This is a genomic window from Synechococcus sp. WC10meta, from assembly GCF_047461475.1.
Genome location: NZ_JANSHF010000005.1, coordinates 54980 through 109495 on the forward strand (window position 1 = coordinate 54980; position 54516 = coordinate 109495).

Annotated in this window: 58 protein-coding genes, 3 tRNA genes and 1 other RNA gene (1 of these 62 running past the window's edge); 37 read left to right on the top strand and 25 right to left on the bottom strand. The window is 59.5% G+C overall.

Features of this window, described 5'->3' with window-relative positions; genetic code table 11:
• The first annotated feature begins 302 nt into the window (after window positions 1-302).
• The 8 genes from NW804_RS03825 to NW804_RS03860 all read left to right on the top strand — a co-directional run bounded on the left by NW804_RS03825 (window position 303) and on the right by NW804_RS03860 (window position 5355).
• Window positions 303-611, top strand: coding sequence for a carbon dioxide-concentrating mechanism protein CcmK (locus NW804_RS03825; protein WP_414361187.1), 309 nt, complete (start codon window positions 303-305; stop codon window positions 609-611).
• Window positions 612-651: 40 nt separating this feature from the next.
• The gene (locus tag NW804_RS03830; protein WP_414361188.1) at window positions 652-993 is read left to right on the top strand and encodes a carbon dioxide-concentrating mechanism protein CcmK; all 342 of its coding nucleotides are present in this window, start codon (window positions 652-654) and stop codon (window positions 991-993) included.
• Window positions 994-1293, top strand: coding sequence for a EutN/CcmL family microcompartment protein (locus NW804_RS03835; RefSeq protein WP_414394949.1), 300 nt, complete (start codon window positions 994-996; stop codon window positions 1291-1293).
• 48 nt (window positions 1294-1341) lie between these two features.
• Window positions 1342-3282, top strand: a complete 1941-nt coding sequence (locus NW804_RS03840; protein WP_414422899.1) for a ribulose bisphosphate carboxylase small subunit — start codon at window positions 1342-1344, stop codon at window positions 3280-3282.
• 36 nt (window positions 3283-3318) lie between these two features.
• Complete coding sequence (locus tag NW804_RS03845) at window positions 3319-3996, top strand: hypothetical protein (protein ID WP_414422900.1); 678 nt, start codon at window positions 3319-3321, stop codon at window positions 3994-3996.
• A gap of 32 nt (window positions 3997-4028) precedes the next feature.
• On the top strand, window positions 4029-4745 hold the full coding sequence (locus tag NW804_RS03850) for a carbon dioxide-concentrating mechanism protein CcmK (RefSeq protein ID WP_414394944.1): 717 nt from the start codon (window positions 4029-4031) through the stop codon (window positions 4743-4745).
• Between the two features lie 53 nt (window positions 4746-4798).
• Window positions 4799-4896, top strand: an RNA gene (gene ffs / locus NW804_RS03855) — signal recognition particle sRNA small type.
• Window positions 4897-4941: 45 nt separating this feature from the next.
• Window positions 4942-5355, top strand: a complete 414-nt coding sequence (locus NW804_RS03860) for a hypothetical protein (protein WP_414420798.1) — start codon at window positions 4942-4944, stop codon at window positions 5353-5355.
• A 52-nt stretch (window positions 5356-5407) separates the two neighbouring features.
• Here NW804_RS03860 and NW804_RS03865 read toward each other — a convergent pair.
• Together NW804_RS03865 and rplS are read right to left on the bottom strand one after the other, a co-directional pair.
• A tRNA-Trp gene (locus tag NW804_RS03865) sits at window positions 5408-5480 on the bottom strand.
• A gap of 46 nt (window positions 5481-5526) precedes the next feature.
• Window positions 5527-5910 (bottom strand): 50S ribosomal protein L19, encoded by a 384-nt coding sequence (gene rplS, locus NW804_RS03870; RefSeq protein WP_414394941.1) that lies wholly within the window; start codon window positions 5908-5910, stop codon window positions 5527-5529.
• 160 nt (window positions 5911-6070) lie between these two features.
• On the opposite strand from rplS, the gene NW804_RS03875 reads away from it, so the two are divergent.
• The 5 genes from NW804_RS03875 to NW804_RS03895 all read left to right on the top strand — a co-directional run bounded on the left by NW804_RS03875 (window position 6071) and on the right by NW804_RS03895 (window position 10950).
• Complete coding sequence (locus tag NW804_RS03875; RefSeq protein WP_414422901.1) at window positions 6071-7456, top strand: efflux RND transporter periplasmic adaptor subunit; 1386 nt, start codon at window positions 6071-6073, stop codon at window positions 7454-7456.
• Window positions 7453-8664 (top strand): ABC transporter permease, encoded by a 1212-nt coding sequence (locus tag NW804_RS03880; RefSeq protein WP_414422902.1) that lies wholly within the window; start codon window positions 7453-7455, stop codon window positions 8662-8664. The genes NW804_RS03875 and NW804_RS03880 overlap by 4 nt, the downstream gene beginning before the upstream one ends.
• Before the next feature lie 60 nt (window positions 8665-8724).
• Window positions 8725-9678 (top strand): homoserine kinase, encoded by a 954-nt coding sequence (gene thrB, locus NW804_RS03885; protein WP_414422903.1) that lies wholly within the window; start codon window positions 8725-8727, stop codon window positions 9676-9678.
• A gap of 702 nt (window positions 9679-10380) precedes the next feature.
• Window positions 10381-10587 (top strand): hypothetical protein, encoded by a 207-nt coding sequence (locus NW804_RS03890; protein WP_414422904.1) that lies wholly within the window; start codon window positions 10381-10383, stop codon window positions 10585-10587.
• Between the two features lie 27 nt (window positions 10588-10614).
• Window positions 10615-10950 (top strand): TMEM14 family protein, encoded by a 336-nt coding sequence (locus tag NW804_RS03895; protein WP_414422905.1) that lies wholly within the window; start codon window positions 10615-10617, stop codon window positions 10948-10950.
• A 152-nt stretch (window positions 10951-11102) separates the two neighbouring features.
• On the opposite strand, the gene NW804_RS03900 is transcribed toward NW804_RS03895, so the two are convergent.
• Window positions 11103-11732 (bottom strand): DUF4384 domain-containing protein, encoded by a 630-nt coding sequence (locus NW804_RS03900; RefSeq protein WP_414422906.1) that lies wholly within the window; start codon window positions 11730-11732, stop codon window positions 11103-11105.
• Between the two features lie 222 nt (window positions 11733-11954).
• Between NW804_RS03900 and NW804_RS03905 the strand changes: the two genes are divergently transcribed.
• Window positions 11955-12389: a tetratricopeptide repeat protein gene (locus NW804_RS03905; protein ID WP_414422907.1), complete on the top strand. Its 435-nt coding sequence runs from the start codon at window positions 11955-11957 to the stop codon at window positions 12387-12389.
• A 132-nt stretch (window positions 12390-12521) separates the two neighbouring features.
• On the opposite strand, the gene NW804_RS03910 is transcribed toward NW804_RS03905, so the two are convergent.
• Complete coding sequence (locus tag NW804_RS03910; RefSeq protein ID WP_414409758.1) at window positions 12522-13496, bottom strand: SPFH domain-containing protein; 975 nt, start codon at window positions 13494-13496, stop codon at window positions 12522-12524.
• A gap of 119 nt (window positions 13497-13615) precedes the next feature.
• On the opposite strand from NW804_RS03910, the gene NW804_RS03915 reads away from it, so the two are divergent.
• The 3 genes from NW804_RS03915 to NW804_RS03925 all read left to right on the top strand — a co-directional run bounded on the left by NW804_RS03915 (window position 13616) and on the right by NW804_RS03925 (window position 16481).
• Complete coding sequence (locus NW804_RS03915; protein ID WP_414405266.1) at window positions 13616-14611, top strand: NAD(P)/FAD-dependent oxidoreductase; 996 nt, start codon at window positions 13616-13618, stop codon at window positions 14609-14611.
• A 73-nt stretch (window positions 14612-14684) separates the two neighbouring features.
• Window positions 14685-15773: a polysaccharide deacetylase family protein gene (locus NW804_RS03920; protein WP_414422908.1), complete on the top strand. Its 1089-nt coding sequence runs from the start codon at window positions 14685-14687 to the stop codon at window positions 15771-15773.
• A gap of 60 nt (window positions 15774-15833) precedes the next feature.
• Window positions 15834-16481 carry a hypothetical protein gene (locus tag NW804_RS03925; protein WP_414394924.1) on the top strand — a complete coding sequence of 216 codons (648 nt, stop codon included), beginning with the start codon at window positions 15834-15836 and terminating at the stop codon, window positions 16479-16481.
• Between the two features lie 8 nt (window positions 16482-16489).
• On the opposite strand, the gene NW804_RS03930 is transcribed toward NW804_RS03925, so the two are convergent.
• The gene (locus NW804_RS03930) at window positions 16490-17314 is read right to left on the bottom strand and encodes a M23 family metallopeptidase (RefSeq protein WP_414422909.1); all 825 of its coding nucleotides are present in this window, start codon (window positions 17312-17314) and stop codon (window positions 16490-16492) included.
• Window positions 17315-17678: 364 nt separating this feature from the next.
• On the opposite strand from NW804_RS03930, the gene NW804_RS03935 reads away from it, so the two are divergent.
• Entirely contained in the window at window positions 17679-18530 is an 852-nt protein-coding gene (locus NW804_RS03935) for a carotenoid biosynthesis protein (protein ID WP_414422910.1), read from the top strand.
• A 5-nt stretch (window positions 18531-18535) separates the two neighbouring features.
• Here the strand turns inward: NW804_RS03935 and lspA are convergent, their stop codons facing one another.
• The 3 genes from lspA to cysC form a co-directional block, all read right to left on the bottom strand.
• On the bottom strand, window positions 18536-19021 hold the full coding sequence (gene lspA / locus NW804_RS03940; RefSeq protein WP_414405270.1) for a signal peptidase II: 486 nt from the start codon (window positions 19019-19021) through the stop codon (window positions 18536-18538).
• 139 nt (window positions 19022-19160) lie between these two features.
• Entirely contained in the window at window positions 19161-19385 is a 225-nt protein-coding gene (locus NW804_RS03945) for a hypothetical protein (protein WP_414405271.1), read from the bottom strand.
• Between the two features lie 90 nt (window positions 19386-19475).
• A complete protein-coding gene (gene cysC, locus NW804_RS03950; RefSeq protein WP_414394914.1) occupies window positions 19476-20003 on the bottom strand; it encodes an adenylyl-sulfate kinase in 528 nt (175 codons plus the stop codon).
• A gap of 96 nt (window positions 20004-20099) precedes the next feature.
• On the opposite strand from cysC, the gene NW804_RS03955 reads away from it, so the two are divergent.
• Window positions 20100-21362, top strand: a complete 1263-nt coding sequence (locus tag NW804_RS03955) for an aspartate aminotransferase family protein (RefSeq protein ID WP_414422911.1) — start codon at window positions 20100-20102, stop codon at window positions 21360-21362.
• 5 nt (window positions 21363-21367) lie between these two features.
• Here the strand turns inward: NW804_RS03955 and NW804_RS03960 are convergent, their stop codons facing one another.
• Complete coding sequence (locus NW804_RS03960; protein ID WP_414420784.1) at window positions 21368-21787, bottom strand: hypothetical protein; 420 nt, start codon at window positions 21785-21787, stop codon at window positions 21368-21370.
• A gap of 133 nt (window positions 21788-21920) precedes the next feature.
• On the opposite strand from NW804_RS03960, the gene NW804_RS03965 reads away from it, so the two are divergent.
• Both NW804_RS03965 and NW804_RS03970 read left to right on the top strand, forming a co-directional pair.
• Entirely contained in the window at window positions 21921-22754 is an 834-nt protein-coding gene (locus NW804_RS03965) for a creatininase family protein (RefSeq protein ID WP_414420836.1), read from the top strand.
• Window positions 22755-22840: 86 nt separating this feature from the next.
• A complete protein-coding gene (locus NW804_RS03970) occupies window positions 22841-23503 on the top strand; it encodes a Uma2 family endonuclease (RefSeq protein WP_414405275.1) in 663 nt (220 codons plus the stop codon).
• A gap of 362 nt (window positions 23504-23865) precedes the next feature.
• Here NW804_RS03970 and NW804_RS03975 read toward each other — a convergent pair whose 3' ends face one another.
• Entirely contained in the window at window positions 23866-24498 is a 633-nt protein-coding gene (locus NW804_RS03975) for a Crp/Fnr family transcriptional regulator (RefSeq protein WP_414422912.1), read from the bottom strand.
• A gap of 251 nt (window positions 24499-24749) precedes the next feature.
• Between NW804_RS03975 and atpC the strand changes: the two genes are divergently transcribed.
• On the top strand, window positions 24750-25157 hold the full coding sequence (atpC, locus tag NW804_RS03980) for an ATP synthase F1 subunit epsilon (RefSeq protein ID WP_414420781.1): 408 nt from the start codon (window positions 24750-24752) through the stop codon (window positions 25155-25157).
• Window positions 25158-25296: 139 nt separating this feature from the next.
• Window positions 25297-26256, top strand: coding sequence for a thiamine-phosphate kinase (gene thiL / locus NW804_RS03985; protein ID WP_414422939.1), 960 nt, complete (start codon window positions 25297-25299; stop codon window positions 26254-26256).
• Window positions 26257-26261: 5 nt separating this feature from the next.
• On the opposite strand, the gene NW804_RS03990 is transcribed toward thiL, so the two are convergent.
• From NW804_RS03990 to NW804_RS04000, 3 genes are all read right to left on the bottom strand, one after another.
• Window positions 26262-27851 carry a DUF6930 domain-containing protein gene (locus NW804_RS03990; protein WP_414422913.1) on the bottom strand — a complete coding sequence of 530 codons (1590 nt, stop codon included), beginning with the start codon at window positions 27849-27851 and terminating at the stop codon, window positions 26262-26264.
• 169 nt (window positions 27852-28020) lie between these two features.
• A tRNA-Thr gene (locus NW804_RS03995) sits at window positions 28021-28093 on the bottom strand.
• A 114-nt stretch (window positions 28094-28207) separates the two neighbouring features.
• Window positions 28208-28903, bottom strand: coding sequence for a TPM domain-containing protein (locus tag NW804_RS04000; RefSeq protein WP_414395147.1), 696 nt, complete (start codon window positions 28901-28903; stop codon window positions 28208-28210).
• A gap of 341 nt (window positions 28904-29244) precedes the next feature.
• Between NW804_RS04000 and NW804_RS04005 the strand changes: the two genes are divergently transcribed.
• Both NW804_RS04005 and NW804_RS04010 read left to right on the top strand, forming a co-directional pair.
• Window positions 29245-31101 carry a S8 family serine peptidase gene (locus NW804_RS04005; protein ID WP_414411764.1) on the top strand — a complete coding sequence of 619 codons (1857 nt, stop codon included), beginning with the start codon at window positions 29245-29247 and terminating at the stop codon, window positions 31099-31101.
• Window positions 31101-31322, top strand: coding sequence for a hypothetical protein (locus tag NW804_RS04010; RefSeq protein ID WP_414394901.1), 222 nt, complete (start codon window positions 31101-31103; stop codon window positions 31320-31322). Before NW804_RS04005 ends, NW804_RS04010 begins: the two co-directional genes overlap by 1 nt.
• A gap of 58 nt (window positions 31323-31380) precedes the next feature.
• Here NW804_RS04010 and NW804_RS04015 read toward each other — a convergent pair whose 3' ends face one another.
• The gene (locus tag NW804_RS04015) at window positions 31381-32400 is read right to left on the bottom strand and encodes an FHA domain-containing protein (RefSeq protein WP_414394900.1); all 1020 of its coding nucleotides are present in this window, start codon (window positions 32398-32400) and stop codon (window positions 31381-31383) included.
• 131 nt (window positions 32401-32531) lie between these two features.
• Between NW804_RS04015 and NW804_RS04020 the strand changes: the two genes are divergently transcribed.
• Both NW804_RS04020 and NW804_RS04025 read left to right on the top strand, forming a co-directional pair.
• On the top strand, window positions 32532-33017 hold the full coding sequence (locus tag NW804_RS04020; protein WP_414394899.1) for a CGLD27 family protein: 486 nt from the start codon (window positions 32532-32534) through the stop codon (window positions 33015-33017).
• Between the two features lie 24 nt (window positions 33018-33041).
• Window positions 33042-34055: a bifunctional riboflavin kinase/FAD synthetase gene (locus tag NW804_RS04025; protein ID WP_414409772.1), complete on the top strand. Its 1014-nt coding sequence runs from the start codon at window positions 33042-33044 to the stop codon at window positions 34053-34055.
• On the opposite strand, the gene cobS is transcribed toward NW804_RS04025, so the two are convergent.
• The 8 genes from cobS to NW804_RS04065 all read right to left on the bottom strand — a co-directional run bounded on the left by cobS (window position 33986) and on the right by NW804_RS04065 (window position 42865).
• Window positions 33986-34750 carry an adenosylcobinamide-GDP ribazoletransferase gene (gene cobS / locus NW804_RS04030; protein ID WP_414409773.1) on the bottom strand — a complete coding sequence of 255 codons (765 nt, stop codon included), beginning with the start codon at window positions 34748-34750 and terminating at the stop codon, window positions 33986-33988. The genes NW804_RS04025 and cobS overlap by 70 nt on opposite strands.
• Window positions 34751-34831: 81 nt before the next feature.
• Complete coding sequence (gene rpoD / locus NW804_RS04035; RefSeq protein ID WP_414422914.1) at window positions 34832-36037, bottom strand: RNA polymerase sigma factor RpoD; 1206 nt, start codon at window positions 36035-36037, stop codon at window positions 34832-34834.
• Between the two features lie 687 nt (window positions 36038-36724).
• Window positions 36725-37189 carry a fasciclin domain-containing protein gene (locus NW804_RS04040; RefSeq protein WP_414422915.1) on the bottom strand — a complete coding sequence of 155 codons (465 nt, stop codon included), beginning with the start codon at window positions 37187-37189 and terminating at the stop codon, window positions 36725-36727.
• Window positions 37190-37314: 125 nt separating this feature from the next.
• Window positions 37315-38625: a CO2 hydration protein gene (locus tag NW804_RS04045; RefSeq protein WP_414409775.1), complete on the bottom strand. Its 1311-nt coding sequence runs from the start codon at window positions 38623-38625 to the stop codon at window positions 37315-37317.
• 58 nt (window positions 38626-38683) lie between these two features.
• The gene (locus NW804_RS04050) at window positions 38684-40177 is read right to left on the bottom strand and encodes an NADH-quinone oxidoreductase subunit M (protein ID WP_414422916.1); all 1494 of its coding nucleotides are present in this window, start codon (window positions 40175-40177) and stop codon (window positions 38684-38686) included.
• A gap of 18 nt (window positions 40178-40195) precedes the next feature.
• On the bottom strand, window positions 40196-42040 hold the full coding sequence (locus NW804_RS04055; RefSeq protein ID WP_414422917.1) for an NAD(P)H-quinone oxidoreductase subunit F: 1845 nt from the start codon (window positions 42038-42040) through the stop codon (window positions 40196-40198).
• A gap of 342 nt (window positions 42041-42382) precedes the next feature.
• A complete protein-coding gene (psbM, locus tag NW804_RS04060) occupies window positions 42383-42490 on the bottom strand; it encodes a photosystem II reaction center protein PsbM (RefSeq protein ID WP_414394884.1) in 108 nt (35 codons plus the stop codon).
• Window positions 42491-42568: 78 nt separating this feature from the next.
• On the bottom strand, window positions 42569-42865 hold the full coding sequence (locus tag NW804_RS04065; RefSeq protein WP_414422918.1) for a 2Fe-2S iron-sulfur cluster-binding protein: 297 nt from the start codon (window positions 42863-42865) through the stop codon (window positions 42569-42571).
• 351 nt (window positions 42866-43216) lie between these two features.
• Between NW804_RS04065 and psbB the strand changes: the two genes are divergently transcribed.
• The 3 genes from psbB (at window position 43217) to NW804_RS04080 (ending at window position 45504) form a co-directional block, all read left to right on the top strand.
• Window positions 43217-44749: a photosystem II chlorophyll-binding protein CP47 gene (psbB, locus tag NW804_RS04070; RefSeq protein WP_414409778.1), complete on the top strand. Its 1533-nt coding sequence runs from the start codon at window positions 43217-43219 to the stop codon at window positions 44747-44749.
• 85 nt (window positions 44750-44834) lie between these two features.
• Window positions 44835-44933, top strand: a complete 99-nt coding sequence (locus NW804_RS04075) for a photosystem II reaction center protein T (protein WP_414405288.1) — start codon at window positions 44835-44837, stop codon at window positions 44931-44933.
• A 163-nt stretch (window positions 44934-45096) separates the two neighbouring features.
• On the top strand, window positions 45097-45504 hold the full coding sequence (locus tag NW804_RS04080) for a response regulator (RefSeq protein WP_414420773.1): 408 nt from the start codon (window positions 45097-45099) through the stop codon (window positions 45502-45504).
• On the opposite strand, the gene purQ is transcribed toward NW804_RS04080, so the two are convergent.
• Window positions 45501-46178: a phosphoribosylformylglycinamidine synthase subunit PurQ gene (purQ, locus tag NW804_RS04085; RefSeq protein ID WP_414422919.1), complete on the bottom strand. Its 678-nt coding sequence runs from the start codon at window positions 46176-46178 to the stop codon at window positions 45501-45503. The genes NW804_RS04080 and purQ overlap by 4 nt on opposite strands.
• Window positions 46179-46243: 65 nt before the next feature.
• Window positions 46244-46501 carry a phosphoribosylformylglycinamidine synthase subunit PurS gene (gene purS, locus NW804_RS04090; protein WP_414394874.1) on the bottom strand — a complete coding sequence of 86 codons (258 nt, stop codon included), beginning with the start codon at window positions 46499-46501 and terminating at the stop codon, window positions 46244-46246.
• 59 nt (window positions 46502-46560) lie between these two features.
• Between purS and NW804_RS04095 the strand changes: the two genes are divergently transcribed.
• Both NW804_RS04095 and NW804_RS04100 read left to right on the top strand, forming a co-directional pair.
• Window positions 46561-47334, top strand: a complete 774-nt coding sequence (locus NW804_RS04095) for an ABC transporter permease (RefSeq protein ID WP_414394872.1) — start codon at window positions 46561-46563, stop codon at window positions 47332-47334.
• A gap of 25 nt (window positions 47335-47359) precedes the next feature.
• Window positions 47360-48088 carry a 2-phosphosulfolactate phosphatase family protein gene (locus NW804_RS04100; RefSeq protein ID WP_414422940.1) on the top strand — a complete coding sequence of 243 codons (729 nt, stop codon included), beginning with the start codon at window positions 47360-47362 and terminating at the stop codon, window positions 48086-48088.
• Here the strand turns inward: NW804_RS04100 and NW804_RS04105 are convergent.
• Window positions 48085-48291 (bottom strand): hypothetical protein, encoded by a 207-nt coding sequence (locus tag NW804_RS04105; RefSeq protein WP_414422920.1) that lies wholly within the window; start codon window positions 48289-48291, stop codon window positions 48085-48087. The genes NW804_RS04100 and NW804_RS04105 overlap by 4 nt on opposite strands.
• Before the next feature lie 292 nt (window positions 48292-48583).
• Between NW804_RS04105 and argC the strand changes: the two genes are divergently transcribed.
• From argC to NW804_RS04130, 5 genes are all read left to right on the top strand, one after another.
• A complete protein-coding gene (argC, locus tag NW804_RS04110) occupies window positions 48584-49690 on the top strand; it encodes an N-acetyl-gamma-glutamyl-phosphate reductase (protein WP_414394868.1) in 1107 nt (368 codons plus the stop codon).
• 5 nt (window positions 49691-49695) lie between these two features.
• Complete coding sequence (locus NW804_RS04115) at window positions 49696-51159, top strand: hypothetical protein (RefSeq protein WP_414422921.1); 1464 nt, start codon at window positions 49696-49698, stop codon at window positions 51157-51159.
• Window positions 51160-51304: 145 nt separating this feature from the next.
• Window positions 51305-51378: transfer RNA gene (locus NW804_RS04120), tRNA-Arg, on the top strand.
• A gap of 119 nt (window positions 51379-51497) precedes the next feature.
• Window positions 51498-53972 carry an ATP-dependent Clp protease ATP-binding subunit gene (locus tag NW804_RS04125; RefSeq protein ID WP_414394865.1) on the top strand — a complete coding sequence of 825 codons (2475 nt, stop codon included), beginning with the start codon at window positions 51498-51500 and terminating at the stop codon, window positions 53970-53972.
• 108 nt (window positions 53973-54080) lie between these two features.
• A protein-coding gene (locus NW804_RS04130) for an ATP-dependent Clp protease proteolytic subunit (RefSeq protein WP_414394863.1) crosses the window boundary here: on the top strand, window positions 54081-54516 show its 5' portion. 200 nt of this gene lie beyond the right edge of the window; the window shows 436 of its 636 coding nt (coding positions 1-436); it begins with the start codon at window positions 54081-54083; its stop codon lies off the right edge, out of view.

The window sequence follows — 54516 nt, forward strand, 5'->3', positions numbered from 1 at the left end:
TTTGCCTTGCTGCGCGATGGCTCCCTTGAAATCCCGATGACTCCTAGTGGCTCGTCCCAACCTAGTCCGAGGTCTGTTGCTAAGCAGGTCTTTCTTGGGCAAAAAGGGGGGAGGAAGCGTCTAGGTCAGTCAGGGTTGGTTTTCCTGAAGGGATCACCAGGTGAGGCAGAGACAGAAGGATCTTCACTTGAGGTCAACGAAGTAGCCAGATCCTAGCAGCCAGCCAATCGGCAAGACAGTAGCTGCTAGGTTGAACTTCACGGTGCTTAGGAACTAGGCGTTCAAAGGGGTGGAGAGTTGATATGCCTATTGCAGTTGGAATGATTGAAACGCGGGGGTTTCCAGCAGTAGTAGAAGCAGCCGACGCCATGGTGAAGGCGGCGCGTGTCACGCTGGTGGGCTACGAAAAAATTGGCAGCGGGCGTGTCACTGTGATCGTGCGGGGTGACGTCTCCGAGGTGCAGGCCTCGGTAGCTGCCGGTTTGGAATCTGCCAAGCGGGTAAGCGGTGGCGAGGTGCTCTCCCACCACATCATTGCTCGGCCGCATGAAAACCTGGAGTACGTGCTGCCCATTCGCTACACCGAAGCGGTGGAGCAGTTTCGCACCTAGCCCGGAAGCTGGTTAACCCATCTCAGCGTAAGGAGTCCCTATGGCCATCGCAGTTGGAATGATTGAAACGCTGGGCTTCCCAGCGGTAGTGGAAGCGGCCGACGCCATGGTGAAGGCAGCGCGCGTCACCTTGGTGGGCTACGAGAAAATCAGCAGTGGGCGCGTCACCGTGATCGTGCGGGGCGATGTCTCTGAGGTGCAGGCCTCGGTAGCTGCTGGCATCGAAGCCGTGAAGCGGGTCAACGGCGGCCAGCTGCTCTCCTGGCACATCATTGCCCGTCCCCACGAAAACCTGGAGTACGTGTTGCCCATTCGCTACACCGAGGATGTGGCCCAGTTCCGCGAAGGGGTCAATGCCATTCGTCCCTTCACGCGTCCCTAGATGCGTATTGCGATTGTACGGGGTACCGTCACCAGCACCCAGAAGGATCCCAGCCTGACGGGCGTGAAGTTCCTGGTGGTGCAGTATGTCGATCTCGAAGGCCGGCCGCAGCCGGACTATGCTGTGGCTGCTGACCCAGTGGGAGCCGGCGCCGAGGAATGGGTGCTGGTCAGCCAAGGTAGCGCGGCTCGCCAACCGCGGGGAAACGAAACCCGCCCTCTGGATGCTGTGGTGATGGCCATTATTGACACCGTTAGCATTGACGGTCGCTCCGTCTACAACAAGCGCGAGCAACGCTAGCTGGGATCCTTCCCTTTCCTCTTTGATTGGGTCTAGAGGCTCACGGTTATGCCTGCTCAAACCTACGCTGCGCCGCCAACGCCCTGGTCACGTCGCTTGGCGGAGCCTACCATTCATCCCTCTGCTTACGTCCACTCCTTTTCCAATCTCATCGGGGATGTGCGCGTCGGCGCTCAGGTGCTCATCGCCCCTGGAACTTCCATCCGCGCCGATGAAGGATCCCCCTTCTACATTGGCGACGGCTCCAATATCCAGGATGGGGTGGTGATCCACGGCCTGGAGCAAGGGCGGGTCATTGGGGAAGATGGCCAGCCCTACTCGGTGTGGATTGGCAAGAACACCTCCATTGCCCACATGGCCTTGATCCACGGGCCAGCCTATATAGGCAACAACTGCTTCATCGGCTTCCGCTCCACCGTGTTCAATGCGCGGGTGGGAGATGGCTGCATCATCATGTTGCACTGCCTCATCCAGGATGTGGAGATCCCGCCGGGCAAATATGTGCGCTCCGGCTCCATCATCACCAACCAAGCTGAGGCTGACCGGCTACCGGATGTCCAAGATAGCGATGCCAAGTTTGCTCAGCACGTTATCGGCATTAACCAAGCCCTGCTGGAGGGCTACCACTGCAGCGAGAACCTCGTCTGTATTGCTCCTATTCGCAACGAGCTGATGCAAGCCCGCGCTTCTGGTTCTTCCTCCTCTCTTGCCAATGGGCACAACGGCAGCGGATCCCTTCTAAGTCCAGAGGTGGTGGAGCAGGTGCGCGCCCTCTTGGCCCAAGGCTACCGGGTGGGCCTGGAATACGCTGATCCCCGCCGCTTCCGCGTCTCCTCTTGGCAGAGCGAAGGCCCAATCCTCGGCACCCACGAGGCCGAGGTGGTGCAATCGCTGGAAGCTCTTCTAGCAGCCCACCGCGGGGAGTATGTGCGCCTGTTGGGGATCGATCCCAAAGCCAAGCGGCGGGTGCTGGAGCAGATTATCCAAACCCCAGAAGGTCCCGCAACTCCCTCGGGATCCTCTGGCCGCCTTTCGGTGGCTATGCCAGGCTCCAGCAGGGGGGAATGGCGTCTGGAGGAGGAGATCCAAAGCCTGGTGGCCCAAGGGTACCGCGTTGGCCTGGAAGTGGCCGATGCTCGCCGCTACCGCACTTCTTCGTGGCAGACCTTGGGTACTTTCAGCGGCTCGGTCCAGGAGATCCTAACGGCTGTGCGGGCAGCCCTAGCCGAGCATGCGGGAGAGTACGTGCGCCTGTTGGGGATCGATCCCAAAGCCAAGCGGCGGGTGCTGGAGAAGGTGATTCAGACCCCCAAAGGTCAGGTGGGCAGCAGTCCGGCGGAGGCGGGCGCGGCGATAAGCACGACTTCTGCTTCCGGGGCAGGGGACAGCAGCAGCCCGGATTTGGAGCTGCAGGAAGAGGTGCACCGGCTACTAGCCCAGGGCTACCGCATCGGCTACGAATATGCCGACGAGCGCCGCTTCAAAACTTCCTCTTGGCAGAGCGGGCCGGTCCTTCGCGCTAGCCGTGGGCCAGAGGTGTTGGCCGAGCTGAGGGCGGCGCTGGCAGAGCACCAGGGCCACTACGTGCGCCTGCTGGGGATCGATCCCAAAGGGAAAAAGCGGGTCTATGAGCGCCTCATCCAGACCCCCAGTGGCAAGCCGCCCACTTCTGCGCCAGCAGCTCAAGGAGCGCCGGTGGCTGCAGTTTCCCCTCCCTCCACCCCTAGGCGACTTAGCAGCGAGGTGGTGGCGCAAGTCCAGCAACTACTTAGCCAGGGCTACCGCATCGGCACTGAACACGCTGACAAGCGCCGCTTTCGCACCTCCTCTTGGCAAAGCTGTAGCCCCATTGAAGCCACGCAATTGGACCAAGTGGTAGCAGCCTTGGAGGCCTGCCTAGAGGAACATCGCGGCGAGTACGTGCGCCTGCTGGGCATTGACCCCAAATCTAAGCGGCGGGTGCTGGAGCAGATTATCCAAACCCCTTGAGGAGTTCCGGGTTGGTTTCCAGCCAGCCCCCTAGCGATGAGAAGCACCTTGGCTTCCACTCTGCCCACCTCCCTCAGGTCCCAAGCCTGGCTCGCGCAGAGCGGTAAAGCCCACTACGTTGTCAGTGGTGAGGTAGACATAGAGGAGGAGGCAAGCATCGGCCCAGGGGTGCTGCTGCGCGCCAATCCCGGCTGCCGTATCCACATCGGGCGGGGCGTCTGTATTGGCGCGGGATCTATCCTGCACGCCTGTGGGGGATCCCTGGTTGTGGAGGCGGGGGCTACTTTGGGAAGGGGGGTGCTGGTGATTGGGCAAGGCACCATCGGCGAAAATGCCTGCATTGGCTCGGAAGCCACGCTGCTCAACTGTTCAATACTCCGCCAGGCAGTCATTCCTCCCGGCTCGCTACTTGGGGATCCCACCTGGGGAAGCGAGGAAGAGGCGACTGGAGTAACCCAGACAGAGCCAGAAGAGACAGAGAGGGTGCAAGAGTTGCCCGCAGCCCCCGCCCAAGGAGTGTCTGAGGCCAAGACCCCTCCTCCTTCTCCTAAGGCAGAGGTAACCCCTCAGGAGCAAGCAGCGGCGGAGCCAGCGCAAGAACAAAAGGGGGCAGGCAAGCTCAACGGGATCCCAGGCCGTGCCGAGCTGGAGCGGCTGTTGGGCAAGATCTACCCTCACCGTCAGGTTCTCTCCTCGCGGGATGGGCGGTTCTGAGAGCTACCCTGGCATCGAGGAAGTAGAGTGCCATGTCCACCTCTCTGGGCCTTATTCAGACGCGCAGCTTCCCCGTCATTGTCCGCGTTGCCGACGCCATGACCAAGTCGGCCGGCGTGACTCTCATTGGCTTTGAGAAGATCTCCGGCGGCTACTGCACGGCAATTGTGCGGGGGAACATCGCCGATGTGCGCATTGCCATCGAAGAGGGGATTGAAGTGGCTCGCCAGTTTAACCAGGAGGAGATCTCCAGTCTGGTGATCCCAAGGCCCCTGCCCAACCTAGAGGTGGTGCTGCCTATTAGCAGCAAGCTGTCTCAACTGGCCCAAAGTCGGGGCTACAGCCGCCTCAGCAACCTAGCCGTGGGCCTGCTGGAGACCCGCGGCTTCCCCGCCATGGTGGGGGCTGCTGACACAATGCTGAAAACAGCCGATGTGCAGCTAGCCGCCTACGAGACCATTGGCGACGGCTTGTGTACGGTCATCATTCGCGGCACGGTCTCCAACGTGGCCATTGCCATCGATGCGGGCATGTACGAGGCAGAGCGCATTGGCGAGCTAAACGCCGTGGCCGTGATCCCACGCCCCCTCGACGAACTGGAGCAGGCCCTGCCGGTGGCCAGTTGTTTTGTTGCCCAGCCGGTTACCTTGCCCGTGGCGATCCCTCAAGCTCAGAAAGAAGAGGTACAGCGCAGCGAGAGGGCGGGAGAGCGGATCCCAGTCTATTTGGAGCCGCCAGGCACTCCCTAGGCTCACCGCTAGACAGCAAGCCAAGCAGGAAAAAAAATGCTAGGCTACTGGAAGACCTGGGTCCGTGCGGCTCGGACGCCCAAACCGTGTCAGGATCGGAAGATAGCAGCACTACGGGATGCTCTGAGCAGGCGCGTCAACCCAGGTCGCCCTTTTCCCGCAGCTGGGTTCCACGGGCACTAGCAGGGCACACCCTATGGCTGAAAAAGACAATCCCCTTGCCAACTTGGCTCAAAAAGCCTTTTACTTCGGCATGGGTCTGGCGGCGCTAGTTGCCGACAATGTCCCCAAGGTGGCTGGGAATGCCAGAGACCGCCTGCTGGAGCTGCGCAAGCAGGTACAGGTTCTAGTAGATGAATTGGTAGAGCTGGGGGCAATGAGAGCCGAGGAGGCGCGAGCCTACATGGACGCTATTGCCGCCACTGTCAACCGCAAGGAAGAGGGAAAGGCTGCCGGTGGCCCCCGCAGAATCACCATTGAAGATATGGGCGAGGCAGAGGCAGAAGGGAGCACTGCCATTGAGCTGTCAGAGGCAGCTCGACTGCGCCAGCGGATTGCTGAGCTGCAGGCAGAATTGGAGCGGATCAAGAAAGAGGCCGGTAAAGCCTAGCTTGGCAGAGTATACAGGTTGCACTGCAAAGGCCAGCTTGAGCTCTAAGTAACGCGTCCTGGAGGACTCGAACCCCCGACATCCGGTTTTGGAGACCGACGTTCTACCAGCTGAACTAAGGACGCACTAGAGACTAGCTTTCTATCTAGCCTAGCAAGTTTCCCTGTAGCTTTAAAGGGCCTCCTCCTGGAGATCTTCCTTGGCTTTGATGCGCGTGGCTTTGCCTACTCGCTTCCTCAGGTAGAAGAGCTTGGCGCGGCGCACTTTGCCCCGCCGTAGCACCTGAATGGACTCGATGCGCGGCGAGTGAACTGGGAAGACGCGCTCCACGCCAATGCCCTGGAAAACCTTGCGCACGGTGATGGTGCGGTTGAGACCCGCATGGCGCATGGCAATGACCGTGCCTTCAAAAGTTTGCACTCGCTCTTTGCCACCTTCTTGAATGCGTACCCCCACCCGCACCTGATCCCCAACGTGGATCTCAGGTAGGTCCGGCTTCAGGTATTCCGCCTCCACAAGGCGGAGGATGGCCTCGGGGTTGATGCGAGCGTTCATGGCTTTCCCGCGCTCTCAGCGGCTAACTATCGTAGCAATCCCCCTGCTTTTTGTACAGGTCTCGAAGGGCCGGACGACCCCGGAGCTCAAGACTGCGTTGGCGCCCCTCTCTTTGCTAGATAGGCTAGATTGTAGGCTCTTGTGAGAGGCGGGAGACGCCGTGAAGCCCCAGACGGGATCCCTGCCCCCTGCCAAATCTGCAGACCAACCCCTGCTCCAGCCCGAACCCCCTAGGAAAGGGTGGCCTACTGGCTGGATTCTCTTGGGTCTGCTGCTGGCCAGCTTGGGAGGGGGTGGTATTTTGGTTCAGCGGTACCTCCAGCAGCAGAGGGTACAGCGCCTACAAAGGTTGACGGTGCCCGTCGAGGTAGTGGATCTAGTCCAACGGCTGCGGGTAAGCGGCCAGGTGCAGCCCATTCGCCAGGTAAATGTCGGTCCTCGAGAGGCGGGCCGTTTGGCGGAGCTATTGGTGGATCAGGGAGATGAGGTGGTGGCAGGGCAGGTGCTAGCCCGGATGGACTACGGCGATCTAACTAGCGGCATTCGCCAAGCCCAAGCCCGCATCCAAGAGCTACAGGCCCGCCTGGCGGAATTGCAAGCCGGCGAGCGACCCCAGGTCATCGCAGCAGCCCAGGCCAGGGTGGATGCGGCGCAGGCGCAGGTGAGTTTGGCCCAAAAGGAGCTGGAACGGATTCAGGCGCTGGTGCAGGAGGGGGCTGTAGCCCGCAGCGAGCTGGATCAACGCCTAGCTCGCTTGGAACAAGCGCAAGCGGACTTGCAAGCTGCCCAACAAGAGTTGGAGCGATTGCGGTTAGGTAGCCGCCCAGAAACGCTGCAGCAGATCCAAGCCCAGATTGCCCAGGCCCAAGCCGAGCTAGCCCAGCGGCAATCTCGCCTAGCTGAGGCCGAGATCCGGGCGCCCTTTTCCGGTGTGGTGGTGCAGCGCTTTGCCGAGGTGGGATCCTTTGTAACTCCCACAACCGCAGCTTCCGACGCCACTGCTGCTTCCTCCAGCTCCATCCTGGCGCTGGCCCAGGGGATTGAGGTGCGAGCGGAGGTGCCGGAGGCGCAGATTGCCCAGGTGCGGGTGGGACAGCCGGTGGAGATCCGATCCCTGGCCTATCCGGATCGAGTGGTACGGGGACGAGTGAAGCGGATTGCCCCTGCCACGGTGGTGGTGCGGGAGGTCACCGTCTTTCGGGTCGCGATCGAGCCGGAGCAGGGGGCAGACTTTTTGCGCATTGGCATGAACGTCTCGGTGGATTTTCTCGGGGAGCAGCAACCCCAAGCCCTCACGGTGCCCTCGGTGGCCATCCTGCGGGAGGGGGGCCAAGAGGGGGTAATCCTGTTGGATCCGCAAACCCAGCGGCCTGTCTATCGGCCAGTAGAAACGGGCCTCACCCAGGGAGGGATCACCCAGATCCTCTCCGGCCTGCAGGCGGGGGATCGGGTCTTTACGGCGCTGCCGCCAGGAGTAACCCTGCAGAGTTTGCTTCCACAAGAGCGCCGTCCTAGCCGAAGTGGGAGAGTTAGGCCGCACCCATGAGCTTTCTGGTTGCAGCCAAAATGGCCTGGCAAATGGTGCGACGGCACCGCTTGCGCACAGGCTTGAGCATGCTGGGGATCCTCATCGGCAACGCGGCAGTGGTAGCCATTGCTGGCTTTGGCCATGCTGCCCAGGAGCTGGCTGTGGATCAGTTTCGGGCTTTGGGCACCAATTTGCTGATTGTCTTCTCTTCCAGCTTTGGCCTAGCGGATGCCAGCAACGTCCGTCCTCTTACCCTCGACGACCTGCGGGCGATTGCTGCGGAAGTGCCTGCGGTATCGGCAGCTGTCCCCAGCCTGGCGGTCAATGTGCGGGCTGTGCGGGGCGGGGTGGATCGCCGCTATGAGGTCATAGGCACCTGGCCGGAGTATTTGTCGGTGCTGAATTTAGAGGTCGAGGAGGGCCGCTTCCTCTTGCCAGCGGACATTGAGGAGCAGCGCCCGGTGGTAGTGCTGGGCAGTGAGGCCGCCCGCGAGCTGTTCGGCTTGGATCCCGCCGCCGCTATTGGAGAGACGCTGCTGCTCAACAACTTGCCCTTTGAGGTAGTCGGCATTTTGCGCCCCAAGCCAACAGTGTTTGGCAACAACGATGCCCGCCTGTTTCTGCCGGTAGACGTGGTGGCCAACCGCTTTGTTGGACGGCGCTCTCCCTATGGCCTGGAGTTGACGGCCATCTTTGTCTCAGCCCGCTCCGAAGCAGATTTGCCGGCTGCTGAGTTCCAGATCCGCAACCTGTTGCGCCAGCGGCACCAACTGATAGGAGAAGATGACTTCGTCATCCGCAACCAGAAAGTGTTGCTGGATGGGGCAGCCAGGATTTTAACTCTACTGCGGGTACTGCTGAGCGGCACAGCAGCGCTCTCGCTGCTGGTGGGTGGGGTGGGGATCATGAACGTGATGTTGATCTCGGTGGCAGAACGCACCCCTGAGATTGGCCTGCGCAAGGCAATTGGGGCCGACAGCCGGCAAATTTTGCAGCAGTTTGCAGCCGAGGCTATCCTGATTGCCGTCAGCGGGGGAGTGGCCGGGATCCTCCTCAGCAGCGGCCTCCTGGTGGCAGTGCGAATGTTTACCCCCTTGGCCACGACTGTCGATCCCGTGGCAGTGGTCATATCTTTTTCCCTCTCGACGGGGGTTGGACTGGTCTTTGGCATTTTCCCCGCCCGCAAAGCGGCGCAACTGGATCCCATTGAGGCCCTGAGAGCCTGAGATCCACCGTCTGTAGGATAGTAGGTGTGAGGTGCCCGCTGTTCGCTAAGGAGCTTTCCCTTGGTCAAAGAGCGAGTAGAGGTAATTGTCCCAGCCACTACCGCCAACCTGGGGCCAGGGTTTGACTGCATGGGTGCAGCCCTGCAGCTCTACAACCACTTCCAGTTTCGCGAGATCCCTGCTGGACTCAGCATTCACTATCTCAGCATTCACTATCGTGGCAGCGATCCTATCAGCCAGGGCAAGGACAACTTGGTGTATCGCGCCTTCTGCCGGGCCTTTGAGCTGCTGGACAAGCCTGTGCCGGGAGTGGAAATTGAGATTACCCTCAACGTGCCCCTGGCGCGAGGGCTGGGCAGTTCTGCCACTGCTATTGTCGGCGGCCTGCTGGGAGCCAATGCCATTGGATCTCTTAACCTAGCCTCCGAGACCCTCCTCCAGTTGGCCATTGCCCTCGAAGGTCACCCCGACAACGTGGTGCCCGCCCTTCAAGGCGGCTGTCAGCTCTGTGTGCAGGGAGAGCAAGGGCAGTGGGTGTTCTGCCCAGTGGAGTGGCACGAGCGCATTGGGATCGTGGCAGCGGTGCCTAGCTTCAAGCTCTCCACTCAGGCAGCCCGCGAGATCCTGCCCAAGTCCGTCAGCTTGGCCGATGCCGTTTTTTCCAGCAGCCATCTGGGGCTGCTCATCCGCAGCTTGCAGTTGGGGCGGGTGGACTGGCTGAGGGTGGCTTTGCAGGATCGGCTGCACCAACCGGCCCGCATGGAGTTGATCCCTGGTTTCAAGGCAGTCCAGGAGGCAGCCCTGGCTGCAGGAGCCTACGGAGTGGTGATCAGCGGGGCTGGGCCTACCCTCCTGGCGTTCTGTGCGCCTGAGGAGCGAGAAGGGGTAGGAGCGGCCATGGTCAGCGCCTGGGCCCAGCTAGGTATCGAGGCAGAAGCGAAACCCCTGAGTTTGGATTGGCAGGGGGGAAGAGTAATCATCCACTCTAGAGATGAGGAGCTATCTGAGAGATAAACGTCGTCCCTGGTGCCCCACACCGCTAGTCCAAGCAGAGCGGGCAAGGGTAGGGCGGACAGCAGAGCTGTCTTCTTGCAAGAGCAAGCTGGAGGCCTTCTTGGGTCAGCAGGACGGAGTCCGTAAGTCGCGCTTCATGTTGGGCTAGGGAGGAGTTAAAGAGGCAAGCGCTCTGTTTGCCCCGATTTTCCAGATTTGCTCTTTGTTGGCTAGGGAGGCAAGCAGCTTGCTCGGCAGGTAGAGAGTCTATCAGCGCCAGCTAGTAGTCATCAGGCAGTTGCTCCAGCAACAAGGGGGAAGCCAGGCTTAGAGTCAAATTCAGCTGAGGATGAGACGGGGCTACAGGTAAGATACATGGGGGTAAACCCCAAGGGGAAGCTCTAGACTGACAGAACAAGGAAGGTGGCTGCGCTGAGGATTGGGTAAGTAAGGTAAAACAGAGAAAAAAAGTTGCCAGGGGAGTCATTGTACCAGCTATGGTTTCGTAGCTATTGGAGCTAGCGATCTGGAGGTTTTAGCTTGAAGCCTTCTGAAGCAGGTAGTCGCTGTTTGCTGAGCTTTGTGGGGAAGCGTAACATCTTATCCTAAGTTGTGACGGAGCTGAAATGTCGGTTCTGGGGAGCGCTTGTTTTCCCTAGAATGGGATCGCTAGCCTGGTTCACTCTTGCAGTTTAGCCCTTACCCTAGGCGATGGACGATGCCATGACTCCTGAGATGATACGTCAATTTTGGTCTTTGGTCAGCGAGATCGGCAGACCGGATTGGCTGAATCAGCGTGACGATGACTTGGTCAATCTCCTCCTGAATGCCTGTCAGAAAAGATATGCCCTCAGCACGGTCGATCCCTCAGTTCTCAACCGTTACATTACTCTCCGCCTGCCTCTAATCCGCGAAATTCTTGTGGACTAAAGCAAGGTAGGAAACTTTTTTCTTGTCATGGCGATTGCACGGATTACTTTGCTCGTCTACGGGGTGCTGCTTTTGGTAGGCGGAGTAGTCGGTTATAGAAGAGGCAAAAGTCTCAAGTCTTTAGTTGGAGGTTTGGTGGGAGCGGTTCTCAGCGGAGCTAGCTATGTCCTCCTGGGAGCGGATCCCCGTTGGGGCCTAGGCTTGGGCTTAGGGACGGCGGCGCTGGGATCTCTTCTTTTTGCCTTGCGCTACCGCAAAACTGGCAAATTTCTGCCCGCTGGTCTGATGTTGGCCGTGAGCTTGACGGCTGTTCTTCTCTTGGGCTTAAGTTTCGTTGAGGTTCTCCCCAGTCCTAGGGGGTGAGGGATCTTCCACAGCTTGTAGCTAGAGGAGCTTCCTACCACAAGGCGGTCTATCCCTGTCGCGGCAGCGGCGCGGAGTGTTTGCCAGGGAGCCTGCGCTGCCTTTTTTGGGCAGGTTTGGGCTGCTGGGCGTCCTTGCTCTAAGCTGAGAGCTCAGCGAGGAGCGACGCGATAGAAGCGAGTGGTGGTCGCCCATTCGCGGGCAGGGATCTTCTCGACGAGGATGGCGCGGGCGATGGCGTCGCCTAGTCTGGATCCCTCCACCTGCACATGGGCAAAGGATCCACCCTCTTCAAAAGCGACGATCTCCTGGAAGTTGAGCGGCCGGGGGGAGGCCACCGCCAACACTTGGGCTTGGCCAAAGGGCGGGGCAATGGTCAGGCGGTAGCTGGCGCCAGGGGGTGGGAAGGTGCGCACTTCGCCGGCCCGCAGAAACTCCTCTCCACCTGAGAAGGGATTGGGCAAAATAAGGTGAGTGCGTCCATCGGCTTGGATGCTAAACAGGTAGACGTAGGCGTCACGGTTGGTACTGAGAGTCAGGCGAATCGGCTCGCCAGGCCGGTAGATGGGGTTAGAGCCGCGCCGATCCAGCTCCAAGGTCACCTGCAAGTCGGAAGGCACAGGGTTGACGAGGATGGAGCGGGCCCCGGTTTCTAGGCGAGTGTCAGCTAGTTGTAGCCTTTGCAGCGAGGGGTAGATGCCCAGCGTTTTGGGAAAAACAGCGGCGGTGGGCGCCACCGACAGCCCCAAAGCCAGGGGCAGGAAGAGCAGTTTGGCGTTCATGGTTCGACCTGACATTCAGTGGCTATGTTCAGCCTAGGAAGGGGCAGAGTTTTACTGGAGCGGGCTTCGCGCAATCTCAGATCTCCTGCTGAGGCAGTTTCCCCTGCTGCAGATGGCAGGCCCAGGGGGAAAAGCGCTGAACCGCTTCTCACATTTGGGTGGGAAAACTGGGAGATCCCAGCTAGAAAGGGCTAAGCTGCAGATCAGGGATCAACCTTGCCTATGGCCAGCGACAGTTACCAAGAAGGCATCGCAGCGGTTCAGGCGGGCGATTTTCCGGCTGCCATTCAAGCATTTCGCCGGGCAGTTGCCGAGGATCCTACCCACACAGAGGCTCGCTATAAGTTGGCCTGGGTGCTGGGTGTGAGTGGCTATCTGGATCCAGCCCTGGCCGAACTGGAGGCGGTGGTGGCGGCGGATCCCGGCCATGTTGCAGCCCACTACAACCGGGGGGCCCTGCTGTTGCAAAAGGCCCAACTGGAAGCAGAGGTCGAGGGCCAGATCGATCTTGAGGTGCTGCGGCGGGCGGAAGAAGCTTTTCAAACGGTGATGCGCTTGGATCCTACAGATCAACGGGCCTACGCCTTTCTCACCTTGGTCAGGCGGGCGATCCGCAACTACCATAGCCGCAGGGATGAGGAGGCCAGGATCCCCTAGCTTGGCTGTCGCCCGCACCCCAGTTGCAGCTTCTCTACCAACTAGCGACGGACGCCAATGTGGAAAACCAGGTCACCGCAGGCCAAAGCCTACGGCTCGAAGGGCGTAAGCGGCTTCGGCCCGGGGGAGATCCTAAGAATTGAGTGGAGGAATCTCAAGGTCAGACGAGAATGCCGCCGAGGTACGCAATTGCGGGGCCTCGGAAGCTTGGGAGCTTGATCCCTGGCTAACCTTGGAGATATCCACCATCGAGACCAACCCTTGCAGGGTGGCAGGGATGGAGCGGGGATCCATAAAAATGACCTTCGAGCTGGGGCTGCTGCCCACTTTGAGGCCCATATCGATGTAGCTTTGGGCCATTAGGTATTGCAAGGCGTTGGCTGCCTCGGGGTGTTCTTGCAAGGCAGCGGCAATGGTTTTGATGGCCTCAGCTGTACCCTCGGCCAATAGCAGCCGCTGTCGCTTTTCGGCTTCTGCCCGCAGGAGTTGAGCCTTGGCAGCCCCTGCCGCCTGGTTGATGCTGGCCTGCTGTTCCCCCTCTGACCTGAGGATGGCGGCCCGCTTCTCCCGCTCGGCAGCCATTTGCTTTTCCATCGAGTCCTGCACGGTTTTGGAGGGTTGAATATCCCTGACTTCCACGCGGGTGATCTTGATCCCCCAGGGATCCGTGGCCTCGTCCAGTTCGGCCAGAAGGCGGGCGTTGATCTCGGCGCGCGAGGAAAAGGTCTGATCCAGGTCCATGCGGCCAATCTCAGCCCGCAGCGCCGTCAGCACCAAGTTCACCAAAGCTCGCTGCACATCTTCTACCGCATAGCGAGCCTTGATCATATCCGTGATGCGCCAGTAAACCACTGCGTCGGCCATTAGTGAAACATTATCGCTGGTGATGCACTGCTGCGGCGGCACGTCCAGTACCTTCTCGCGGATAGTTTCCTGGAACACAATCCTGTCGATGGGGGGAAAGATGACGTGCAAGCCGGGTGTTAGCTTGCGGTGAAACCTACCCAGACGTTCTACCAGTGCCTCATAGCCCTGGCTAATGATCTTGACAGAGCTGAACAGGTAGCCGATAAAGATGAGGGCAATGGCGGCTGGGATGACCGGCATACGACTCTTCTCCTGACAGAGAGTTCAGCCCCTATTCTAGACGGTTGCTGGAACTGATCCCTTCACCTCGATACACCGGAAGGCTATCTAGTAGAAAGCCTGCGGGAGGATCCCTTCTTATGAAACTAAACAGCAAGAACCTAGAAGTTGGCTTAAACAAAATTTACGATGTCATTATTGCTGGCGGTGGCGCGGGGGGGTTGTCGGCAGCCATTTACTTGGCCCGCTACGGCTTGAGCTGCTTGGTGGTGGAAAAGGGCAGAGGCCGCTCTTTTTGGATGCAGGACTTGCGCAACTATTTGGGCCTGCCGCCAAACACGCCAGGACGAGAGCTGTTGCGACAAGGAAGGGAGCACGCCCTTAGCTTGGGGGTGGACTATCTAGGGGGCTATGTGGAAGATGTTACAGACGAGGGGGAGCTTTTTGCTGTCAAGGTCAAGGTGGGGAAAGTCAACAGTGTCTACCCTATTTTTCGCAGCAAGTATTTGATTGCGGCAACAGGTATTATTGATTATCTGCCTCAATTGGCTGATATGCAGAATGTTTACGAATATGCAGGCTACTCGCTACATGTCTGCATGATCTGCGATGGCTATGAAATGCGGGATCAGAAAGCAGTATTGATTGTCAATTCAGAAGATCGGATTAATACAGCTTTTGTCCTCAACTGGTTTACGCCTTATATCTCGGTGTTAACCCATGGCTTGTGCTCGGTTGGCCCCGAGATACGCAAAAAGCTGGCAGATCATGGTTACCCTCTCTACGAAGCTCCCATTCGTCGCTTTCTTGGAGAAAACCACCAGCTGCAAGGAGTAGAGCTGGAGGACGGCACCTACATCGAGGCTACTACTGGCCTGGTAGCCATGGGCGCCAAATACCACAACGGCTATTTGAAAGGGATCCCCGGCTTGACATGGCAAGGGGAGAACCTGCTCACCGATGAGTGGTGCCGCACTTCCCACCCGCGCCTGTTTGCGGTAGGAGATTTGAAGCAGGGCCTCAACCAGGTGGCGATTGCCGTGGCTGATGGAGCGCTGGCCGCCACGGCCATCTGGCGGGACATCCGCCGATCCTCACCTCCCCGTAAGTGGGAAGAGCGCCTGCACTCAATTTAGGTTCATCCTACTTGCTGCAGGGAGTGGTGATAGTCTTTTGCTCTGTAGTTGTTGTGAAAACCTTGGCAACTCCATGCATTTTCTGAAGGCGGTGATCTTTTTTTTGGCTTTCCTCTTGGTGGGTCTATATTACTGTGCTGCGGGGGCCCGCCCTCTTTTCAACCTCAACCTCACCTCGACCCTAGGATACAGCCCTGTTCTCCCAATTGAGAGTGTTCGCGTTCTGCAAGGCAGCCATCCGCAAGAACTACTCATTTATCTATCGGCTCCCTCTGCTGCTTGGGTCTATCAAGAGCGGCTGAACGGGCATTATCTAATCGACATTCCCTATGCTGTAATCACTCATTCCACAAGGGTTGAGGTTGCCAAGGAACTGCCCTATCAACTCAACTGGGGCAACCAAGACCAGCACACTGGGCGTCTGTTGATTACACCCGCGCCTGCTTATGTACAGGTGTTTCTACAGCATGGCTGGGTTCCAGATCCTAGCTTTCTCGACCCAGCGGAAAATAGCCAGCCCTTGCAACTGCCTTTGGAAGAAGTGCTGGGGCCTTTGTTGGAGGTGCCGGCCCGTTCTGCCTTCCTCACGATTGACGATGGGCCTTGGCCTCAGTCCACCCCTCGCCTTTTAGAGGTTTTGGATCAGCTACAGATTCCGGCCACCTTCTTTCTTATCGGCACCCATGTTTCCCAATTTCCAGAGTTGGCCCAGTCCATTCAAGCTCACCACCACACAATAGCCAACCATACCTTTACCCATGATTATCGACGTCTCTACAGCAGCAACGAGATATTTTATGCCGAGGTGGAGCAGACAACCCAGCTGATGAAGAGGCTGGGCTTGGATCCTCAGCTGATTGTTCGGCCACCGGGGGGCTTTCGCCTAGATCCAGCTTTACGCCATTCTTTGGAACAGGCGAGGTATCAGGTTGTCTACTGGAACATTAGCCCTGAAGATGCCTATGCCGGCCAAACACCAGCCCAGCTAGTGGAGCGGGTTCGCGCTCAGTTGCAGGCGCTCAGGAACTCGGAACAACCGCTAGTTTTGCTGCTTCATGACCGCTGGCCCCATACCGCCGAGGCCCTGCCAGGTATCGTGGCTGCCGTTGAGGAGGCAGGCTATCGCTTTTTGCCCTGGCCGACTTCTAAGAATGCTGCCTGATATTCTGGATGACGGTTGAATCCAAAGGAGCAGTCAGTTTTTGGTGGAGGAGGGGGAAGCATGCGCAAGCTTATAGTAGGGGGAGCGGCCTTGGCTTTGGCCCTGCCAGTCGCCTCAGCTTCCGCCTATTCCCAGCCGCTGCTGCCGCTATTGCCTGCTGCCTCTGCAGGCAGTACTGCTCGCGAGGGAGTTGTAGCCCTGTTTCGTCAGTCCATCTGGTGGGATTTTATCCGCGGCAATCGTGGGGAAAACCTGCGCTTGTTCCCTGCTCAGTTGCTCTCCTCCTCGCAGCAGGGAGTGGTGGCCGTGTTTGAGATCCAGCGGCAGCCGACGGTGGAGCCCGTAGTGCGCGTGCTCAGCTTTGACCATCAAGGAGGGTACGATTTTCGTCTGCTCCACATGGCTGAGCCCATCCCAGGTCGGCTAATCGAGGCTCAGCTGCGCACTGACATCACACCCACTCCCCAGCCCAAGTTGGTGCTCCTCACTGAGCGAGGGGGAATCAGCCTGCTGCGGTCGGTTCTGATCTTAGAACACCGAGCAGAGGGGCTTGTGCCGCTGCTGAGCGTAACAGATTTGAACAACGCCAGCCTGCGGGTCAGTCCCCAGGGGATCCTAATCCTCTCCAGTGCCCCGGGAGCTAGCCGCGACTTGCGGGCTACGCTCTACCAGTGGGAGGGAGATGGCTTTGTCCGCCGCGATCTCTAGCCACCGCTCTAGGGTCGTAGGTGTCTATGACCAGGAGGCTGTTGAGCCCGCCAACAGGCCCCTAGGCTGGGGGCTTGGCCCACCTGCCAAAGAAACAGGCTCTCTGCTCCCAGGGGATGGATGCTCCAGGGATCCAGGCCAGCCCCAAACCAGCCGTAGGGATCGACAGGGGCGGGCTGGCCGGAATTGGCTTGGTCAAAGCGGCGCACCTCAAAGTGGAGATGGGGCCCGCTGGCACAGCCGCTTTCCCCTGACAGGCCAATCACCTCCCCAGCTGCCACCCTCTGCCCCTCGTGTACCCGGATTTGGCTGAGGTGGGCGTAGAGGGTTTCTAGGCGGATCCCGCCCGGGGATTCTCCTTCGTGCAGGATGCGCACCCGCAGCCCTCTGACTGGACGGCCTAGGCTGGGGCAGAAAAACTCTGGTTCCGGGCGCGCTACAGTAACTCGTCCAGGGGCGGCGGCCAGGATGGGGGTGCCTACCGGCATGGCCCAGTCGTAGCCGGCGTGGCCATCGCTTTTGCCACAGGGGTGCTGGGGACTGGGAGTCCAAACCTGGCCCTGGCCGCTGACAAATCGGCCATTGCCGTCTCCTTCGCCCAAAGGCAGGTCGTGGTCGAAGAGGTTGGTGACCGGGAAGTCACCGATAAAGGGTTTGTGCAAAAGCGGCCACTGGGGCGGCGGCGGATCCCCTTGGACTTGACGATAGCTCTCTAGTTGCCGCCGGTAGCTCTCCAGCTGCTGAAGCTGAGCGGGGTCCTGCAACTGCTGCCGCAAAAGATCCACCAAGCGCAGGGCCTGAGCCCAGTCCCGGCGCTCCACAGCCCGGCTCAACTGGGCGTAGACTCCCCTCAGGACTTCCTGGGATACGGAGGAAGGGGGCCTCTGGGGAAAGCCAGGCAGAATGTTTACGAATTGATACAATAGGCAGCAAAGTATCAGTAGGCATACCTTGAGCAGACCAGGCGGTTTGGCTCGGGTGCCGCTTTCCTTTTTGCCACCCGCTTTTCTCCTCAGCCCCTGCCCAAGCTGTGGGAAAGCGCAGTGGCTCTGACCAACCACCCCGCGGGAGCTTCTCATGCGTTGGCTGTTATCCTCTGGTGTTCTGGTTAGCTTGCCTTTCCAGTTTTCTAACAGGCGAGGTGTTCTCCTTTGGTCTGGGTCAATCTGGCAGTGGTTGGAAGCTTTGGCGCTAGGCTTGCACATTCTCTCCTTGCTCTTCGGCCTAGTGGGCCTACTTTGGGTAGTACCGCATCCCGAGTGGGTGGCCAGTTTGCCTCCCATTGGCCTACAGGCCTTCTCTTGGAGCATGGGCAACGGCGGCGTTGCCTACATGGTGTTTGGGGCGCTGGCAGCAGTTCTAATGGGATCCCGCCTCCTGGGGGTGCGACGCCTGCTGATGTTCTTGATCCCAGCGGTGGGCATCTCCCTAGCTAGCGAGCTGCTGGGCACCAGCACTGGGATCCCCTTTGGTGACTACGGCTACCTCAGCGGCTTGGGCTACAAGATTGCCGGCTTGGTTCCCTTTACAATCCCTCTGTCCTGGTTCTATGTGGGGTTATCGGCCTACCTGTTGGCGCGGGTGGCTCTGCAAGCGGGGCGCCACTGGCTGATCCACTTTGAAGCCATTCTGTTGGGAGCGCTCTTGCTCACTGCCTGGGACTTTGTGCTGGATCCGGCCATGACCCGCGGCCTGATCCCCTTCTGGACCTGGTTTCAGCCAGGGCCGTTCTTTGGCATGCCGCTGCAAAACTTCGGCGGCTGGATGCTGACAGGGACTGCCTTTATGACCGTGGCCAACCTCCTCTGGGGGAAAGATCAGCCTGTCCTTAACCGCCGCCAGTTGCTGGGGCCGCTGCTGCTCTATGGGGCCAATTTTGCCTTTGCCCTACTGGTAAGCCTGGGATCTGGCATTGTCGCGCCGGCAGGGTTGGGCCTGCTCCTGGGACTGGGGCCAGCCCTGGGGTTGTGGTGGAGCGCGCCGCCAGCTCTTCCCTCTCCTTACCGAGGGAGCAAGCGGGAGGATTGTCGGTGGGCGGGGGTGAAGTAGGCAGCTTAGTCGAATTTTCGCAGGGATCCCGGCCCCGTCTTCTTCGGGCTGCCCTGCCACAGGCCAATCACCAGGCAGACCACCCCCAGGTTGATGGCCACATCGGCCACGTTAAACACGGGGAAGCCAATCCAGACGAAATTGAAAAAATCCACCACGTAGCCGTTGAGAAAGCGGTCGACGCCGTTCCCCACCGCTCCTGCCCAGATGAGGCCATAGCCCACCTGCTCCCAAAGGTTGAGGCTGCTGCTGCGCAGGGCCAGGAGCGCCAGGGCTATTGCCACCCCTAGCGAGACCCACTTGAGAAACTCCGCCGAATCGGCAAACAGACTCCAGGCAGCACCGGTGTTTTCCACGTAGGTGAGGTGGAACACCCCTGGCCATAGCTGGATCTCCGGGCCTGGCAGCAGCCGCTCCACCGCCCAGCGCTTGCTCAGCTGATCCAAGGTCGTCCCCAGGATCCCGACCAGCCAAAAGCCTTTGTTCTTCATGCTGCTTGCGCTCCCCGGCGGTTTGCTGGCCCAGATAGGTACCTTTCCCCTCGGCTGAAGAGTTGCAGAGCCTGCTGGGAGATCCAAGCGGCGAAAACAAAAGCGCCTGGCTGGGCCAGCCGGACAGGGATCCCAATGGCTACCGCCCCCGTTGCTCTAGAGATCGGCGCAGTTCGCTAGCCATCTGCAGAAACTCCCGGGGGCTACCCGCCTTGCCGTAGGAGGCGCGATCTTGAACCTTCTTGCCACTGCCCTGGCGGGTGTGGGTGCTGAGCAGAGAGCTGGCCATCTCCAGGAACTTGGCGGGGTTTCCCTCGCTGCTGCCCCGCATCACAAAGGTTTGTCCAGCACGAGTTACTGCCATGGCTACCTTGACTCTCAGAAAAGAAATACTCGTTCACATCTTCCCACAAGGGATCCCCAGTCGGCCAGGCCCGGTGCTCTCTGAGCCTCGTTAGAGATAGCCACGGCTTCTAAGACTTTGCATAACCAGCTCAATGCATTCGGGGATGCTCTGTTCGGCAGTTTTGCAGACCACCTCTGGGCATTCCGGCGGCTCGTAGGGATCGTCAATGCCGGTAAAGTTCCGAATGAGGCCTGCTCGCGCCTGGCGATAGAGACCCTTGACATCGCGCTGTTCGCACACCTCTAGGGGGGCATCCACAAAGACTTCGATAAAGTTGCCGATCTGCTGCCGCACCTCCTGCCGCGTTGCCCGATAGGGAGAAATGGCCGAGACCAGCACGATCACGCCGTGGCGAGTCAGCATCTTAGCCACAAAGCCAATGCGGCGGACGTTCTCGTCCCGGTCTTCTTTGCTGAAGCCCAGCCCTTTGGTGAGGTGTTGCCGCATTAGGTCGCCGTCAAGCACTTCCACCGGCAAACCCAGAGCTTGCAACTGCTGGGCCACGCCGCAGCTAAGGGTGGTTTTGCCCGCCCCACTTAGCCCTGTAAACCAGACTGTTACCCCCCGCCGCCCCATGGGTAGGCATTCCTCGTCCTCGGGCTTCGCTAGAATAGCATCCCCAGGGCAGAGTGATACACTCGAGACGCTGTCTCCATTTTTCCCCTGCCGAGCATGTCCCCGCCAGGCTTCTCTCCCCCTGACACTCTCCCAAGCCCTGCAACCGCTGCCGAGCTGTTTGAGCGGCATGTGATGTCCACCTATGCTCGCTATCCCCTGACCCTAGTGCGCGGGGAAGGCTGCCGGGTCTGGGACGAAGAGGGGCGGGAGTACCTGGATTTTGTAGCGGGCATTGCCACCTGCACGCTGGGCCATGCCCATCCTGCCTGGATCCAGGCGCTGACGCAGCAGGCGCAGCAGTTGCACCATGTCTCCAACCTCTACTACAACCGCCCCCAGGCGCAACTAGCCCAGTGGCTGACCCAGCACTCCTGTGCTGACAAGGTGTTTTTCTGTAACTCGGGGGCAGAAGCCGTTGAAGGTGCCATCAAGTTGGCCCGCAAGTATGCCCACACGGTGCGCGGGATCGAGGATCCCATCCTCCTCACCGCCCACGGCAGTTTCCACGGCCGCACCCTGGCTGCCCTCACGGCCACCGGCCAGCCGAAATACCAAAAAGACTTTACGCCGCTAGTGCCTGGCTTCGACTACGTCCCCTACAACGATATCGAGGGCACGGCAGCGGTGCTGGAGCGCTGGGGCGAGCGGGTGTGTGCCGTGCTGCTGGAGCCGCTGCAGGGGGAGGGGGGGGTTGTCCCTGGGGATCCCGCCTACTTTCAGTGGCTGCGCCGGGTTTGCAGCGAGCGGGGCATCCTGCTGATGTTGGACGAGGTGCAGGTAGGGATGGGCCGCACCGGCAGGCTCTGGGGCTACTGCAACCTGGGGGTGGAGCCGGACGTGTTTACTCTGGCCAAAGGCCTGGCCGGCGGGATCCCCATTGGTGCCCTGTTGGCAAAGGACTTTTGCGCGGTGTTCCAGCCAGGGGATCACGCCAGCACCTTTGGCGGCAACCCCTTGGCTTGTGCGGTGGGTCTAGCGGTCTGCCACACCCTGATGGCGGAGAGCCTGGTTTGGAATGCTCAGCAGACGGGCAGCTATCTGCGCCAGGGTTTGTCTTGCTTGGCAGAGCAGTTCCCACAGCTTGTTCAAGAGGTACGCGGCTGGGGCCTGATCCAGGGGCTGGTGCTGCGGATCCCGGCGGCTGAGGTGGTCAGGGCTGCCATGGAGCAAGGGCTGTTGCTGGTGCCAGCAGGATCCCAGGTGGTGCGCTTTGTGCCCCCTTTGATCGTCACTCCTGCGGAAATTGACGAGGCGCTGGCGCGGTTGGAATCGGCTCTGCAGGAGCTGGCTGGTGGCCAGTCCGTTGGCGATTCCTAAAAAGCCTAGCCTTGCCAGAGCTGCCGCAGAAACCCCTGGAGCCGCTGGCGCGCAGAGGGCTCGTGGGGGCCAGGATCTCTAGCCTGCTCCAGCAGGGGCAGGATCTCCTCGGCGTAGGCTGGAACAAAACCGGCAGCAGGCCAGAGCAAGTCCGGCGTGGCCCGCAGCTTCCAAACTTGGGATCCCTCCCTAAGCAGCAGGGGTCGCACCCAGAGCAGGGCTCGAGATCCCGCCTCAAGACGGTGGAGAGAAGCCTGAATCAGCTCCCCATAGAGAGTGGCCTGCGGCCCTGGCAGGGCTAGGATGGGGCGGGGCAAGGTGGGGACACTCCCTTCTTCCCCCCTTCCAGCAGGCAGAGGACGTTCCTCAATGGAGGGATCCCCACCAAAGCTGCAGCGGGCAGGCAAACAGGGCCACAGGGTCATGGGATGGCTGGCTTTTGCCTAATAAGAACAACCACCACCTGATCTTAAGAGATGCCTTCTCAGATCCAGGGATTGCCCACGGTGCTAGCCTTGCAGGCAAGGCATAAACTCCTTGCAACCGGATCCCGCCATGATGCACACCTTTATCCCGCCCCACCGATTTTTCCCCTACCTGACCTGGACAGAGATCCAGGCCATGCCCAACAAAGAGAATGTGGTGATCATCCAGCCAGTAGCCTCGATCGAGCAGCATGGGCCCCATTTGCCCCTGGTGGTGGATGCCTGCATCGGCACGGCAATCATCGGGCGAGCCATGGAAAAACTGGAGCCGGAGATCCCGGCTTACGTTCTGCCCACCCAGTGCTATGGCAAGGCCAACGAGCACTGGCATTTCCCGGGCACCATCACCCTCTCGGCCCAGACCCTGATGGCTTTGCTCACCGAAGTAGCCGAAAGCATTTACCGGGCTGGATTTCGCAAGCTGGTGTTCCTCAACTCCCACGGCGGCCAACCTGAGGTGCTGCAGATTGTGGCCCGCGACCTACACCAGAAGTACGAAGATTTCCTTCTTTTCCCCATCTCCGTCTGGCGCGTTCCCCACCAAGGGCAGGAGCTGATGACAGAAAAAGAACGGGAATTGGGCATCCACGCTGGCGACGGCGAGACCAGCATGCTGATGTACCTGTTGCCCGAGACGGTGCGCACCGACCGCCTAGTCTGCGAGTACCCCCAAGATTTGCCGGAAGACAGTCTGCTCAGCCTGGAAGGGCGAATCTCTTTTGCTTGGACAACTCGCGATCTCAGCCAGAGCGGCGTTCTGGGGGATGCCACCGCTGCCACGCCCGAGAAAGGCAAACTTTTGGTGGAGTCCATGGCCGATGGCTGGGTGCAGCTAATCCGGGATCTGTACAAGTTCCGACAGCCCCAGGCTTGGCGCAAAGCCCCGCTGGCCGGCCCAGACTTCTGAGGCTTCTGGCCGTCCCTAGCCTGCCTCTTCGCGAGGACGGGTGATAGGCTTGAGGGAAAGTTCCCCCACCCCCTGAGGGAAGAGCAATGGTTCTTGCCTCAAAGCCGGCTACCCCTTCCATCCTCGAGCGGCACGACGCCACCTGGCAGGACTACTTGACCATTTGCAACCATCCCACCCTGGACTGGCAGAAGATTTCTTTTTACCAGGGCTGGTTGTGGGTCAGCATGGGCAAGGAAGGGCCAGAGCACGCCTCCGTCAGCGATTTGATGACGGCAATCTTTTTCGCCTGGGCCTTTCTGCACCCGGACGTGCCGCTGCAGTCCTACGGTCGCTGCCTGATTGAGTACCCAGAAACCCACGCCTGCGCCCCCGACCTAGTGCTCTACAAGGGAGAAAACATCCCCAGATACCAAGCCGGCGAGCCGCGGCGGATTGACTTGCGTTTCCAAAGGCCTCCCGACCTGGTGGGCGAAATTGCCGACACCACCCTCAGCCTTGACCTAGACGAGCAAAAGCAGCTCTACGCCAGCCTGGGCATTCCTGAGTACTGGGTCATCGATGTCAAAGGGCGGCGTGTTTTTGCTTTTGCCCTGGCCGAGGATGGACGCTACCGGGCCATTGCCCAGTCGCAGGTGCTAGCGGGCCTGCCGATAGCCCTGCTTGAGCAGACTCTGGAACGCTTGGCCAACGAAACCAACACGGCGGCCGCCAACTGGCTTCTCCAACAGCTCCAACGCCAGGCTTAAAGCCATCAGGGCTCTCCTCTAGTCCTTGATTCACCGTTCGCGTAAGCGGGACGGAGTCCGTACAATCGGCCACTTTGCGGCATAACCAACCTCCTGCCTTGACGTAGATTGGCTGAGCTAGTAGGCTTGCAAGTACATCTTTTCTGGTAGGCACCTAGGCTAAAGTTGGCTTCGTCTTTAGCCTGTGTGCCCTCTAAGGGCAAGGAGCAACTACCGTCAGCTCGAGGGGAAGTGACGCCTGTGGAGATCCCTCTGGCGGGGTAGTAGGTGTTGAGCCTGCTACTAGCTATGGGTCGTGGAAGTAGGAAGAAAGCATCAACCGCGAGCAAAAGTCCGCTTTTGCCCGAGGTTGTATGAGTCTTTCAGAGCGGCGTTTGGGCCAGCTTGATGATGAGATGGTGGTTTTTGTCCACTGTGATCCAGCCCTGCTGGCGGAAACGGTTCAAAAGACGGGTGATGGTGACGCGGGTAGTGCCGATGGCATTGGCCAAGTCTTGGTGCGTAAGGCGCACCTGCAGGCGTACTCCTGTCGCAATGGGGGATCCCAACTCCACTGCCAACAGGGAGAGCAACTGACGCAGCCGATCCTCCACCCGCCGCCGCCCGGCCAGAGCCAGCAGTGCTTCGGTTTGGCGCAGTCGCCGCACCAACTGCTTGAGCAGCCCCTGGCTTAGGGTTTCTGAGGCCTCCACCTCGGCTGCCGACAGCCGCAGCACGTCAACTGCCGTCAACGCCTTAGCTTGGTAGGGATCCAACTTTGTCAGCGGGGATCCCAGCGGCATGGAGGGAACGGCAAAGCCCAAAATGGCCTCACTCCCGTTGGCATGGACAGTACTCAACTGCACTATGCCTCGGCAGACAATCACCCACTCTTCAGGCGGCAGAGGAATGATTTGGCGAGGGCTGTAGGAAGATAGGCTGCGGCCTCGGTAGAGGTCTTCTAGGAGCTGACGCTCTCGTTCGACGTGCTGGCTGGGCGGCGTTTCAGGTATCATGAGCTAGCTCTGCTGGGGCAAACTTGGGTTCCAGCGGGCGGCCTTTCCCCTGTTGAGGGAGAACAAGAGTCGGCCTTGGGACCAAGGATCCGTGTTCTCGACTACACCATATCGCTTGCCTTTCCCGCTGAAGTAAAGAGGAGGTTATGCTTGGGTTAAGTCTTGCCCTCGGCTCAGAAGCGGACAAAGCTGGGTGCAACCGCCATCCGGTAGGATAAAAACAGCTAAGCTCAAGCTTCAGGAGACCTGCCGTGGCGCTGATGGTTCGCGTGATTACTCCTGACCGCATTGTTTGGGATGCCCCTGCCGAGGAGGTGATCCTCCCTGCCACCTCAGGCCAGCTGGGTATCCTGACCAATCACGCTCCCCTGTTGACAGCCATCGGCAACGGCGTGATGCGGGTCAAGGCCGGTGGCAAGTGGTCGGCCATTGCCGTGATGGGTGGCTTTGCAGAAGTGGAAAACAACGAGGTAACGGTTCTAGTCAACCGGGCCGAGCGAGGAGAACAAGTCGACAAGGCTGCAGCTCAAGCTCTTTTGGAGAAGGCCAACCAAGTTTTGAACACTAGCAGTGACAAGCAGGAGCGCCTGCAGGCTCAGTTGGATCAGCAACGGGCCAGGGCTTTACTCCAAGCTGCCGAAATGGGTTCCAAAAGCTAGGGGATACCTCTTGGTTAAGGTGAGGCTAGCTACCCGTAGGTTAGCAGAGTAGGATCCTCAAGACTCTTCCGCCCACGTGCATCCCCAGAAGCCTCCTCTGTTTTCTGATCCTCCCGAGGATTCTCACCAGCTTCTCCCGATCTCAGCCATTGGCGAGGCGGGGCTACTGCAGGTGGTGCAACGCTACTGTCCTGCGCAGGTGGTAGGGGATGATGCCGCAGTGTTGGCTGTTCCCCAAGGACAGTTGGTGGTAACCACCGATGTCTTGGTAGAGGGAGTTCACTTTAGCAACTTGACCACCCCGCCCCATGCCGTGGGCTGGCGCGCGGCAACTGCCAATTTGTCGGACTTGGCGGCGATGGGATCCCGTCCCCACTCGTTGCTCGTAGGCCTGGGCCTGCCGCCCTCCACACCAGTGGCCTGGGTGGAGGAGCTCTACCAGGGAATACAGGCTTGCTGCGCCCCCTGGGGATGCCAAGTGGTGGGAGGGGATCTGTGCCGCTCGCCCCAGCGGTTTGTGGCCATTACGGCGCTGGGATCGGTGCAGCCAGGGCGGGCCATTGAGCGCAAGCGGGCGCAGCCGGGCGATTGGCTCATCGTAACTGGGCCCCATGGGGATGCGCGGGCTGGCCTGGAGCTCTTGCTTCACCCTGAGCAGGGATCTACAGCCCCGACAGCCGAGCAGCAGTTAATTAGGGCCCACCAATACCCCCACCCGCGGCTGGATCTGTTGCCGCTGTTGGCAGCGATCCCTGACCCTATGCGCCTTGCCGGCATGGACACCAGCGATGGCCTAGCCGATGCCCTGGTGCAGGTGTGTCAGGCTAGCGGGGTGGCAGCGAGGATCGAGGCGGAGCGGATCCCGATTTCAGAGGCTTTGCAGCAGGTCTTTCCGGCCCAGGCCCTAGAGTGGGCCCTCTACGGCGGGGAAGACTTTCAGCTACTCCTTAGCGCCGAGCCTTCCATAGCCCAGTACCTCTTGGAAAAGCTGCCAGGGGCAACCTGGATTGGCGAAGTCACCGGCTGGGATCCGCAGGGGACGGTGCGGCTAGACAACGGCCAGATCCTCAGCCGCCAGCAGGCCTTCCAGCATTTTTGAGCGGGTCAAAAGTGCAAGTGTCGGCTGACGCGCACCAAGGGACCCAGCCCTAGCCGCTTGGGACTGAGGGCCTGCATCTCAAACACGGCCAAAATATGGTGCACCGGCAGCTCTGGCTGGTGGGAATTTGCCCCCATCGCTATCACCAAACCACAGCAGCCCCCCGTATCGCGGCAACGCCGCTCCCAGCGCTTGCGAGCCCTCGAGTGCACGGGATCGTCTTTGGGAAATTCGCCAAACAAGTGCAGGTCGCGGTTACCCGTCTGGACAATTTCTAGCTCGTAGCGATGGCCATCGAAGGGATCCACTCCCGTATTGAAACAAACCCCTTGGGGGCCCCCCTCGCCGCGCAGGTTTTCAATCAGTTGCTTGGCCTTAGAGCGAGAGGTGCGCACAATCACCACCGGCAGCCCCTCCCCCTTCTGCACCAGTTTGCTCTGAGGGAGAGGATGCACTTGCCCTGCACGGCGCAACACCTCCACTGTGGCCCAAGGCAGCAGTCCCAGGCCAAGCTGCGCTCCCTCAGGCAACAGATCCTCTCGGAGCAGAGCTTGGGTGGGTTTCTCTTCCTCTAATGCCAGCAGCTCTGCCGCCAACTCAGGCAGGGTGCGCACCTGCACCGACAGGGCTTCCCCTTGGGGATTGGGAACGCAATACTGCCCCTGACAAGGTTGAAAGCCCTTTTCCAGCTTGCGGCGGTACTGCTTCAAGAAGCAATGCAAGGCCTCCAAGGCCACGGCCAAGGTTGCTGCCTCCTCTTCCTGTAAAACACCGCGCAAGCCCTCCAGCGGGTGGATGGTGCCGAAGTTCGGCTCGATGTCCTCGGGATCCAACTCTGCCAAGTCCAAGTTTGGCCAGTCTTCCAGTTCGGGATGGCGGGGTTGAAAAGTCAGGTAGAGACAGTCCTGCCTCAGGAAGACTTCCTCCATCTCAGCAGGGTCCGCTTGCCTAGCCTGCTGGCGAAACTGTTTGAGGGAGGGCAGGGAGCGGTAAAAAATCACCCCATACTCCATTCCTGCCCGTCCCATGATTGAGACGTAGAGAGTTTCGACGTCCCACTGATGCAGCTCGATGGCTAGAATGTGGTGATCCTCAAGGTACTCCCAGGGGGCATCCTGCCAGAGGGTAAAGGCTTTGCTAGCCAAGAGTTCTGCGTAGTTTTCTGGCAAAGGTGGGGGGATCTGCTCCTGAGCCTCGGCAAAGCTTTGTAGGATCTCATCGATGAGCGGTAGCTCCGGCTGGTATTCCACTTTGATGTCCAGCTCGTGCAGAATGCCGTGCAGGAAAAACCGCACCTCCCGGTTGCGCACGACGATTTTCTGGGGACGGGCTGGCAAGCCCGCATTGGGCCGCTCCATGGCCGCGATCAAGGCCCGCACCATTGGCTCCATGCCAGAGCCAGCAGGCACCACCTCCATAGCTCGCACCACACCCTGAACGCCGTCCACCCAGAGAATGCATTCCCCCTCGCCGGGAGAAGGCTGGGAGCCAGCAACTGGCGAGCTTGGCAGGCTGTGGCGATCCCCTTCCCACACGGAAGGAATCTGGGGCAGCTTTTGCAGTCGACGAACCGTAGCGGCTGGCAGACGCGACATAGACATCCCGAGACCACAAAAACCACCCAAAGGCCTAGCAGATGCCTTGGGTAGGGATCCCTCTCTCCTCAGCCAAGTTGAGAGTGGGGATCCCCCTCCAGCCACTCTAACCGAGCCCGGAGAAGCTGGATCCCCGCTAGGGACAATGGCCAAGCAAACCCGAGTAAAGAGCTGATGGTCAGATTCGAACTGACGACCGCTCGATTACAAGTCGAGTGCTCTACCAACTGAGCTACATCAGCCCGTTCTACCTGGATTATACTAGCACCTCCCTTGCAAGTTGTCCCCGCCTGCCAGTTTGTTGCTAGGGGGCAGCAGGCAGGGGATTGAGCTGACAGCCGAGAGAGGCAAGGAAGCTACTGCCGATCCTCTGCTGGCTGTGGAATGGGAGCTAGGTAAATAGCCAAAGCTCCGGCCAGAAAGCCCAAGATATTGCGCACCACTGGCAGCCAATCTCGGGTGCGAGCAACCACTGGGCCAAGGCCAAAGGCCCCAAACAAAATGAACCACAAGGGAGAGATGAGCAAAGCCCAGCGCCAGTTAAACACCTCCTCTCCCTGGCGGGGTTTGCCGGCAAACCCAAAGACAATCCCACCCAAGATAGAGGTAATCAACGTCAGGATCCACTGCTCCTGCGGCAGCCCGGGCACTACCCGGCAACCGCCTTGGCGAAAACAGCGATCCAGAACCTCAACGGCCTCTAGAATGGCGCGGTGGGCGCCATGTTCCTGCACATAGAACTGGTTGCCAAAGCGAGACTGCAGCTCGATCCAAAAGGTGCGCGGCAAGATCTCCCGCACCGCATCCCCCACGTTGAAGGCCAGCAGGTTGCCCCCCCGGGGATCCGCCACCATCAAAACGCTGCGCTCGTTTAGGCCCCAGTACTCCTTCACCTGGCGGCCCGGGGTTTGGTCAAACTGGGTCAACACCCGCAGCTTCCAGCCAGTTTCTTCCTCCAGCCGGCTCAGGTGCTCGGCCAGTTCGGCTTCCTCCTTGCTGCTCAACTGATCCGCCAAGTCCAAAACCGGAACAGGCGGCTGAGGCAACTCCATCGGCACTACTGGCAGGGCAGGCTGCGCCCACAGGGGAGATCCCCCGCCCACCCAAATCCATAGCCCTAGGCAAAGACTCACTCCAAAGCAAAGTACCCTTTGCCACTGGATGCTCATGCTACTCCCTCTTTCTTTAAAGACCCAATCCTGAAAACTGATGTTAAGAAGTGTTTCAAGTTCTTACAGATCCATCATGCCCTGGAAGCCAACATTTGGCCAGAGGGAGTTCTTTCTGGGTTTTCCAGGTAGCTGCGGGAAGGGTTGGCAGCAGAGTCTTTTCTGGTCAATTGCCCATCGAGAGGGCATACTGGTGGCAACAATTTTGGATGCCGGGGGCGTGCATGATGAAGTTCAGACGCTGGTTGGGTCTCTGCTGGGCCGGCCTGATGGCGCTACTCCTCACGGCCTGCGGCCAGGGATCCACTCCCTACGACAGCATTGTGATCAACTTTGTTAACACGGCTACTCCCAGTGAGATCGCTGCCCTTGCCAAAGAGTACAACTTGACGCTGCGACCCAGCAGCAACAGTGCCTTTGCCCGCCAAGAGGTTATTTACCTAGCCACTGGGGAGGCGACTCATCCCAGGGCCACCCGGCGGCTGCTCCAGCGGCTTCAGCGGGAAGCCCTAGTTGAGTATGCCCACCCCAACTACCAATTCCAGGCCGCTTTCGTGCCCAACGATCCCCTTTACTCCCAGCAGTGGAACCTACGGGCCATCCGCATGCCCGAAGCCTGGGAGATTTCTCAAGGGGAAGGGGTGACGGTGGCAGTCGTGGACACGGGGGTGACGCGGGTGCCGGATCTGGCCCAGACCGAATTTGTGAAGGGCTACGACTTCGTAGATGACGATGAGGATCCCACCGACCTCAACGGCCACGGCACCCATGTGGCTGGCACCCTTGCCCAGTCCACCAACAACGCCCTGGGCGTGGCAGGTGTTGCCTTCAAGGCCAAGATCATGCCCGTGCGGGTGCTGGATGCCAACGGCTTTGGATCCCTGTCGGATGTGGTGGAAGGGATCCGCTATGCCGTCGACCATGGCGCTACCGTCATCAACCTCAGCTTGGGCAGTCGCGCCTCAGCTCGCTTGATGGAAGAGGCGGTAGCTTACGCCCACAGTAAAGGAGTGACCGTAGTTGCAGCTGCTGGCAACGAAAACTCCAGCCAGGTAAGCTACCCAGCCCGCTATCCCCATGTCATCGCCGTCTCAGCCACGGGGCCTGATGGCACCAAAGCTCCCTACTCCAACTATGGGGTGGGCGTGGATATTGCTGCTCCTGGTGGGGCCAAGACGCCCGAGCACCCGGAGTACGGCATCCTGCAGCAGACCATCAACCGCCGCAACCCCGACGAGCCGGTCTTCGCCTACTTCCAAGGCACCAGCATGGCTGCCCCCCACGTGGCTGGCGTGGCGGCGCTGATCCAGGCTCAGGGCATCAAGGATCCGGACAAGGTGGAGGCCATCCTCAAGATGTCAGCTGCCCCAGTACCTGGCGACAAACAGAACTTCTACGGCGCCGGTCTGCTGGACGCAGCCAGAGCCTTGGCCCGAGCCAGGGGTCAGCAGGAGGAAAACCCCTTGGTGCTGTGGCTGAAGGACTTCCTGAAGTACCTAAACGACAACGGCTACCTCAACCCTCGCTTCTGGTTTGATGGGGGCGCAATTGCCCTGGTGCCCAAGCTGCTGATGGTTGTAGGTGGCTACATCCTCCTGGTGCTCATTCGCTGGTGGCTGGCTCCCAAGCCCGTACCGGTGACAGTACCCCTATTGTCCGGGATCCTCCTGGGCAGCGCTGGCCTCTTCCCCCTGCAAGGGTTGGCCATTGTGGGTTTCCCCCGCTGGCCCTTGCAACTGCTGGGCAGCTCCCTGCCAGAGCTAGGCACCGCCTTAGCCCAGACCAATGCCCTAGATCCCTTGTTTGCCAGTGTGTTGATCCCTGGCCTGTTGATGGTGCTCCTCCTAGGTCATCGGCGCTGGCGCTGGGCAGTCATCGGCCTCTGCCTGGGGGTGGCTTCCCATCTGCTCCTGTCGGGATCCCTGTTCTATGAGGGGGTACTATGGCTTGGATCCTCTGCTTGGTTGGGGCGCTCCTTCTTGCTCCTCAATGGCTTGCTCTGCCTGGGCCTGGCCTACTTGGGAGCACAAGCCATCTTGGATTTGCAGCCCAGCAGCACCGTCCTAGCTCTGAGGAAGTGATGCAAGAATTTAGGGGTACCATTGAGTTTCTCGACATTGAGGGGGGGGTGTGGGTGCTGACGCTCCCTTCAGGTCAGCACTACGCCCTCTTCCGCGCCCCCAAAGAGCTCCTGCAGGAGGGATTGCAGGTTACCATTCAGGGGCAGGTGAGGGAAGATTGGGTAACAACAGCGCAGGTGGGCCCAGTCTTGGAGGTAAAAAGCTTCCGGAAGCAGCCCTAGCCAACTGAACCTCTGGGAGGACCCTAGTACCCCCTGCCAGCCATCCCCAGGCCGGCAGTTACTCCGAGCTTGGGATTTGACTGAGAACTGCTTGCAGAGAGCGGACATCGCAGCAGTACACCTGGTGCGGGCGGGCATACCCTTTGAGCTCCACCACCTGCTGGGAGAAGCAAGTGGCTGACTGACCTAGTTGTCGGGTCAAGTAGGCGTAGGTGCTCTGGCTGATGGCCAGGTCAGTGTTGAGGGTGCGGGTGGCGCTTTCGAGGCGAAAGGCCAGGTTGACGGTGTCGCCCAGAGCCGTGTACTCCTGGCGAGTGGTGTTGCCTACCTGGCGCACGATGGCTGGGCCAGTGTTGACGCCTGCTCCCAGGCGCAGGGGAGAGGGCAGGGGAAACTCGCTATTCAGTTGTTCGGTCATCTGGAACAGCTTCACCAGGGCCTGCAGAACTGACTTCACGTCAAGCTCGATCTCCGCCTGGTCGGCTGGCAAGGGATCCGCATGGGGTGTATGGAACCAGACGGCCATGATGGCGTCGCCAATGTACTTATCAACGCTGCCTCCCTGTTGCTGGATGATGTCGCCGCCGCGCCGGAACCAGTCGCCCATCACCTGGGAAAGCAGCCGCTCGTCCAGTTGTTGGGTCAGTTGTCCGTAACCGCGTACGTCAACCACGGCCACTGAGATGAGCCAGCGGGTCTGCAGCACCAGGGTGTCCGAGGGCCTGCCGGCAGAGCCGGGCTCTGGGCTAGTCAGGGATCCGCTGTGAAACTCAAGCTGGGATTGGCCAAGAGTAAGGCGATCCCCGTCTTGCAGCAGCGTGGGAATGCTGATGCGGCGATTGTTAACAAACGAGCCGTTGCGGCTGCCCAGATCGATGAGATAGATGCTGTTGTCATCCAAGTACTGCAGCAGGGCGTGCTGGCGGGAGACACTGGGATCGTTGAGGACAATGGCGTTGCCCTCATCGCGGCCCAGCGTCCAAGCTGTGGCTCCAGCAAGAACGTACTTCCTCTGGCTGCCGTCCGGCTCTCTGAGAATCAGGTAGGGAGCAGCGGCAGGTTCGCCTGGGACGCTCATGGTAGGAGAGGAGATAAGGCAACCCCACTCTAATACGATACCCCTCTCCCCTGCATTTGAACCGCAGCTAGGCTGGGCTTGGCGGGCATCAGGCCAACTAATATCATGTTGTGTAGATATGTTAAGGCCCTATGGCGAATCCTTCCCATCCCATTCCTGCTGAGCAGCAGCCTCTGCGGCAATATGCGGAGCTAAGGGAAGCTTTTCTTTTTCGCTGGCCAACACTGGCCTGGCTCCCCTACTTACGGCGGCTCCTGGGCGTGTGGGGAGCGGTTGCGGTGGGAATTTTGCCACTGGTGTGGGGCAGCTTTGTCGGGGATTGGGGCCACTTCACCTTGGCATGGATCCTGGGAGCCAATGCCTTGCTAGGCCTAGTGCTGCTCCACCTCTACTTGGGCTGGGCCCACGTGCGGCGGCGCTTGGTGCAGCCGCGGATCCCTTACGAAGAAAGCGGCTGGTACGACGGGGCAATGTACGTCAAATCGGAAGAGGAGCTGGCTCAGCATCGGCTCATTGTCCGTTATCAGGTTGAGCCGGTGTTGCAGCGCCTGCGACGCAGCTTGTGGGGGGTGGTTGGGCTGAGTGCCCTGACGGCCTTGCTTTGGCCACTCTGGTAGGGAGAACCAAGGGGATCCCAAGCGGTGCATGTAACTTCTGATCTGGCTCAAGCCTTGCGGCCCACTGCCGTTGCCATTGGTAACTTCGATGGCTTGCACCTGGGCCATCAGAAAGTGCTGCAGCCAATTCGAGACTCCCCAGAGGGGGTGCGCACGGTTCTCACGTTTCATCCCCACCCGCAGGAGGTGTTGACGGGGCAAAAGCAATGGCTGCTGACTCCGCCGGCGGAGAAGCTGGCGCTGTTGGCTGAAATGGGCTTTGAACAGGTGGTGCTGCTCCCCTTTACCCCTGCCCTGGCTTGCCAGCCTCCCCAAGACTTCATCCAGACAGTTCTTGAGCAAGGGTTGTGCGTTCGCCACCTCAGCGTTGGCTGGGACTTTTGCTTTGGCCATCGCCGCTCCGGTACTGCCCAAACCCTGAAGGCCTGGGGATCCCAGTGCCGTATTCCAGTAGAGGTCATCCCGGAGGTGCAACTAAACGGGAAGCGAGTCAGCAGCTCCCGCATTCGCGCTGCCCTAGCTACAGGGGAGGTGGCAGCAGCCGCAGAGCTCTTGGGTCGTCCCTATCAGCTCATTGGAGAGGTGGTGCCAGGGGATCGCCGGGGACGGGAGCTGGGCTTTCCCACTGCCAATCTGCGCCTGCCGCCCGAGAAGTTCTTGCCCCGCAACGGAGTGTACAGCGCCTGGGTGGAGGTGCCCGCTGCCGCGGGAGCTCTGCCAGGAGTGATGAACATCGGCTACCGTCCTACGTTTGCTGGGCTGCGGCACACGGTTGAGGTGCATCTGCTGGATTGGACGGGCGATCTCTACGGGCAGGAGGTGCGGGTGGCGTTGCAGGGGTTTATCCGCCCAGAGCGGCGCTTCCCCAAAGTGGCGGACTTGATCCACCAAATCCAGCAGGATTGCCAGAAGGCTCGGCAACAATTGGGCTTGGCGGAGCCGGTTCCTCTCCCAGCGCAAGAGAGACCTCAGGAGAGCTTAATCAGGGATCCCCACAGCAGGGCTATCGCCTCAGACCACTCCACCGTGGCCCCGTAGGTATCCCCCGTGTGTCCTCCCAGTTGGCGGTAGATCCAATGGCCCACGGCCAAGGCTCCCAGAGCAGCGCCCAGCGTCCAAAGTAGCAGAGGCCCCCAGGCCAGGATCCCGCTTCCCCCCAAACCGGCTGTGGTAACCCCTAGGAGCAGGGTGCCCGGCCACAGGGATCCCGGCAGGGAGGTGGAGTCTTTGAGGAAGCGGGCGGATCCCTGCTCCCGCAAGTAGGGGTAGAGAGCAATGGCCAGCAGTTGGCCCCAGCGACCCCAGGCTGGCACCAAGAGCAGGAGGGGCCAGACTTGTAGGCTACTCAGGGCAGCAAACTTCAACAGCAGCACCAGCCCTAGGGCCAGTACCCCGTAGGCTCCCGTGTGGCTGTCGCTCATCACTTGGAGGCGGTGGGAATTGCTGGCTGACTGCTCTGAGCTGGTGTGGAGATTGGCCGCCAGGCCATCGGCGGTATCGGCCACCCCATCCAGGTGCAGCCCCCCGGTTAACACCACCCACAGCGCTACCAGTAAAGCCGCCCGTACTCCCGCTGGAAAAACCTGAAGCAAGAGGGAGGCCAAAAAGAGGATCCCACCCAGGAATAGACCCACCGCCGGTAGCCAGGCGGCAATGCCCTCAAACTGCAGATCTGCTGCCCGTCCTAGGGGCAAGGCGGTGTAGAAAGTTAGAGCTGCCCAGAAACGCCGCAATGGTGTCCTCCTCCCTTCGAGGAGCTGGGATCCAGCCTCCCAGGATCTGGGGAGGTAGCAGCCAGGTCTAACTAGGCCCGGCTAGCGGATGTACTCTTTCAACACGCTGTTGCGATTGGGATGGCGCAGCTTGCGCAGCGCTTTGGCCTCGATCTGCCGGATGCGCTCCCGGGTGACGTTAAAGATTTGGCCAATCTCCTCCAAGGTTTTCATGCGGCCATCATCCAGCCCATAGCGCAGCCTCAACACATCCCGCTCGCGAGGGGTGAGGGTTGCCAAAACGCTTTCCAGATCTTCCCGCAATAACATCTTGGCCACCCGCTCCTCGGGAGTTTCTCCCTCCGACTCAATAAAGTCTCCCAGCCGCGAGTCCTCCTCTTTGCCAATAGGCGTCTCCAAGGAAATAGGAAGCTGAGCCGACTTGGCAATGAAGCGCAGCTTCTCGATGGTGATTTCCATGCGAGTGGCGATCTCCTCTTCCGTGGGCTTGCGGCCCAACTCCTGGGAAAGCTGCTTGGTGACTTTCTTAATGCGCGAGATGGTTTCGTAGAGGTGAACCGGCAGGCGAATGGTGCGCGATTGATCGGCAATGGCGCGGGTGATGGCTTGGCGGATCCACCAGGTGGCATAGGTGGAAAACTTGTAGCCCTTTTCGTGATCAAACTTCTCGGCTGCCCGAATGAGGCCTAGGGAGCCCTCCTGGATCAGATCCTGAAAGGAGAGACCCCTGTTCATGTATTTCTTGGCAATAGAGACTACCAGCCGCAGGTTGGACTGCACCATCTTTTCTTTAGCCCGCCGCCCCTGGTGTAGGCGCCGCCGGAATTCCGGCAAGGGCATTTTGACTTCCTCTGCCCATAGCTCCTCCGGCACCTCCTCCGGGCTGGACCAGAGGCCCATTCGCTCGAAAACGGCCTCACGGGCGCGCTCTAGCTCCAGCAGATCGGCAATTTTTCGCGCTAGCTCAATTTCTTCGTCAGGCCGCAGGAGGCGAATGCGCCCAATTTCTTGCAAATAGACGCGAATAGAGTCGTCGGTGTAGACCTTTTTCTTGCCAGCCGATTTGTGTTTCGCATGCCCTTTGGCAGCAGTAGCCTCATCCTCCTCCTCGAGGAACTCTTCGTCGCCCTCCTCCTCGTCCAAAGCCTCAGGGTCACTGGCATCCAGTTCAAACTCGAGGGGATCCGCTCCATTGTCTGTATCCAGGAGAATGGAAGAGGAGCTTTCCAGATCCGAGTCGAGAAGAGCCGTCTGACCAGATGTCACCAACTCTTTTGCTTGCACCATGCTGATTTCCTCGTGACGCTAATCACAAAACTGGAGGCAACTAAGAGCTTCTAGACGCCAAGGCAAAAGCAGCAAGTCCCAAGTCCACTGCAACCCAGAACGCCAGCTCTAGGGCGTCAAGAGCTGCAGAACTAGACCCCGCTCGCGCTAGGCAAGCTGGCCCGCTTCTAGACAGCCAAGGGCTGGGGTTACTCTCGAAGCAACGGTGGCTCATGGGGCTCAATGAAACTGGTGCAAAACTTGTTGGACGGGCAAGCCCCCTCGAAATTGAGGAGGCCCACCTTTTGCTCTTCCCTGGCGCAGGGCAAGGCGCCTCCTGGAAGGGCTGGCTACCTCGACCCCTCCCCACGCTTGGAGGAAGGGGCACACCACAGCCGCCGGCAAGGGATCCCTGCAGGCAGCTGTAGCCGTTCACACCAAACGCCTTCCCTAAATTAGCCCGCCCTTGGGGAAACAGCAACGGGGCAGGTGAAGAAAATCTAAACTTTGTCCCGCCGCCTCACAACGCTCCAATCCCGATGTCAGGGATCCCTACGACTTGACGGGGCGCTGGAGGATCCTCCAGGAGCCGATTTTGGTGGGCCGGAGACGGTGGAGCAACTCCACCAAGGCTTTCTAGGTCATCAAGACCCATACCTTGCAGCAGGAACCTGCCCAGTGGGGGATCTGCCTGCCGGTGGTGTCGCTTCAGGGGGCGCTGGCTAGGCCCTCTTTTTCCGCAGAGCGCAGGATTGGCCAGAACCAGTGGGGCCGCATGAGGATCACCGTGTCGATGACATGAATGATGCCGTTGTCGGCTTCAATATCGGCCTGGATAACGGTAGCATTGTTTACCTCAAACACGTCCCCTTCGATAAACAAATCGATGGGGGATCCCTCCACCGAGCCTACACTTCGATACTTGGCCAAGTCCGCCTTTTTCAGGCGACCGGGCACCACATGGTAACACAAGATGCGAGTCAGTTGAGGGATGTTTTGCAGCAGGGTGGTAATGGTGCCAGGGGGCAACTTGGCAAAAGCTGCATCGGTAGGCGCAAAAACAGTAAAGGGGCCAGGGCCTTTCAGAGTATCCACCAAGTTTGCCGCTTTCACGGCTGTAACTAGGGTGGAGAAACCCTCCGTAGCAACTGCAATATCGACAATATCAGGCATGGCCAAAATCCTTATTTTGCTAGCAGTTGGGATGACAGGAAAGTCAAAGTGGTGGGCAGTTTCAGAGCTACCTGGCCTGAATACAACTGAAAATGGGCAGAGTCAATGCCTAGACTTGAAGTCGGCTAGCGATAGTTCTGATCCTGAATGTAGGCCAGGCGAGCTGCTTCTCGAATCCCGTATTCTGGTCGAGTGAAGCGATTGAGTTGCCCCTCAAAGTAACGGCGGTTCATCATCAAATGTCGCGGATTGGGATCGTCCAAAGGATAGAGAAAAGCTGCTCTACCTGCCTGGATCACGGCTGAGGTGACGTTGTACATGGAGCGCTGAAAGCTGATCCCAATCTGGATCAGCATGTCATCTTCGCCGCGGCAATGCTTGCGGTAATACTCCACTAAATACTGGGGCAAAAAGTGGTACATATCCTGGTGCAAAAGCGTCGGCGGGATCCCGGCACTGGCCACGGGAAACTTGTCGGCGTAGAGAACCCCGTAGTGAAAGTCCAACTGGTTAACGGGCACTTGGTTGGCCTGGGCGTTATAGGACTTGGTGCCGCGGAAGGGAGAAGAGCGATAAAACACCGCCTCTACGTAGGGGAAAGCCGCCTCGTATAGCCAGGTAAATCCCTTGGATTTGGGCACAATATCGTACCATTCTCCGCGGATGCGCACCCGGTGATAAATGGGCCGTCCGGCAATGGCGAAGATCCCCCTGACCAAGAAGTTCATCGCCTCCGGCACGCTGGTAATTTTGCCCTCGTCGTAGAGATCGCTCATTTCAAAGAAAACCGGCGCCATCGCCTCCCAAAAGAGTCCCAGCACTGAATACATGGTGGCCTGGCGGCATAGCTCTAAAAACATGTCTGGGAAGAGCTTGTATAGCCCCATCAACAGAGGGTTGCCTTGGCAGTAGGCGCGGATGGCGCGGTCGGCATTTTGCTTGTATTCTTCCGAATCCATATAGGGATCCAGCAGGCCCCCCATACCCCGGTGCCAGAGCATGGCCCGCATACACTCTTCCGCAAATTCCATGTTGATGCGGTCATGCCAAAGGTGATGCAAGATCCGCGGCAGCTTGCGCTTGAGCTCTCCTTTTTCCATGAACTCCAGAAGCTCTGGGTGGGCTGTGGCGGGGCCACGCCAAATGCGCAGATCCGCATCATCCCCGGCGTAGTGGTTGGCCAGCTTCAGATACTCTTCGGGAATGATGTACTTAAAAAAGGGCAAGGGATCCACAAACACCTGCTCGGCAATGTAGAGCAGATCACGCCAATAAAAGTCCATCGGCACGGCATAGGCCTTGTAGATGCCGATAATTTGCATCAAGTTTTCCGGCGTATCCGGCAGCATCGATCCCCCTGCCTCGAGGCGATGGACTATCTCGGCAAAAGGATGAGTGGAAGGAGGTAGCTTAGGTGCAACTAGGGTTGTTGCCATGGCAAGTCTCCAACGCTTCAATTCCTGGGAGTCTCCCAACTACCTGGTGACCCCGTTTCTAGGGAGAATGATCCGGGTTACCGGCTGAGGCCAAGATAACCGTTTGGGCCTGAGCCACTTGGGTGGAGAGGGTAAAGGCCAAGGGTTGCGGCCATTTCACCAAGTTCATGGGCTGGATCCCAAACCAGACGATCAAGGCAGTTAAAACAAAGCCCGGGATCCGCTCCCAGCCCTGCACCCGTGGGTAGTAGGCAGTGCGGTTGTCCAGTTTGCCAAAGCAGGTGCGGTTGAGCAAAATCACAAAATACACCGCCGTCAAGCCGGTGCCGCAGATGCTGATCAAAGTGGGCAAGGGAAAATCTTGGTAGCTGCCCTGGAAGATCAAAAACTCGGCCACAAAGCCCACCAAGCCCGGGATCCCGGCACTGGCCATGCCGCCTAAAATCAGCAGGGCACTCACCGTGGGCAGGCCGCGCAGGGGATTGAGCAGGCCGTTGAGCACGTTGAGATCCCGCGTTCCTACCTTGCGCTCCACCAGGCCCACCAGATCGAACAGCAGCGCCAAAATCAGGCCGTGGGAGACCATCTGCACCATTGCTCCCGTCAAGCTAATCGGCGTGGCCGCCGCCATGCCCAGCAGGATGTAGCCCATGTGGCCGATGGAACTGTAGGCCACCATGCGCTTGATGTCTTTTTGGGCAATAGCCGCCAAAGCTCCCGAGAGCACGGCAATGGCCCCCCACCAGGCCAGAAGCCCGGCCAGGTCAGCCCAAGCTTGGGGAAACAACTGCAGCCCAAAGCGAAATAGGCCATAGGTGCCCAACTTGGAGAGCACCCCTCCCAGCAGTATCGCCACCGGCGGAGAAGACTCTCCGTAGGCATCAGGCAGCCAGGTGTGGAGGGGCACCAGCGGCATCTTGATGCCAAAGGCCACCATCAACGCCAAGAGCGCCAGAGTTTGGGCAGCAGGGCTCAGAGAGCTGATGCGAATCTCAGCCAGCTCAAAGGTATGGGGATCCCCAAGCCAGTAGATAGCCAAAAAGGCCCCCAGCAGGAAGATGGCGGAGACAGCGGTGTAAATCAAAAACTTGATGGCGGCGTAATCCCGCTTGGGGCTGCCCCAGATGGAAATAAGTAGGTAGATCGGGATCAGCACCAGCTCGTAGAAGAGGAAAAACAAGAGCAGGTTCTGCGCAGCAAAAGCCCCGTTGACCGAGCCGCTCATCAGCAGAATGCAGCCGTAAAAGAGATTGGGACGCTGCACCTCTGGCTCAGCCGTCAGGATGGCGATGAGGGTAAGCAGCCCGTTCAGAGCTACCATCAGCAGGGACAAGCCGTCCAAGCCCAGGGAGTAGCTCAAGCCAATCTCTGGGATCCAATCCCACCGCTGCTCCCACTGAAAGCCAGTTGCCTGCACGTCAAAGCGGGTAAATAGAAACAGCGAGATGGCCAACGGGATCCCGGCCAGGACCACCGCCAGCTTTCGCCCTCCCAAGCCCAGGAACAGGAGCAGGGATCCCAAAATCGGCAACACAATCAAGGCACTCAGCATGGTCTTTACCCCCTCGACCTACCCAAGCCTAGAGAACCACCAACCCAGCAGGGCCACCCCCACCACAATTGTCAGCACATAGGCCTGCAACTGGCCGGAGGTGGTGTACTTCAGGACTTGGCCGCCTGCCAGCACCGCCAAACTGGTCAAATTCACCAGGCCATCCACCACGTAGCGGTCAAAGAGCGCCGTGACCTCAGAGATGATGCGCACCACAAACACCACACTGGCTCGGTAGAGCTTGGGAGTGTAGAAGTCGTTGGCCAGTAGGTCCTGCCAGTCGGCCAAGAAAGCCCAGTCCACCGGCCGCCGCTCCCGCGGCAGGTAGAGCACTGCCCCCAAACCCATGCCTACAAGGCTGGATGCGGCCATCAGGGCAACAGGGATCCCTTCCAGCGTGGGCGTCAAACCCAGCGCCGCCAGGATCATGGTTATGTGCAGAACCACCCCCATCATGACCGTGCTGGGCAGCATCATCGGCCAATGCACTTCTGGCGAGCGCTCGCTCATCTGCTGTGGCTTACCCCCCCAAACAAGGCCGAATACCCGGGTTAGGCCCAGTGCCGTCACCGCGTTGGTAACCAGCACAACTGTTGCCGCCAGCCCCTGCCCTGACTGCACCAACTGCTGCCACAGATCCGTCAGCACCCAGAAGGAGCCAAAGGGAGGCAAAGCAAAGATTCCGGCCATCCCCGTCAAAAAGCACAGACCTGAGATGGGTCGCCGCGACCACAAGCCCCCTAGATAACGCAGATCCTGGGTAATGCTGTTCCAGATCACCATGCCCAGCGCCATCACCAGCAAAGCCATCGCCGGCGCATAGGTAAGCAGCAACTGATACGCTTGCTGGACATGGCCGGTGCCCACTGCTACAAAGATCAAGCCCATGTAGGCGCTCACCAGGTAGGACAAGGCCCGCTTGGCGTCAATTTGAGCCAGGGCCACAAAGGCTCCCCCCACTGCCGTCAGCCCCCCAATTACCAGCATCACCCGCAACACCGTTGGGGAAAGAGCATAGAGCGGCTGCAGGCGGATCAACACCCAGGCCCCTGTGCCCACCACCACGGCGTTGCGCAAGATTGTGGCAGGGATCGGCCCCTCCATCGCCTCATCCAGCCACAGGTGCAGGGGGAACTGAGCACACTTGCCCGCAGGTCCAGCCAGCAAGCCCAGCCCTGCCAGCGCGAGCAAAGTTGGGTCCACAGAGATGGCTCCTGCCTGCACCGCCTTTGCCCAGGCCGCCAAGTCCTCAAACTCCCAAGATCCCGTCAGGGGATAAATGGCAATAACCCCCATCAAGAGCAAGAGGTCGCCGATGCGCTTGGTTAAGAAGGCATCTCGCGCCCCGGTGACCACCAGCGGCTGGTTATACCAAAAGCCCACCAATAGGTAGGTGCCCAGGGTCAAAATCTCCAAGATGACGTAGCTAAAAAACAGAGAGCCACACATGGCCAAGGCGCACGTTCCCCCCTCAAACAGGCCCAGCAGGGAGAAGAAGCGCGCCCAGCCCCAGTCCATTTCCATGTAGCCAAAGCCGTAGATCTGGGCCACCAGGTTCAGCCCCGTCACCACAGCGCAGGCCCCCAGCGTTACCGAAGAGACCTCTAGCGGCAGCTCCACCACCAGATCCCCCACCTGCAGCCAGGGCAGCCGAATCACCTGCGCCGGCTGATCCCAAATCGCCACCAGCGCCCCCACACTGTGCAGAAACGCTACCAACGTCAGCAGCGCATTTAGGTAGCCCGCCGGTCGAGGGCCAGTGCGGCGGGTGATTCCTGGGGACCAGATCAGCGCTCCCCCCCACCCCACCAGCGCATAGAGGGGAATTAACCATGCGGTTGTAACCAGCCCGTTCAAGCTCATAATCCTCCTTCCGACCCGGGATCTCGCCTGAGCCCATCGCTGGCTGAGATTCTGTAAAAAATCTTAAGAGGCATCCTAGTGGCAAACTAGGATAGACAAAAGTCAAGTTTTCCGATGAAGACCGTAGACTTAGGTCTATCCGCCAAAAAAACGCTGGGAAGTCAGGAAGGCCCACCTAAGGGATCCCGCCTGCAGGCCACTTCAGCCGCAGCTGCATTCTGTTGCAAAAAGCAAAGAGCCCCCTGTAGAAGTCCCTGCCGAGTTTTGGGGGCTACTGCCAGTTAGGTTTCCGCCAGCCCTACTAGGGCCTTTGCCTGCCCTGAGCAACCAGAGCTTGCTCGACTAGCTTTCCGACTTGCTAGAAGTCTGCACGTATAGGATTACTAGAAAGATGGAAGGTACCAAGATAAGCAAAAGAGTGGCCAAGATGCCCAGGTAGTTTGTCTCCATCGCTCCGCACGCCGCAAATCCAACTGGCAGCTAGCATACCATTCTCAGGTGCACCTTGCCCAAACGACCCAGCCAGCCCTAGGGCTTGGTTCTCACCCCAACATCCCCCAGCACCTTAGTCTGGCAGGCGAGGCGATAGGTCTCAGGCTTGCGCCTGAGTTTGCGGTTTTCTGCCTCTGTGCGTGGCGAGAGGTTTTCAGCCCCCTCGACAATCTCCACCACACAGGTGCCACACTGGCCGTTGCCGCCGCAGTTTAGCAGCTTGGCCACCATCTTATAGAGGTCAATCTGGTTCTCCAGCGCCTTCAGGCGCAGGTTCGACCCCTCTGCGACGACGACCTCCCGGTTCTCGTTCACAAACCGAATCGTTGCCATAGCTCTGCCAAAGAACCTCGCTCGAACTGAGCCAAGAAAGAGCGATGTTGCTAAGTATTGTTACATTTTAAGTCATGTTTTTAATCTTTGGCCAGGGATCGGGGAAGATGGTGCCAAATATGAGGGGCATCCCGCCTGAAGCCACTCAGGTCGGTTGCGCTTCGTTATACTGTCTGATCTCTGGGAGGGAAATTCTGCCGGCAATACTCTCAGTGGGTGTGCCCTTAGGTTAGGTAGGCATGGCACCCCTCAAACCAGAAGGGACTGCTCAGGTCAGAACCTAGGGGGGTGTCGACTTCGCTTTTTGACTGGATATTGCCCAAGTGTTGAAAACGTGGAGGATCGAGCTTTATGGGACTACCGTGGTATCGGGTCCACACTGTTGTACTCAACGATCCAGGCCGCCTCATTGCGGTACACCTAATGCACACTGCCCTGGTGGCGGGTTGGGCCGGATCGATGGCCCTGTACGAAGCAGCCATCTTCGACCCATCGGATCCGGTCTTGAATCCAATGTGGCGCCAGGGCATGTTTGTCATGCCGTTTATGGTGCGCCTGGGAGTGGTCAACTCATGGGGTGGATGGAACATCTATGGCGAGAGCGTTGCCAACCCAGGCTTCTGGACGTTTGAGGGGGTAGCCGCTGCCCACATCGTTCTATCGGGGTTGCTCTTTTTGGCTGCCTGCTGGCACTGGGTGTACTGGGATCTGGAGCTGTTCCGGGACCCCCGTACCGGTGAGCCAGCCTTGGACTTGCCGAAAATCTTTGGGATCCACCTGCTCCTGGCGGGGATTCTCTGCTTTGGCTTTGGCGCGTTTCACCTGACGGGCGTCTTTGGCCCAGGGATGTGGGTGAGCGATCCCTATGCCACAACAGGGCATGTGCAGCCGGTGGCGCCGGAGTGGGGGCCAGCCGGGTTTAACCCCTACAATGCTGGCGGGGTGGTGGCCCACCACATTGCCGCGGGCATCGTCGGCATCATTGCCGGCTTGTTCCACATTACGGTTCGTCCACCCCAACGCCTCTACAAGGCTCTGCGCATGGGGAATATAGAGAGCGTGCTCTCCAGCTCGCTGGCAGCAGTATTCTTTGCTGGCTTTGTGGTAGCTGGAACAATGTGGTATGGCAGCGCCACCACACCTGTCGAGCTGTTTGGCCCCACCCGCTACCAATGGGATTCCGGCTACTTCAACCAGGAAATTAACCGGCGCGTCAATGCTGCCGTGGAAGCTGGGATGACCCTCAGCGAAGCCTACAACTCTCTGCCTAAGTCCTTACTCTTCTACGATTACGTGGGCAACAACCCAGCCAAGGGTGGCCTATTCCGGGCTGGCCCCATGAACAAAGGGGATGGCATTGCCATCGAATGGTTGGGCCACCCAGTGTTCCGGGATCGCGAGGGGCGGGAGCTGACGGTGCAGCGCATGCCCACCTTCTTTGAGACGTTTCCCGTCATCCTGCGAGATGCCGATGGCGTAGTGCGGGCTGACATTCCCTTCCGCCAGGCCGAGTCGCGCTACAGCTTTGAGCAAGTGGGCGTGACGGTGGAGTTTTACGGCGGCAAGTTGGACGGGCAGGTGTTTACGGACCCGCCAACGGTTAAGAAGTATGCCCGCATGGCCCAGTTGGGTCGGCTCTTCGAGTTTGACCGTGAAACGCCCAAGGCCGATGGCACCTTCCACACCAGCCCCCGCGGGTGGTTTACCTTTGCCCACGCTGTCTTTGCCCTGCTATTTTTCTTCGGCCACATTTGGCACGGCGCCCGTACCCTCTTCCGCGACGTGTTCGCTGGCATTGACCCGAACATGAGTGAGGAGATGGTGGAATTCGGCGTCTTCCAAAAAGTGGGGGATCCCACCACCCGCAAGGTGCAAGAAGCCTAGAGCTTTCTTGGTTCCTAGCCGTCGGCACTCGGTTCTCTTTGGGAATGGGGTGCTGGCGGCTCTAGAGAGTCCATGGGAGGTTGTTATGGAAACCATCACCTACACCTTTATCCTGTTTTTGACGTTAGGCCTTCTGTTTTTTGCTGTTGCTTTTCGCGAAACTCCCAAGATCCCTAAGAAGTAAGCCCCACCAGTTGGGTCCGCCACGCTAGTAGGGTCTGAGGCTAGGAGGCCGCGCAAACAATTGCCTGGATCCCTGGGCAAGGGCAGTTGCCCCGAGACTAGCCTGGGGATCGCTACAATTGCTTGGGGTTGGTGCTAGCTGGGCTCTAGAGCCCAGGGGAACGATGGCAAAGGTGCTACTGGTAGAGGATGATCCGGCCAATGCCCGCGTATTCGAGAAGGTGCTGCAGCGACGGGGTGGGTTTGAGGTTCTTCACAGCCAGGATGTGGAGCAGATTCTGCAGCTGGCCCAAGCCCGTGAAGTAGACGTCATTTTGCTAGATGTCTCCCTCGCCCAGAGCACCTTTCGCGGCGAGGCAGTGGACGGGATCCGCATTGCCCAGCTGCTTAAGGGGGATCCCCGCACCAGCTCCATTCCCATCCTCTTGGTAACGGCCCACGCCATGCGGGGCGACCGGGAGACTTTTTTGGCCCAGAGTGGGGCCGATGGCTACATTGCCAAGCCAGTCGTGGATCACGAGGAGATGGTGAACCAAGTGCGCCAGGTATTGGCTCAGGCTCAGCAGGGCTAGCTGGACAGGCTTTGCACAATCGACTGCCAAAAAGGGATCCCATCCTGGCCTGGCAAATCGGGGTCGGCAGCGCGTTCTGGGTGAGGCATCAAGCCGAGGATGCGACCGCTGGGATCGCAAATGCCGGCGACGTTATCCACCGAGCCGTTGGGGGCAACGGGATCGTAGCGGAAGACAATCTGACCCCCATCTTGCAGCTGCTTCAGGGTGTCGGCCTCGCAGACGTAGCGTCCTTCTCCATGGGCAATCGGCAGGGTTACAAGGGCGGACGGGGGGTAGGCGCTTGTCCAGGGCAGATCTGGCCGCTCCACGCGGATCCTCACTCGGTCGCAGATAAAGTGCAGATTAGCGTTGCGCAGCAGCGCCCCTGGCAGCAAGCCCGCCTCTGTCAGGATCTGGAAGCCATTGCAAATGCCCAAGACATAGCCCCCCCGGGCTACGTGCTCGGCTAGAGACCCCATTACCGGCGCAAAACGGGCCAACGCGCCCGCCCGCAGGTAATCTCCGTAGCTGAATCCCCCCGGCAGCACCACCACATCCAGCCCTGACAAATCGGTTTCCCGGTGCCAGATGAGTCGCGTCGGACAGCCTAAGAGGCCGCGGGTTACCCAGGCTACGTCGCGGTCACAATTGGAGCCAGGAAAAACAACAATGCCAAACCTTACCTTGGCCATGGGGATCCCTTGGGGCGAAGGCAAAAGCAGTGAGGGCTGGAGCGAGAGAGCTTCTTGGTGAGAGATCAGCCCTCTAGAGGCTCCACTTGGATTTGATAGGTCTCGATTACTGGATTGGCCAGCAGTTGCTCGCACAGCTTGCTCACCTGCTCTCGGGCAGTTTCGGCGTCAGGGGCCTCTAGCCGCAGTTGGATGTGTCTGCCAATGCGCACTCCCTGCACCTGGGTATGCCCTAGCTGATGCAGGCTAGCCTGGAGAGCAGCCCCGGCAGGATCCAGTACCGAGGGGCGCAGGTGGATCTGAATCTGAGCCTGGAACTGCATAGAATGAAGCTGGGCTGCTACAAGTGTATAGCCGGTTGTCGCTCGCTTGAGGCCAGCCTATGGATGCAGGGCGTGTCGTGGCCATTGCCCAGAATGTTTTTCGGGAAACCATTCGGGATCGCGTTCTTTATCTGGTGATGGTGTTTGCGGTGGCCATGCTGGGGGCCATCGTTTTGATTCCCCAGGTAGCCAACCAGGCCCACAACAAGATCATTGCCGATTTGGGTCTGGCCGCCATCCACTTCCTGTTGCTGGTGGTGGCCATTTTCGTCGGCACGGGGCTGGTAAATAAAGAGATCGAGAGGCGCACGGTCTACGTGCTGATTGCCAAACCCATGAGCCGGGCGGAGTTTATTGTCGGCAAGCATCTGGGCCTGTCGGCTTTGCTGTCGGTGCTGCTAGCAATGATGACGGCTGTCTTTTTGCTCAGCCTGCGGGTGGTGCAGGCCCCCATTTCCCCCTGGGCCGTTCTCTGGGCAACAGTTTTTACCTTTTTGGAACTGGTGCTGATTGTGGCAGCAGCGCTGCTGTTTGGGGTTTTTACCTCCCCGATTTTGGCTACCCTCTACACCATTGCCCTGTTCATTATGGGCCACACGAGCCGTGCCCTGCTGCAGTTAAGCAAGCTAGTGGAAGACACAGGCTTCGGCAAGGTGTTCGAGGTAATCTACTTAGTCTTGCCAGATCTGGAGCGCTTTAACCTAAGAGATGCTGCCGTTTACGGACAAATTCCCCCGCCCACCCAGCTTCTTGGCGATGCGCTTTACGGCCTGATCTACACCGTTTTGCTGCTCATTTTGACGGCGCTGGTGTTTGCCCGGCGTGAGTTCTAATAAGCTCTCGGTGGATCCTTCTCTCATGCGATTTTTCCACTTCCACACCCCTGAGCAAGTCCCCTCGTCAGGGATCCCGGCCTGCGCGGTGGCCATTGATGTGCTGCGGGCCACCACCACCATTGCCACAGCCCTGGCCGCAGGGGCAGAGGCCGTGCAGGTGTTTGCCGATTTACAGCCCTTGCAAGCGACCAGCCAGAGCTGGCCGGCCTCCAAACGGCTCTTGGCCGGCGAGCGAGGCGGCAAAACGGTGGCGGGCTTTGACCTAGGCAACTCCCCCCGCGAGTATACGCCGGAGCGTGTGCGGGACAAGCGTATCTTCATGAGCACCACCAACGGCACCCGCACCCTTCAGCGCTTAGAAGGGATCCCGGTGTTGATCACAGCAGCCCTGGTGAACTTGGGAGCAGTGGTGGAGTTTCTCAGGCAAGGAGCTTTTGCCGAGGTGTGGCTGGTGGGAGCTGGCTGGGAGGGGGCTTTTGCTTTGGAAGACACCGCCTGTGCCGGAGCCATTCTGCATCGCCTGGGCTGTTCGGAGGAGCAGTTGGGCAACGACGAGGCGGTGGCCGCCCTGGCCCTCTACCAAACTTGGCAAGACAATCTCCTGGGCCTGTTGCGGCGCTCCAGCCATGGGCAGCGGCTACTGGCCATTAGCCCTGAAAGCGACAGCGACCTGGCCTATTGTGCGGAGTTGGATCGGCTCTCAGTGGTGCCCCGGCAGGTTCAGCCCGGCGTTTTGGCCCTCGCCGGCTAGCTGGCCTGGGGTGTCTCGGCGGCAACAGCCAAAGCCTTCTGGTGCAGCCACTCCTGCCATTCTCCCGGGATCAACTTGCTGTGAAACGCATCTCCGGAGACAAACACCTCCTGCTGGTTTTGGGCCAAAACAAAAATGGAGCGGCGGTCGAAATGGGAGGTGAGCTTGTAGAGGGTGTAGGGGCCTTCGGAGTAGAGGGTCAACGTTTCCTGATCCAGGCCGTGACAGCTGCTTTGGCCGCGGGCTCACAGGATCATGTTGATCAATTGTTCGTAGTACATACAACACTTCCCGACGAGGTAGGGAACATCCCTGGGCAAGACCTCAACAGCCAAGGCGGCTGCCGAGGCTTGGGCGGCTCGCGTGAGCCCAGTATAACTCCCGGCTCAGGCAACACTGAGCCCAACAGAGCAGGTGAGTTCAACCAAGGCAGCGGCAAATGCGATAAATAGTAAGGCAAACCGTCAGTTTTGCAATTCTGCACAGGCAGCCCCCATGGCCACTACGGCGCCTCACTCTCTTCCTCCCACCAATCCTGTCCGCGTCGCCATCGTCGGGGCCTCCGGCTATGGAGGGGTGCAGTTGGTGCGGCTGCTCAGCGAGCATCCCGGCGTGCAGATCACCTACCTGGCCGGTCAAGACAGCGCCGGCAAACGCTACGGGGATCTCTACCCTCACCTGGCCCAAGCGGTGGATTTGACCATCCAGCCGGTAGATGTGGAGGCCATTGCCGCCAGCAGCGACGTTGTCTTCCTCTCTCTGCCCAATGGCCTGGCAGCAGACTTGGCGCCGCCTTTGCTAGCCAAAGGGTGCAAAGTTCTAGATCTCTCGGCAGACTATCGCTTTCGCAACCTGGCCACCTACCAATCCTGGTATCGCCTGGGGCAGACGGATCCCAACTGGCCCAGCCCTGCCTATCGCCAGGCCAACGAGCAAGCGGTCTACGGGCTGCCAGAACTCTACCGGGAGGCCATTGCCCAAGCCCAACTGGTAGCCTGCCCCGGATGCTACCCCACCGCCTCCCTGTTGGCGGTTGCCCCCCTGCTGCGCCAGGGGTTGGTGGAGCTGGACAGCCTTATTTTCGATGCCAAGTCCGGCGTCTCTGGCGCGGGCCGCACCCCCAAGCTGGGATCCCTATTTGCCGAGGTAGATGGCTCTCTGGGGGCCTATGGCGTGGCCCAACACCGGCACACGCCCGAGATCGAGCAGGCCTGCAGTGACCTCACCCACACCCCCATCACTGTACAATTTACGCCCCACCTCGTGCCGATGGTGCGGGGTATCCACGTCACCTTGTACGCCAACCTGCGGGATCCCGGCCTCGTGGGCGAAGATCTCATCACCATCTACAACGCCTTCTATCGCCAATCCCCCTGGGTCAAGGTGCTGCCCCGCGGCGTTTACCCGCAAACCAAGTGGGTTGCCGGCACCAACACCTGCATGATCGGGGTGGAAGTGGATACCCGCACCAACCGAGTCATTGTCCTGTCGGTAATCGACAACCTCATGAAGGGACAGGCCGGGCAGGCGGTGCAATGCCTCAACCTAATGATGGGGTGGCCGGAAACCTTGGGCTTACCGCAGCTTGCCTTTTACCCCTAGCTATAATGCCGGTAATTCCCCTGCGGCCCAGTTTGCCCATGCCTAACCTCTTCTCCCCCAATCTTGATCCCAACAGGCCCGCCGCGCCGGCGAACTCTCCACCTTCATCCGGTAGGGCGGGGGACCTGAACTGGGAGGGGCTGTGGCGGCAACTGGAAGCGGGCTGGCAGGAGCTGCCCCGGCGCTCTGAAGAAACCCTGCAGCAAACCCTAGCTCGTTTGCAACTGGAGTGGGGCGGCCTGTGCCGCGAGGCGAGGGATCGGCTGCAGGCAACCTTAGACAAAGCGAGAGCCACCAGCTCTCCAGAGCCGCTCCAGCAAGACCTGCAAGCGCTTTTGCCTCTGCTCAGCCCCCGCCAATGGGAGGTGGTCATTGGCTCTCTGGAACGGGCCGCCGACCGCGCCTGGGTGGCCAGCCTGCTGTATCACAGCCTGCAGGACCAGGCCTATTCTGGGGCAGAAACCAACGGCATCCCTTCTTGGGCAGGGGCCTTAACCGCTGAGCAACGCTCCACCTTGGAGGCGATGAGCCTGCGGGCCTATGGCAATAGCCGCCTACCTCTGGTGGTGGACAAAAGCGGCGAGATCCAGGTGAAAGCCTCAGCCGCCCTCTTGGCCGCCCTCATTGCCGTCGAGATCGGCAGCGTGGGATCGGCAGGGGCCCTCTCTCTGCTGGGCACGCCGGAGCTGCGCAAGCTCTTGAATGCCGAGGGCAAGCTGCGGCGCAGCGTCTTAAAGCAGGGGCGAACTGCCCTCACCGAAGAGGAGTGGCAAACCCTTCGCCAGTGGCTCGATCCCAAAGGATCCCCCCCCGACTGGTACCTCTCCCTCACCCAACTGGGGATCCAAACCACGCAGGTGGGGGACTATCTGGCGCGACGGCTGCGGGAGTTTTTCCAAAGCGAATGGATCAAGCTGGTGATCCCTCCCCTGTATCACCTGGTTATCGACGCTGTGCGGCTGTTGACGGGGGAAGTGTTTCTCAGTGTGGGCACAACCCTAGAAGCGGCTTTAGAGTCGGCAGAAGCTGAACGACGCCTGGAGCTGCTGCTGCAAGCTTTGCCCCAGGCCCGGCACATTCCCAGTCCCGAGCGCATCCAAGCCGCCCTTCCCGCCGTTGTGGAGGCTGCTGAGACAACCCTCAGGCCACTACTGGGGCGCCAGTTGATGACGGTGGCCGACATCTTCGACCCGCCCCTTCGCAACGAAAGCCTCAACGAGTTGGGGCGGCAGCTCAACCTCTGGAATCCCCTGCAGTTTTTGCTCACCTGGGGTACGTCTGGCTGGCTAGAGGCTCTGCTGGATCAGATCAAGGAATTGCAGCAGACCTACCCGGAAATGCCCCTGTGGGAGAGCTATCGGCAAGGGGTTGAGGCGGCAGTGCAAGCGCCACGGGTGATGGAGCAGGCAGAGGCCCTGCGCCTTACCGCCAAGAGCTTGGATCCCGAGATAGAACCCTCGGACGACTGAGCCATTCAAGGGTACCCCCCCTCCTGGGCAGGGCCTTCTTGAATGGTGGCGGATATCAAGAGATGCTCTTGTGCTACAATGTGTAAGCCATGTTTAGGGATGTCCATCAGTAGATGACAGCCAGATAGTCTAGTCTACCCCTCTTGCGCCTGTAGCTCAGTGGACTAGAGCACGTGGCTACGGACCACGCGGTCGGGAGTTCAAATCTCTCCAGGCGCGTTCCAGTCCCAGATGATTTTTCGTCTGGGGTGTTCGCTGTCCCTTAGCTGGCCTGAATCCTGTGTTAGGATCAGGCCTATCAGGTCCGCCTTGATGCAGGCGTAGGGAGCTCGAGGATCATGTTTGAACGCTTTACAGAAAAGGCCATCAAGGTGATCATGCTGGCCCAGGAGGAGGCCAGGCGGTTAGGTCACAATTTCGTTGGCACTGAGCAAATTTTGCTGGGGCTCATTGGCGAGGGCACGGGGATCGCCGCCAAAGTCCTCAAATCTATGGGGGTCAACTTAAAAGACGCCAGAATTGAGGTTGAGAAAATTATCGGTCGGGGATCCGGCTTTGTGGCTGTTGAGATCCCCTTTACTCCTCGCGCCAAGCGAGTGCTGGAGCTCTCCTTAGAAGAGGCGCGCCAGCTTGGCCACAACTACATTGGCACGGAGCACCTACTCCTGGGCCTGATCCGAGAAGGGGAGGGAGTAGCCGCCCGCGTTCTGGAAAACCTGGGGGTGGATTTGTCCAAGGTGCGCACCCAAGTCATCCGCATGCTGGGCGAAACCGCCGAAGTAACGGCAGGCGGTGGCTCCTCTAGCCGTACTAAGACACCTACCCTGGATGAATTTGGCACCAACCTGACTCAACTGGCTCAGGAAGGCAAGCTGGATCCAGTGGTAGGCCGGACGCGGGAGATCGAGCGGGTGATCCAAATCTTGGGCCGCCGCACCAAGAACAACCCCGTCCTCATCGGCGAGCCGGGGGTTGGCAAAACCGCCATTGCCGAAGGTTTGGCCCAGCGCATTGTGCAAGGCGATGTGCCCGACATCTTGGCCGACAAGCGAGTGATCAGCTTGGACATCGGCCTGTTGGTGGCTGGCACCAAGTACCGCGGCGAGTTTGAAGAGCGCCTCAAGAAGATCATGGATGAGATCCGCAACGCCGGCAACATCATCCTGGTCATCGACGAGGTGCATACCCTGATTGGGGCGGGGGCGGCGGAGGGTGCTATCGATGCTGCCAACATCCTCAAGCCGGCTTTGGCTCGCGGCGAGCTACAGTGCATCGGGGCCACCACTCTGGATGAGTACCGCAAGCACATTGAGCGAGATCCGGCTCTGGAGCGCCGCTTCCAGCCCATCATGGTGGGCGAGCCGAGCGTGGCTGAGACCATTGAGATTCTCTATGGCCTGCGGGAGCGCTATGAGCAGCACCACAAGCTGAGGATCTCCGATGCGGCTCTGGAGGCGGCAGCCAAGCTGGCCGACCAGTACATCTCCGACCGCTTCTTGCCCGACAAGGCCATTGACCTCATCGACGAAGCGGCTTCGCGAGTGCGCTTGATCAACTCCCAACTGCCGCCAGCGGCGCGGGAGCTGGATCAGGAGCTGCGGCGGGTTCTCAGGGAGAAGGATGCCGCAGTGCGAGCCCAGGACTTCGACAGGGCCGGTGAGCTGCGGGATCGGGAGATGGAGATTAGGCAGCAGATCCGCGCCATTGCAGCGGCCAAGAAAGCCGAGGACAGCAGCCGCACGGAGCTGCCAGAGGTAACGGAGGAAGATGTGGCCCAGGTGGTGAGCGCTTGGACAGGGGTGCCGGTGGCCAAGCTCACCGAAAGTGAGTCGGAGAAGCTGCTCCACATGGAGGAGACCCTGCACCAGCGCATTGTCGGCCAAGATGAGGCTGTGCGGGCTATCTCTCGCGCCATTCGTCGCGCGCGCGTGGGATTGAAAAATCCCAATCGCCCCATCGCCAGCTTCATCTTCTGCGGCCCAACTGGGGTGGGCAAAACGGAGCTGACCAAGGCCTTAGCCGCCTACTTCTTCGGCTCCGAGTCAGCCATGATCCGCCTTGACATGTCGGAGTACATGGAGCGGCACACGGTCAGCAAGCTTATTGGATCCCCGCCCGGCTACGTCGGCTACAACGAGGGGGGTCAGCTGACCGAAGCGGTGCGGCGCCGCCCCTACACGGTGGTGCTTTTTGACGAGGTTGAGAAAGCTCACCCGGATGTGTTTAACCTGCTGCTGCAGATTCTCGAAGATGGCCGCCTGACAGATGCCAAAGGTCGCACGGTGGACTTCAAGAACACGTTGATCGTGATGACCTCTAACATTGGCTCCAAGGTCATCGAGAAGGGCGGCGGCAGCCTTGGCTTTGAGTTCAACACCAATGAGGAAGAGGCCAACTACAACCGCATCCGCAACCTGGTGCACGAAGAGCTGAAGCAGTATTTCCGGCCCGAGTTCCTCAACCGGGTGGACGAGATCATCGTCTTCCGGCAACTGACCAAGGACGAGGTGAAGCAGATCGCCGACATCCTGCTCAAGGAAGTCTTCGACCGCATGAAGGAGAAGAAAATTCACCTCACGGTCAGCGATCGCTTCAAAGACCTGCTGGTGGAGGAGGGCTACAACCCCAGCTACGGGGCACGTCCCCTGCGCCGGGCCATCCAGCGCCTGTTGGAAGACCTGCTGGCAGAGGAGATCTTGACTGGCCGCGTCAAAGAGGGATCTGAGGTGCTCATCGACGTGGACGAGGAGCGCAAGCCCAAAGTCCTAGTCACGCAGTCAGATCGGGTGCTCTTGCCGCAGGGAGCTGAGTAAGGTCGCCAGGACGCTCTTCTGTTGCTGGTTACTGGACAAGGGATCCGCTGCTATTTCCGGATCCCTTGTTCTTGACTAACAAGGGATTGGCTATAGGAGAACTCTGGCATGGTGCAATCTACCTACTATTACTACGGTGGCGCTCCGGTTCGGACGCCTCCCCCGGATCTAGCTTCCCTGCTGCTCCAGGAGCGCATTGTTTACCTGGGTTTACCTCTGGCGGAAGAGTCAAATGCCAACGTCACCAAGCTAATCATTGAGCAGCTGCTGTACTTGCAGTACGAGGATCGGGAAAAGCCGATCAAGATGTACATCAACTCAACGGGCACCTATAACTACGACACGGCAGCCTTTGCCATTCTGGACACCATGAACTACATCAAGCCGCCAGTGCATACTATCTGCATTGGTACTGCCGTTGGCATGGCGGCCATGCTGTTGGCAGCGGGTGCTAAGGGGTTTCGGGCTAGCTTGCCCAATGCCACGATTGTGCTGCATCAGCCCTATGGGGGTGCCCGTGGACAGGCCAGCGACATTGAAATTC

Bases quoted from the DNA above. Each gene is read 5' to 3' on its own strand.
- NW804_RS03825 (WP_414361187.1), top strand. From the start codon at position 303: ATGCCTATTGCAGTTGGAATGATTGAAACGCGGGGGTTTCCAGCAGTA.
- NW804_RS03830 (WP_414361188.1), top strand. From the start codon at position 652: ATGGCCATCGCAGTTGGAATGATTGAAACGCTGGGCTTCCCAGCGGTA.
- NW804_RS03835 (WP_414394949.1), top strand. From the start codon at position 994: ATGCGTATTGCGATTGTACGGGGTACCGTCACCAGCACCCAGAAGGAT.
- NW804_RS03840 (WP_414422899.1), top strand. From the start codon at position 1,342: ATGCCTGCTCAAACCTACGCTGCGCCGCCAACGCCCTGGTCACGTCGC.
- NW804_RS03845 (WP_414422900.1), top strand. From the start codon at position 3,319: ATGAGAAGCACCTTGGCTTCCACTCTGCCCACCTCCCTCAGGTCCCAA.
- NW804_RS03850 (WP_414394944.1), top strand. From the start codon at position 4,029: ATGTCCACCTCTCTGGGCCTTATTCAGACGCGCAGCTTCCCCGTCATT.
- NW804_RS03860 (WP_414420798.1), top strand. From the start codon at position 4,942: ATGGCTGAAAAAGACAATCCCCTTGCCAACTTGGCTCAAAAAGCCTTT.
- rplS (WP_414394941.1), bottom strand. From the start codon at position 5,910: ATGAACGCTCGCATCAACCCCGAGGCCATCCTCCGCCTTGTGGAGGCG.
- NW804_RS03880 (WP_414422902.1), top strand. From the start codon at position 7,453: ATGAGCTTTCTGGTTGCAGCCAAAATGGCCTGGCAAATGGTGCGACGG.
- NW804_RS03890 (WP_414422904.1), top strand. From the start codon at position 10,381: ATGACTCCTGAGATGATACGTCAATTTTGGTCTTTGGTCAGCGAGATC.
- NW804_RS03895 (WP_414422905.1), top strand. From the start codon at position 10,615: ATGGCGATTGCACGGATTACTTTGCTCGTCTACGGGGTGCTGCTTTTG.
- NW804_RS03900 (WP_414422906.1), bottom strand. From the start codon at position 11,732: ATGAACGCCAAACTGCTCTTCCTGCCCCTGGCTTTGGGGCTGTCGGTG.
- NW804_RS03905 (WP_414422907.1), top strand. From the start codon at position 11,955: ATGGCCAGCGACAGTTACCAAGAAGGCATCGCAGCGGTTCAGGCGGGC.
- NW804_RS03910 (WP_414409758.1), bottom strand. From the start codon at position 13,496: ATGCCGGTCATCCCAGCCGCCATTGCCCTCATCTTTATCGGCTACCTG.
- NW804_RS03915 (WP_414405266.1), top strand. From the start codon at position 13,616: ATGAAACTAAACAGCAAGAACCTAGAAGTTGGCTTAAACAAAATTTAC.
- NW804_RS03920 (WP_414422908.1), top strand. From the start codon at position 14,685: ATGCATTTTCTGAAGGCGGTGATCTTTTTTTTGGCTTTCCTCTTGGTG.
- NW804_RS03925 (WP_414394924.1), top strand. From the start codon at position 15,834: ATGCGCAAGCTTATAGTAGGGGGAGCGGCCTTGGCTTTGGCCCTGCCA.
- lspA (WP_414405270.1), bottom strand. From the start codon at position 19,021: ATGAAGAACAAAGGCTTTTGGCTGGTCGGGATCCTGGGGACGACCTTG.
- NW804_RS03945 (WP_414405271.1), bottom strand. From the start codon at position 19,385: ATGGCAGTAACTCGTGCTGGACAAACCTTTGTGATGCGGGGCAGCAGC.
- cysC (WP_414394914.1), bottom strand. From the start codon at position 20,003: ATGGGGCGGCGGGGGGTAACAGTCTGGTTTACAGGGCTAAGTGGGGCG.
- NW804_RS03955 (WP_414422911.1), top strand. From the start codon at position 20,100: ATGTCCCCGCCAGGCTTCTCTCCCCCTGACACTCTCCCAAGCCCTGCA.
- NW804_RS03960 (WP_414420784.1), bottom strand. From the start codon at position 21,787: ATGACCCTGTGGCCCTGTTTGCCTGCCCGCTGCAGCTTTGGTGGGGAT.
- NW804_RS03965 (WP_414420836.1), top strand. From the start codon at position 21,921: ATGCACACCTTTATCCCGCCCCACCGATTTTTCCCCTACCTGACCTGG.
- NW804_RS03970 (WP_414405275.1), top strand. From the start codon at position 22,841: ATGGTTCTTGCCTCAAAGCCGGCTACCCCTTCCATCCTCGAGCGGCAC.
- NW804_RS03975 (WP_414422912.1), bottom strand. From the start codon at position 24,498: ATGATACCTGAAACGCCGCCCAGCCAGCACGTCGAACGAGAGCGTCAG.
- NW804_RS03990 (WP_414422913.1), bottom strand. From the start codon at position 27,851: ATGTCGCGTCTGCCAGCCGCTACGGTTCGTCGACTGCAAAAGCTGCCC.
- NW804_RS04000 (WP_414395147.1), bottom strand. From the start codon at position 28,903: ATGGAGTTGCCTCAGCCGCCTGTTCCGGTTTTGGACTTGGCGGATCAG.
- NW804_RS04005 (WP_414411764.1), top strand. From the start codon at position 29,245: ATGATGAAGTTCAGACGCTGGTTGGGTCTCTGCTGGGCCGGCCTGATG.
- NW804_RS04010 (WP_414394901.1), top strand. From the start codon at position 31,101: ATGCAAGAATTTAGGGGTACCATTGAGTTTCTCGACATTGAGGGGGGG.
- NW804_RS04015 (WP_414394900.1), bottom strand. From the start codon at position 32,400: ATGAGCGTCCCAGGCGAACCTGCCGCTGCTCCCTACCTGATTCTCAGA.
- NW804_RS04020 (WP_414394899.1), top strand. From the start codon at position 32,532: ATGGCGAATCCTTCCCATCCCATTCCTGCTGAGCAGCAGCCTCTGCGG.
- rpoD (WP_414422914.1), bottom strand. From the start codon at position 36,037: ATGGTGCAAGCAAAAGAGTTGGTGACATCTGGTCAGACGGCTCTTCTC.
- NW804_RS04040 (WP_414422915.1), bottom strand. From the start codon at position 37,189: ATGCCTGATATTGTCGATATTGCAGTTGCTACGGAGGGTTTCTCCACC.
- NW804_RS04045 (WP_414409775.1), bottom strand. From the start codon at position 38,625: ATGGCAACAACCCTAGTTGCACCTAAGCTACCTCCTTCCACTCATCCT.
- NW804_RS04050 (WP_414422916.1), bottom strand. From the start codon at position 40,177: ATGCTGAGTGCCTTGATTGTGTTGCCGATTTTGGGATCCCTGCTCCTG.
- NW804_RS04055 (WP_414422917.1), bottom strand. From the start codon at position 42,040: ATGAGCTTGAACGGGCTGGTTACAACCGCATGGTTAATTCCCCTCTAT.
- psbM (WP_414394884.1), bottom strand. From the start codon at position 42,490: ATGGAGACAAACTACCTGGGCATCTTGGCCACTCTTTTGCTTATCTTG.
- NW804_RS04065 (WP_414422918.1), bottom strand. From the start codon at position 42,865: ATGGCAACGATTCGGTTTGTGAACGAGAACCGGGAGGTCGTCGTCGCA.
- psbB (WP_414409778.1), top strand. From the start codon at position 43,217: ATGGGACTACCGTGGTATCGGGTCCACACTGTTGTACTCAACGATCCA.
- NW804_RS04075 (WP_414405288.1), top strand. From the start codon at position 44,835: ATGGAAACCATCACCTACACCTTTATCCTGTTTTTGACGTTAGGCCTT.
- NW804_RS04080 (WP_414420773.1), top strand. From the start codon at position 45,097: ATGGCAAAGGTGCTACTGGTAGAGGATGATCCGGCCAATGCCCGCGTA.
- purQ (WP_414422919.1), bottom strand. From the start codon at position 46,178: ATGGCCAAGGTAAGGTTTGGCATTGTTGTTTTTCCTGGCTCCAATTGT.
- purS (WP_414394874.1), bottom strand. From the start codon at position 46,501: ATGCAGTTCCAGGCTCAGATTCAGATCCACCTGCGCCCCTCGGTACTG.
- NW804_RS04095 (WP_414394872.1), top strand. From the start codon at position 46,561: ATGGATGCAGGGCGTGTCGTGGCCATTGCCCAGAATGTTTTTCGGGAA.
- NW804_RS04100 (WP_414422940.1), top strand. From the start codon at position 47,360: ATGCGATTTTTCCACTTCCACACCCCTGAGCAAGTCCCCTCGTCAGGG.
- argC (WP_414394868.1), top strand. From the start codon at position 48,584: ATGGCCACTACGGCGCCTCACTCTCTTCCTCCCACCAATCCTGTCCGC.
- NW804_RS04115 (WP_414422921.1), top strand. From the start codon at position 49,696: ATGCCGGTAATTCCCCTGCGGCCCAGTTTGCCCATGCCTAACCTCTTC.
- NW804_RS04125 (WP_414394865.1), top strand. From the start codon at position 51,498: ATGTTTGAACGCTTTACAGAAAAGGCCATCAAGGTGATCATGCTGGCC.